Below are 57,671 nucleotides of genomic sequence, written 5' to 3'. Positions count from 1 at the left end.
TATTGATAGCTTTCGATTCTACGCAACAGGCGCTGCGCGCCGAGATGCTGCTGGAATACGCGGATATCGAGATCGATATATGCCCGACGCCGAAGGAGATCACGGCCGGCTGCGCCTTGTCGATCGCGTTCCCTCCGCAAGCGCTGGCGCAAGTGAAGGATATTATCGTATCGGAGAACGTGGAGATCAGAGGACTGTTCGAGAAAACCGAGGACGGTTACGAGCAGCTTTCATAGGAAAAGGAGGAGCATGGGCATGACGGCTCTGTTCGCGGAATCAACCGTATCATCGACGACCAACCTATGGCAGCAATTCATCGACAGGGTAATGGACAAGCTCCAAGATACGCAGATGTGGACGAATGCGGCGCTGGTGCTGGGCCGAATCGTGCTGATTATACTCATTAGCAGGCTTGCGCTTATGCTCCTGAACCGATTCATCGACCATGTGACGAGCGAGCGCGAGACGAGCAGGCTCAAGCTTCGCACCAGGCGCGTGCAGACGCTTGGCCGATTGTTGAAGAACGCCGCAGGGTATATCATTAACTTTATCGTTATCCTGCTCGTGCTTGGCGAGTTCAATATTCAATTGGCGCCGTTGCTGGCGGGGGCGGGCGTTATCGGCCTGGCGATCGGCTTCGGGGCGCAAAGCCTCGTTAAAGACGTCATCACCGGCTTCTTCATTATATTAGAAGATCAATTCGCGGTCGGCGACGTGATCCAGACGGGCAACTTCAAAGGCACGGTCGAAATGATCGGGCTTCGGGCGACGCGGATTAAAAATTGGACCGGCGAGATCCATATTATTCCGAACGGTTCGATCGTCGAGGTAACGAATTTCTCGGTCAATAACGCGATAGCGGTCGTGGACGTGAACATTGCCTACGAGGAACAGGTCGGTCAAGCGATGGACAACGTTCGCGCCGTGCTCGGCAAGATGGAGGATCCGAATATCGTCGGTACGCCGGAGTTGCTCGGTATTCACGCCATGAATACGACGGGGATTACGCTGCGGGTTACGGTAGAATGCAGACCGAATACGCAGGCAATCGTCACGCGCAAGATCAACGCCGAGATTAAGCGGGTATTCGAGGACAACGGCATAGCCGCGCCGTATCCCCGCATGATGGCGATTCAGCGCGGAGAAGCGGTCGATCGGACGGGGGGCGCTTAAAGATGGAACGCAAAGTGTTCGAGCTCGGGGACGTCGTGCAGATGAAGAAGCAGCATCCTTGCGGAGCTAACGAGATGGAGATTATCCGCATGGGGATGGACATCCGCATCAAGTGCGTCAAGTGCAAGCACAGCATCCTGCTGCCGCGGGCGAAGTTCGAGAAGGGCTTTAGGAAGGTTCTCCGGTCGGCTTCGCCGGACAGCGAAGGAGGAGCGGGCAGAGAGACGGAGGAAGATCACGCTTAATAGAGCTATGTTCTTCCATTGTGTTCGGACCGCTTGCAAGCTCGGCTGATATGTGATAATATAATTCTTGCTGCGGAGAGGTACCCAAGTGGCCCAAGGGGGTTGACTCGAAATCATCTAGGCGTCGCAAGGCGTGCGTGGGTTCGAATCCCACCCTCTCCGCCATCCAAACAAAAAATGGAACGACCCCAACGGGGTCGTTTTTTTGTTGGATGGCGAAAGGTGGGATTCGAACGGGCCGTTAAGCAATCATGCCGGGGCATGATTGTAGGCCCAGGAATGCGAAACCCACCCTCTCCGCCGAGGAATCGATGCTTTTCGGTGTATAAGGCTCGCGAAGCGCCAAAACCGCAATAACCGCAACGAATTATTCTCCGGGAAATAACGAAGAGCCCTCTCGCGAGGGCCCTCCGGGCGACGGGTAACATTGAGTTTCAAGATCTACGCGTTATCGATCGTTGCTGGTTTCAACCCAGCGCTTCGGTGATCGGTCCGGTTGATGAACCGGATTGTAGCGGACTCCGTGTCTTTAGCACAACGCCTCGCTTCCGTTGCCTACTCCGATTGGAACGTTACCTCTTGCTGTTGTTGCGCCTCGACGTTCAAGGGAACCACACCTCTCTAATACCGTCGCCGAAATATAGAATGGCACAAAACCGGGTCGGATATACGTTGCCGGATCATCTTTTTTTACGGAGCTTTATGTTTCCTCCACTTGCGGTTGTGGTTTGTCGTGTTCGGGAACTTCTGCCCCTTCTTCAGCGTAACGTGCTGCGGATTCGTAATGCCCATGTGGAAGGAATCCTCGCCCACCTCGATATATACGCCGTCGTTCGGAGCGTGCTGTCCCGGCTCGAATTGCGTCTGCTCGCCCATGCGTCTTCACCTCCTGTTCTAACCGTTAGTGTGACAACATGAGATGCGATTTATGTTGCGATTATCGCCTAGGTGTGATAAAGTATTCAGGCATGCGATTTGCAGAAGTGTTATTTGCATGCTCCTTGCTCCCCGGCCGATCGAAGATCGGTATACAAAGCGGGGGGCCATAGACCTTAAGGAGGTGAACGGAAGATGCGCAATTACGAGTTGATGTACATCATCCGTCCGGACGTGGATCAAGATACCGTTCAAGCTGTCGTGGAAAAATTCCAGGGCATCATCGTGAACGGCGGAGAGATCGTTAAGCACGACATCATGGGTAAACGTCGTCTTGCTTACGAGATCAACAAACACCGCGAAGGGACGTATGTGCTGGTTCATTTCACAGCTGCGGCGTCGGTAGTAACGGAGCTGGATCGCGTACTGAAGATCTCGGACGAAGTCATCAGACACATCGTCGTGAGAGAACAGACCGCGTAAACCCGCACAACGAACTTGGCGGAAAGACCGCCGAAAGCTTTAATGTCAGGGGAGGGACGACGAGATGTTGAATCGAGTCATTCTTATTGGACGCTTGACCAAAGATCCCGAACTGCGCTATACGCCGCAAGGCGTAGCTGTCGCGCAATTCACGTTGGCTGTAGACCGCGGCTTCTCTAGCAATAAGGAGGAGCGTGAAGCGGACTTCATTCCGATCGTGGTATGGCGGCAACTCGCCGAGACTTGCGCTAACTATCTTCGTAAAGGCCGTCTGGCTGCCGTCGAGGGACGCATTCAAGTGCGTAACTACGACAATAACGAAGGTCGCCGCGTCTACGTGACGGAAGTCATCGCAGACAACGTGCGTTTCCTGGAGTCCGCTAACCGCGAAGGCGGCGGTGGACAAGCAAGAGACGAGTTCCCAAGCAGCGGAGGCGGCAACGCAGGCGGATACGGCGGAGGCGGTGGCGGAGGATATGGCGGCGGCAACAACGCAGGCCGAAGCTCCGGTGCTCGCAATAGCGGAAGCAACAATAACGATCCCTTCGCCGATGACGGGCGACCGATAGATATATCGGACGATGATTTGCCATTCTAACTGGAAAGGACGGATATCAATGAGCGAACAACAAGCACAACCACAAGCACGTGAAGAGCGCGGACCACGCGGACCACGCCCTGAAGGCGGAGATCGCGGTGGAGATCGCGAGCCTCGTAAATTCCGTCGCGGCGGACGCAACAAGCGTCGCAAAGTATGCTTCTTCACGGTTAATAAAATTAGCCACGTCGACTACAAAGACCTGGACCTGCTTCGCAAATTCATCAGCGAGCGCGGCAAAATCTTGCCACGTCGCGTGACGGGTACGAAAGCGAAGTATCAGCGCATGCTGACGGTAGCGATCAAACGCTCCCGCCAAATGGCTTTGCTGCCTTACACGACGGAGTAAGCTAAGTCATAGCCTTACAAGAGAACAGACGCTGCCGGATACCCGGCGGCGTTTTCTTTTTTTGGTCATTGATTCAGCGCGAATGGTTCGAGGTAATTATGACCACCGCGTAACTATTGCGCGAGCTGAATCGTATATTAGGGGTCTACAGAGAGAGACGAAGACGGGAGAGAAAATAACGAGGAGAGAGGAACCATGCGGAAACCAAACAAACGTCGGCTGAAAATCGCGCTACTATCTACATTCGGGCTGCTCATCGTAGCGGCGGGACTTATCTATTCGAATCGAGGCGCGCTGGCCGCGCTGGGATATGATATATTTCTGGCGGACAAAGTCGAAGATAGCTTCAAGGATTCATACAAGCCGCTTACCGATCGTCCGGTGCCGACCGAGCCTCCGAAGGTGGAGGAGCCGTTCAGCATGCTGCTGCTCGGCGTCGACGCGCGCGCGAACGAACGCGGGCGTTCGGACACGATCATCTACACGGTCGTTCGGCCCGAAGACGGCAAAGTGCTCATGATGTCGATCCCGCGGGATACGTACGCGGATATCGTGGGCAAGGATAAGAAGGATAAGATTACGCACGCGTACGCTTATGGCGGCGCGGAGATGGCCGTGAACAGCGTGGAGGAGCTGCTCGACGCGAAGGTCGATCATTACGCGACGATCAACTTCCAGGGCTTCAAGCAGGTCGTAGACACGCTTGGCGGCATTTCGTTGCCGATTACCGAAGACATCGTCAACAAAGGCGCGGACCACGAGAAATTCACGGTCAAGGCGAACCAGCCGAGCTATAGCGGCGTAGAGGCGCTCAATTACGTCCGGTACCGCGAAGACGCGGGCGGCGATATGTCGCGTACGGAGCGAAACCGCGAGTTCCTCGAGGCGCTTATGCATAAGGCCTCTTCGATGAATCAATGGACGAAGATTCCCGAGGTGCTGGACATCGTGGGCGACAACTTCACGACGGACCTGCTCTCTTCGACGATGAGCGACTTGGCGAAGCAATTCCTGCAGTCCGGCCATACGATCCGCAGCTATACGCTGAAGGGAGAAGGCAAGCGAATGGGTTCGCAGAATCTATGGTACCTCGTCGCGAACGACGACGACTTAGTCGCCGTTCGCGCGACGATCGCCGCTTGGATGGATCCGAATACCCCGGAAGAACAATTGACGACGCCAGCAGATGCCATTAAGCAGAATCATGATCCCGTGTTATAATAGGATCATCATTCGCGGAATCATCGTGTTCATGGGGGTATTATGAATATCGCATTCTTTCTCCTGCCGAAGCAGGAAGTCGTTTGTTTGAACGAGGATACGACGTTGCGGCAGACGTTGGAGCGGATGGAGCACCATCGCTATACCGCGGTCCCGATTCTCGGCGAGAATGGCGAGTATAAGGCAACCGTCACCGAAGGCGACCTGCTGTGGCACCTGAAGAACAATCCCGAGCTTTCGTTCGATCGTCTTCACCGGGCTTCGCTGAAGGACGTTGCGCTGCGGATGAACATCCGGGCGGTACGGATCGACGCGAACATGGAGGATTTGATCTCCTTGGCCAAGACGCAGAACTTCGTGCCGGTCGTCGACGACATGAACCGGTTCATCGGCATCGTGCGACGGAGCGACATTATCGACTATTGCGAGAAGCTGCTGCTACCCGCCTCTTCGATCAGAGAGCTAACGAAAGAGGCATAATGGATAGGCAATGAAACGTAGGGCCAAGAATCGCCGCTAACGGCATTCCTGGCTCTTTTTGCGCTTAAGCGGGTCATGATCCGAAAAATGAGGTACCTAAAGCGAAATTTGATGCCTTATCCCGACGAACGCAACCGTTTACAATTTGATCTATGACAGCGTGATCGATCGGCGATAGCAGCCGGTCGCCAAGATCGCAAGCAAGGAGGACCAGACGATCATGAGCTCTCCAATAGGCGCAGAGGCAACAACTCAAGCGACGCCCATACGCAACAATAAACGCAATCTTCTGGTCCGATTGAAGAATCAAACGACGCTTCAGATCATGGCGCTGCTCGGCCTCGCATGGATGATCATCTTCAACTACATTCCGATGTATGGCATCAGCATCGCATTCAAGCAGTATATCGGCATCGGCGACATCAGCAAAGCTCCATGGGTCGGCTGGGAGCACTTCAAGGCGTTATTCGAAGACGAAGAGATAGGCTACGTCATTAAGAACACGCTGGGGATGAGCTTGCTGAAGCTGATCGTAGGCTTCCCGCTCCCGATCATCTTCGCGTTATTCCTGAACGAGCTTCGCTCGCTGCGTTACAAGCGCATCGTACAGACGATCTCGTACTTGCCGCACTTCCTGTCTTGGGTTATTCTCGGCGGCATCTTGATCACGTGGCTGGCGGACGTCGGCATCGTGAACGACGTGCTGATGGGGTTAGGGATCATCAACGAGCCGATCTTCTATCTCAGCGAACCGAAGTACTTCTGGAGCATCGTCATTACGTCCGACATCTGGAAGGAGCTTGGGTGGTCCGCCATCATCTACATCGCGGCGATCGCCGGCGTCTCTCCGGAGCTGTACGAAGCGGCAACGATCGACGGAGCCGGGCGATTCCAGAGAATGCGTTACGTGACGCTGCCGGGCATTAGCGGTACAATCTCCATCCTGTTCATCCTGGCGGTCAGCAGCATCTTGAATTCGAACTTCGATCAGATATTCATTCTGAAGAATCAGGTGAACGAGACTGCTGCCCAAGTCGTCGATACGTACGTGTATCAAGTCGGCATCTCGCAAGGCAGATTCTCCTACTCGACGGCAGTCGGCCTCGTGAAGTCCATTATCGCGGTAATCTTGTTGTTGATCGCGAACTCCGTATCCAAGCGCTTGAACCAATCTTCCTTATTCTAACGACAAGGCGGTGACCTGCCCATGCTATCGAGAAAACGCCAGACGGGCGGAGACATGGTCTTCGATTGGTTCAACGTCATCGGGATGCTGCTCATCTGCTTCGCGACGCTGTATCCGATCTGGTACGTCCTCGTCAACTCCTTCAACGAAGGGCAAGACGCGATGTCCGGCGGCAATATCTATTGGTTCCCTCGCGTATTCAGTCTGGAGAACTATGAGACGGTATTCAAGAACGATGGCATTATGACCGCGATGTGGATCACGGTATCGAAGACATTGCTCGGTGTTGTCGTCCACGTGCTCTTCACGGCAATGGTCGCTTATGCCTACTCGCGCAAAGAGCTGATCGGTCGCAAGTTCTACATGATCGCCGGCACGATCACGATGTTCTTCAGCGGCGGCATGATCCCGACCTATTTGTGGTTCAGGGACTTGCATCTGCTTGACTCGTTCGCGGTATACATCTACCCGGCGATGTTCAGCTTCTTCGATCTCATCATCTTCCTCGCCTTCTTCCGGGAAATTCCCGACGGACTCGAGGAAGCGGCCAAGATCGACGGCGCAGGCTATCTGAGTACGTTCGTGAAAATCGTGCTGCCGGTATCGATGCCGGTACTCGCGACGATCGCCTTATTCCACGGCGTATGGCAATGGAACGACTACTTCACCGGGGTGTTATACATTAACAGCACCGATCTGCAGCCGATACAGACGTTCTTGTATCGCGTCATCGCGCAGTCCAGTTCGAATCAGATGGCCGCCACGGCGGGTGGAGCGATCAACCGAACCGTCACCTCGCAGTCGCTTAAGCTGGCGACGATGGTCATCACGACGGTTCCGATTATCGTCGCCTATCCATTCCTGCAGCGCTACTTCGTCAAGGGCATGATGATCGGTTCGATCAAGGGTTAAATCTCAATAGCGGGTTTACTTCTCCGTAATCGGAGAATGGATATACACATCATACATTGAAGAAGGGGTATGAACATGCGCAAAAAAGCGTTATTGCTCGCACTAACCGCAGTTCTCACGACGTCTCTCGTTGCATGCTCCGGCGGCAACAACAATGACCAGGCAAGCGAATCCGCACCGGCCTCGCAGAAGCCTTCCGAGTCGGCGGCAGCGCCGGCATCGTCCGCAGCGGCAAGCACGGATGAACCAGGCTGGAAATCCGACACGTCGCCAATCACGTTCGACTGGTACTTGAACTTCGCTTGGTTCCCGAACAAGTGGGGCGTCGACCCGACCTCCCAATACGTAACGAAGAAGACAGGCGTTAACCTGAACCTCATCGTCCCGGCAGGCAATGAGAACGAGAAACTTAATGCGATGATCGCATCGAATCAACTGCCGGACTTCATCACGCTCGGCTGGTATGAAGAAGGCGTGAAGAAGATGATCGAAGGCGGCCTCGTAGAATCTCTCGATGATCTCGCGAACCAATACGATCCGTACTTCTTCAAGGTTGCCGACGGCGCGAAGCTGAGCTGGTACCAACAGCCGGACGGCAAAACGTACGGTTATCCGAACGCATCTGCTTCGCCGATCGACTTCAAGACGTACGGTACGGAGTTCATCTCCAACCATACATTCGTCGTACGCAAAGATATGTACGAAGCAATCGGCAGCCCCGACATGCGCACGCCGGAAGGCTTCCTGAACGCGCTGAAGCTCGCGAAGGAGAAGTTCCCTGAAGTGAACGGCCAGCCGCTTATCCCAATCGGCTTCCATGAGTTCGGCGACATCGGCAACTCTTCGCTAATCGATAGCAATAATGGCTCGATGCTCGCTAGCTTCCTTGCCATTCCGCGCGAGAAGGACGGTAAGCTGCATGACTTTATAACGGACCCTGAGATGGTCAAATGGCTGAAGGTATTCCGTCAAGCGAACCAAAACGGTCTGATCTCCAAGGACGTATTCGTCGACAAGCGCGCGCAGATGGAAGAGAAGATCGCGCAAGGCCGTTACTTCGCGATGCTGTACCAACGTACCGACTTCGCGGCGCAACAGAACGTCCTGTTCGCGAACGATCCGAACTCCGTCTACATCGCAGTCGATGGACCGGCGAACGCGAACATGGATGCACCGACTCTTCCTGGACCGGCAATCTCCGGTTGGACAGTAACGCTCATCTCCAAGAACGTGAAGGACAAAGAGCGCGCGATCAAGTTCCTGAGCTACCTGATCTCCGAAGAAGGTCAGAAAGACCTGTACCTCGGCGAGAAGGGCGTATCGTACGATACGATCGACGGCAAGGATCAATTCCTGCCTGAAGCTCTGAAGATGATGCAGACGGATCGCTCCGCATTCGACAAGCAATACGGCTCTTCCTACACATTCTGGCAGCTCATGGATACGAACATGAACCTGCAGTGGGCACCAGCTTCCGTAGAGCCTGCGAAGCAGCTTGAGGATTGGACGAAGGGCAAGACGCAGAGTTACTCGCAATTCGACCTGATTCAACCGCCGGCAACTTCGGAAGAAGGCATCAACGCCACGAAGATCGGCAACGAGTGGGGCAAGATTCTTCCGAAGCTGATGCTCTCCGATTCCGAGGCCGACTTCGACAAGGTGTTCAACGATTTCGTCGCTTATCGCGACAAGAACGGTTACGCGGAGCTGCAAGCGTACCGTCAAGGCAAGTATGAAGAGAACGTGAAGAAGCTCGCCGCGTTCTTGGAGTAAGAGATCGCGCAAGCCGTAAAAAGCCCAGAAACCCTGGGTTTTTTACGGCGTTTTCCAGTTCAATCGCATGCGGCCCATGATACAATACTCGCAAGATAAGGCCAAGCCAGACTAACGAAACGGACGTGATGACGATGCGGCGACTGTGGTCCGCGCGATGGGATAGAGCTCGCTTCTGGATCGAGCGGTTAACGCTGCAGAAGCGGCTTGTCATTGCCTATATTCTCGTGCTCCTCGTACCGAGCATCGTCATCTCCATTTATATTTTCCGCGGCCTGACCGGCGATACGATCGACGAGTTGAAGAAGAACACGGAATTGTCGCTTCAGATCGAGCAGATTCATATCCGGAACAATATCGAGACGATGACGCGCGCGGCCCAGATCTCATCCGCCGATCCGCAAGTTAACGAGTATCTGTCGAAACCTTACGAGCAGTCCGTGGAAGAGCTGCTTAAGATTCGGGACAACGAGCTGGAAGCCATCCTGCAGCAGCAATATAACAACCCGGATATCGAGGATATCATCATCTATATGAATAGCCCTCATACGTTCGAGATCGGACCGATCTTCGTCAGGGAGAATCGTATCAAGAGCTCGCCGCTCTACGACACGATCATGAACGCGGGCAAGGGACGGAACGTCTGGGCGTTCAGCACGATGACGAAGGAGCTGTTCCAACGCGGCTCGAGCGAGCTGGAGGATACGAACCCGCGAATCTCGCTGTATCAGGAGATGCAGTATCCGGACGGCGTGCACGTCGGCATCGTGCAGATCGACATGCGGCTCACTTCGTTCTTCCCCAATACGTATAACGCCTTGCAGGAAGACCAGTCGCAGATGCTCGTCATTGACCAGGAGGGCAATCTGTACCGGAATCCGTCTAACCGGTTCTGGATGCAGGCCGGGTTCGAGGAGGCCGCGATCGCCGAACAGTTCAAGCTTAGCGTAGCGGACGCTTCCGTCCCGGGCAGCTACACGTTCAACAAGAACGGCCATGCCTATCTCGGCGTCTACTCGCCGATCCGCGAGCTGAACGCCCATATGCTCAAGATCGTGTCGCTGGACTACGTCTATGAAGACATTAACCGCACGCGCAACTTCATCTTGATCGCCAACGTCATCCTGCTCGCGATTCTGACGTTGCTGACGAACTTCTTGAACTCCTTCATCCTGAAGAAGCTGCACCAGCTGACCGCCACGATGAAGAAGGTTCGCCAAGGCGACTTCCGCTTCGATCTGAACATTCGGGGCGGAGGCGGAGAGGTCGGCGAGCTGGCGTACCACTTCAGCAAGATGCTCCGGAAGATCAACGAGCTGATCGCCGATGCGGTCAATAAGAAGGCGTCAGCCAAGGAAGCGGAGCTTGCGGCGCTAAGGAGTCAGATCGACTCCCACTTCATGTTCAACACGCTGGAGAACATTAAGATGATGGCGGAGATCGACGGCCAAGTCGCGGTATCCGATGCGCTGACGGCGCTCGGGGGCATGATGCGCTACAATATGCGCTGGACGAACGAGCACGTGCAACTGAAGGATGAGCTTACGCATATCGGCAACTACGTCAGCATCGCGAATATCCGCTTCGAGGATCGCATCCGGCTCGAGATCGAAGTGGATGACCATATGCAGAATCACGAGATATTGAAAATGACGCTGCAGCCGATCGTGGAGAACGCGATCAAGCACGGCTTGCGGAAGCGGGAGATGCGCATTCGCATTCGCGCCGAGCTGGACGGAGACACGACGTTGATCACGGTTACGGACGACGGCGTCGGCATGACCGAAGCGCAGCAACGGGAGCTGAACGCGAGAATCGAGCGCGGAGACACGCGTAGTTCGGCCTCGGACGGCGGCAACGCCGAGCAGAGCGGCGGCATCGGCTTGGCGAACGTGCATGGCCGGATCGGATTGCATTACGGCAAGTCGTACGGGCTCACTGTCACCTCCGTCCTTGGCGAATACACTTGCGTGACGATCCGTATCCCCCATAATATACTGAGCGGGAGGTTGATCTCATAATGCGGACGCTGCTCATCGTAGACGACGAACGGAACATTCGAATGGGCTTGCAGGCGATGATCGAGCGCCAGTATCCCGGTCAATATCGGATGCTGCAAGCGGCCGACGGCGTGCAGGCGCTGGAGACGTTCGAGCGCGAGCCGGCCGATATCGTCATTACGGATATTCGCATGCCGGAGCTGGACGGGATCGGGCTGATCAAGGAGCTGGCGGGCAAGCCGAACGCGCCTGCGCTGCTCATACTTAGCGGACATGACGACTTTCAATTCGCGAAGGAAGCGATGAAACATAAGGTCAGGGAATATTTGCTGAAGCCGATCGTGCGCGAAGACTTGTTCGCGGCGCTGACGCGTCTGGAGCAGGAGTTGACGTCGCGCCAAGAGATAGTCGAGAAGCTGGCCGGCGCGGACCGGTATCGCGAAGGGATGCGCGTACGAACGTTGGAGGCGATCTGGGCGGAGGCGGATCGGGAGGAAGAGGCGGTCCGGGCCCGTTGCGAGGAAGCGGGCTTGCATGCGTTCGAGCCGCTCTATCAGGTCGCGATCGTCGATACCGCGAGCAATCAACGTCTCGCCATGAAGCTGAGAGAAGTGCTCGCTTGCCGTCCGCTCGCCGACGAGGCGCTCTGGCTCGAGAACAAGGACAATCAGCTGCTTCTGTTGGTTAAAGGGACGGAGCTAGCCGAGGAGCTGGCCAGAGACTTGCACGCGGAAGCCGGCAAGAACGGCGGGCTTACGATCGGGATGAGCGAAACCGGGCGATCGATCGGCGAAGTGAAGAAGCGTTACGAGGAAGCCCGCCATGCGCTCAAGTATCGGTTGCTCTTCGGACGACCGGAAGCGGGAATTATCCGGTATGGCAAGGTAAGCGCCCGAAACCGCGATTATCCCGTGCCGGTGGATACGATCCGCAAGCTCGCGAACATGATGGGCACCGACCGCGATGCGGAGATGAAGGCGCTGCTATTGGAGCTGTTCGACGCGAGAGCGTTGGACGAAGCGGACATCGGGTACTTCGAATCGATAAGCCGCTCGCTTAACGAGCACGTGTTCGATAGAGTCTTCCATGCTTACGGTGAAGCCTCGGTGGACATCATTCGCGTCTATCGTAAAGCCGGCAGCCTCTATCACTTCGCGACGATGCAGGATTACATCCGGTGCGTCGAGAGTCTGCTGCACGACTTGAACGACTACGTGCGGAGCTTGAAGTCCGTTCATATCGATTCCAAGGAAATGGTCCGCGCGCTCGAATATATTCACGCTAACTTCGATAAGGACATCACGATGGCCATGGTGTCCAATCATGTATCGCTTAACTATTCGTACTTCAGCGAGAGGTTCAAGGAGCATACCGAAGACAGCTTCATCGGGTATCTGAAGAAGATCCGCATCGCCCGCGCGAAGGAATTGCTCGAGACGACGGACGATCGAATCTACGAGATCGGCAGCCGCGTCGGCTATGATAATCCGAAGCAGTTCAACCGCGTGTTCCGCGAGCTTGAAGGCATAACGGCACAAGAATATCGGAATCATGCGCTGACGATGAAGCGGTAGTCCGCGATGCGGTTCGAAGCGACGCAGGGGAATCCCTCATGCGTCGCTTATTTCGGCTTGTCGATCATTCGATCGCGCCACGGACGGCATTCGCAAGGAAGTGGTTCGTTAATGCCAGCGATCGATACAATATGTTATACTGAAGGTTGCAGGTTTATCAGCGGTACGAGTCAGTCGTGCCGAATGGATTGTTCAGAATGAGTCGTAGAGGTGAAAGCGTTGACTGTAAACGCGAAGTCGCTCGCATGGAGCGCGGCGGCTTTACTATTGTTGCTCTCGATCCTGTCGCCGTTCAACGTGGTGTCGTCGTTCCTGATCATGACCCCGTTCGTCGTGTTGTACACGATGATGCGCCCAGGCGCATTCGCGGCCCATGTCGTACCGATCGCCGTGGCCGCTTACTTGCTTGCCGGTTCGTTTGGTCCGGTCGTCTTAACGTTAGGGTTGTTCTTCCTCATCCCGTCGATCGTGATGGGGCATCTGTATAAGAAAGGCACCGCCGCGAGAACGGTGCTGTTGATCGGAATCGCCGTCATTCTGGCGCAGCTGCTCGTCGAGCTCGCGCTGTTCTCTTGGCTGTTCGACATCGACTTCTCCGCGGAGCTGCAGAGCATTCTCGTAGACAATATGAAGCAGCTGGAGACGAACGGCATGTTCGAAGCGGGCTGGGCGACCAAGTCGGCGGCCGCGTTCGCCGACGCGATCGTGGACGCGATGCCGATGCTGCTGCTCATGTCGGCGTTCCTGTTCACGATCGTCACGCACGGCCTATCCCGTAGGGCGCTTCGCACGGTCGGGATACAAGCGCCGGCGATGCCGCAGGCGAAGACTTGGATGATGCCGCGCAGCTTGGTGCTGTATTACCTCGTCGCGACGATCGCGAGCTTCGCGCTGACGGAGGATAGCGGCGGTTACTGGACGATCGCGATCGCGAATCTGATTCCGATCCTGCAATTCCTGTTCGTCATTCAAGCGATCGGCTTCGTGTTCTTCATCGCCGACGCCAAGCGCTGGCCGAGATTCGCGCCGTTCTTGCTGTGCGTGCCGATCCTGCTGTTCCCCCAGCCGTTGTTCCTCGTGGGGATGCTCGACGTGGCGTTCTCGCTGCGCCGGTTTTTCGTTAAAGAGCAGTAAGCGACGATTCGCTTCGCAATTCATTGCATTATTAATTCGGGGGCGAGAGTGGTTATGCCCAAGTTTCTCGTACAGCGATGGCACGGCATGCATATCGTCTGGGCGCTCGTGCTTATTTTCATCCTGACCGTCGCTTTGACCTGGTACGAATGGGTACTCGGATTGCTGGGCCTGGTGCTCGGCGGCGCGGTAGGCGCCTACGGCGTCATGGCCGAGCGGGCGTTCCGCAAAGACCTGAACGATTACGTATTGACGCTCTCCCACCGGATCAAGAGCGTCGGCAACGAAGTGATCGGTCACCTGCCGTTCGGCATCGTCGTTTTCAACGAGGATAAGGAAATTCAATGGCATAACGCGTACACCGCGACGGTCGTCGGCAAGCCTTCTATTGTCGGAGAGCCGCTGACGGCTTATTTTCCCGTCTTGCAACAGACGATGAAGGACAAGGAAGCCTTGATCGAGACGACGATCGCGGGTCGCGTATACGAGCTGCTCGTCAAGCCGCACGAGCGCTTCATGTACATTAGCGACATTACAAGCCGTTGGACGCTTAAGAAGAAGTACGAGGAAGAGAAGCTGGCGCTCGGCATCGTCATGATGGATAATCTCGAGGAAGTCGCCCAAGGAATGGACGAACAACAGCGCGCGCTCATGCTGTCGAAGGTGACGGGCGAGATTAACGAGTGGGCGAACAAGTACGGCTTGTTCCTGCGCCGATTGTCGTCCGACCGCTATATGGTCGTCACGAGCGTGGGCTCGTTGAAGCAGTTGGAGCAATCTCGCTTCGATCTGCTCGACGAAGTGAGAGAGATTACGGTCGATCAGAAGCTGCCGATGACGCTAAGCGTCGGCTTCGCGGCCGGGGTAGACAACGTGATCGAGCTCGGGCAGATCGTGCAAGGAAGCTTGGACATCGCGCTCGGGCGCGGCGGCGACCAAGCGGTCGTGAAGGTCGGTCAGCGGCAGAGCTTCTACGGGGGCAAGAGCAACGCGGTCGAGAAGCGCACGCGCGTAAGGGCGCGCGTCATCTCCCATGCGCTGCGCGACCTGATCAAGGAGAGCGACAACATCGTCATCATGGGGCACAAGATGCCCGACATGGACGCGATCGGCGCCGCGATCGGGGTGCTTAAGGCGGCTAGCCTGTATGGCAAGGAAGCGTCCATCGTGCTCGAGGGCGTAAACCCGGCCATTCAGAAAATGATGGAGATGCTCAAGGAAGACGAGCGGCTCATGAAGCGGTTCATTACGCCGGAGCACGCCCTCGGCATAACCAATAAGCGCACGCTGGCGGTCGTCGTCGATACGCACCGGGCGACGATGGTCGCGGAGCCTCGGCTCCTGCAGGCGACCGAGCGGATCGTCATCGTCGACCATCACCGGCGCAGCGAGGAATTCATCGACGACGCGGTGCTCGTCTATATGGAGCCGTACGCGTCGTCTACATGCGAGCTTGTTACCGAGCTGCTGCAATATATCCATGATCGCGTGTCGCTCGACGTCAGGGAAGCGACGGCGCTGCTCGCGGGCATTACGGTGGACACGAAGAGCTTCGCGCTTCGCACGGGTTCGAGAACGTTCGAGGCGGCTTCGTTCCTCAGGCGCAACGGCGCGGATTCGGTGCTCATTCAGCGGATGCTGAAGGAGGACCTGGAAGAATACATTCGGAAGGCGGAGATCATTCGCCACGCCGAGACGTACAAGGATTGCATCGCCATCGCCGTCGCCGATACCGGCAAGGCGGTGCCGCAGCTGCTGATCGCGCAAGCGGCGGACACGCTGCTGAACATGACGGGCATGAAGGCTTCGTTCGTCGTCGGCATGCGGCCGGACGGCCAAGTTGGCATCAGCGCAAGGTCGCTCGGGCAGATCAACGTTCAGATCGTCATGGAGCGGCTCGGCGGCGGCGGACACTTCACGAACGCGGCCTCGCAGTTGCAAGGCTCGGTGTCGGAAGTCGCGGGCATGCTGAAGAAAGTATTGAAAGAACTCGAAGCGGAAGAGGGGTTATTCATATGAAGGTAATTTTCCTGAAAGACGTTAAGGGCCAAGGCAAGAAGGGCGAGATCAAAGAGGTATCCGAGGGCTACGCGCGCAACTTCCTCATCCCGCAAGGCGCCGTGCAGATCGCGACCGACGGCGCGAAGAAGACGCTCGACGCGATGGCGGCATCCGTGCAGAAGAAGAAGGACAAAGAGAAGGAAGACGCGAAGGCGCTCGCGGTTCGTCTGGAAGAGCTTACGGTCGTTATTAAAGCGAAAGCCGGAGATGGCGGACGCCTGTTCGGCGCGATCACGAGCAAGCAGATCGCGGAAGCCCTGGAAGCGGCGAACAAGATCACCATCGACAAGCGGAAGATCGAGCTCGGAGACACGATCCGCACTCTCGGCACGACGAAGGTGCCGGTGAAGCTGCATCCGGACGTCAAGGGCACGCTAACCGTGCAAGTCGTGGAGGAATAACGGATGAACGGCAGCGGAGATCAAATGTTCGAATCCCGCGTGCCCCCGCAAAATTTAGAGGCGGAGCAAGCTGTTCTCGGCGCGATTCTGCTCGAGGCCGAGGCGCTCATTACCTCGATGGAGCGGCTGCGCGCGGAGGACTTCTATAGCGTCTCTCACCAACGGATATTCGAAGTCATGGTCGCGCTCGGGGAAGACGGCGAGCCGATCGACCTCGTGACGTTGACCGCAAGGCTGCAGGATCTCGGCCAACTGGACGAGGTCGGCGGCGTTATCTACTTGGCCAAGCTCGCCGGCGCGGTTCCTACGGCGGCGAACGTGGAATACTACGCGCAGATCGTCGAAGAGAAGTCGATGCTCCGCCGGCTTATCCGGACGGCGACGCAGATCGTATCGAGCGGTTACGCGACCGAAGACGACGTCGGCGTGCTTCTCGGGGATGCCGAGCGGCGTATCATGGAGCTGTCCCAGAACCGTTCCTCGTCCGGCTTCATCAGCATCCGCGACGTGCTTATGGAAGTATTCGAACGCGTCGAGTTCCTCTACAACCACAAGGGCGGAACGACCGGAATTCCATCCGGCTTCGTCGATCTGGACAAGATGACGGCCGGGTTCCAGCGGAACGACCTGATCATCCTCGCGGCTCGGCCTTCCGTAGGGAAGACGGCGTTCGCGCTTAACGTCGCGCAGAACGTCGCCGTGCGCGCGGGCGAGTCCGTGGCGATCTTCAGCCTCGAGATGTCGGCTGCCCAGCTCGTGCAGCGTATGGTGTGCGCGGAATCGAACGTGGACGCGCAGAGAATGCGGACCGGAGAGTTGAAGGGCGACGACTGGGAGAAGCTATCGATGGCGATCGGTTCGTTGTCCGAAGCCCAGATCTACATCGACGATACGCCGGGCATCACGGTGGCGGATATCCGCGCCAAGTGCCGTCGCCTGAAGAAGGAGAAGGGACTCGGGATGATCCTCATCGACTACCTGCAGCTCATTCAAGGGCGCGGCAAAGCCGGTGAGAACCGTCAGCAGGAAGTATCGGAAATTTCCCGTACGCTGAAGATGATCGCCCGCGAGCTCGAAGTGCCGGTTATCGCGCTGTCGCAGCTGTCCCGGGGCGTCGAGCAACGTCAAGACAAACGTCCGATGATGTCCGACCTTCGGGAATCGGGATCGATCGAGCAGGATGCGGATATCGTCGCGTTCCTGTACCGCGACGATTACTACGATAAGGAATCCGAGAAGAAGAACATTATCGAGATCATTATCGCCAAGCAGCGTAACGGTCCGGTAGGAACGGTCGAGCTCGTCTTCCTGAAGCAATTCAATAAATTCGTCAACTTGAACCATTCCCATCCGGAAGCGTTCGTCGGTTAACGTTTTAGACGGATGAGAGTGAGCAAATTCCGAACATTAATATTAAGGACATGTTAATTGTTCGTTATTCCGTTGACTTCCGAACAGTCAGTTGCTACACTAATAAAGCTGGATACGAACGAAGGCGTCCGCTATTGCCGGATTGTTCGTCTTCGGCTACGGGCTGCCTGATCGCGACTTGCGACCTCGGGCGGTATCATCATGCCGGCGTGAACATGACACTCCGGGTGTGGAGGGATTGCATTGTCAACAGTCGTTGTCGTAGGTACGCAATGGGGAGACGAAGGCAAAGGGAAGATCACCGATTTTCTAGCGGAGAAGGCCGATGTCGTCGCACGGTATCAAGGCGGTAATAATGCCGGTCATACGATCCTTATTCAGAACAAAAAGTACAAATTGACGATGATTCCATCCGGAATATTCAATCAGAACAAGCTTTGCGTCATCGGCAACGGGATGGTTATCAATCCGGCCGCGCTGGTGGAGGAAATTCAATATATTCACGATAACGGCTTCTCTACGGACAACCTCAAGATCAGCGACCGCGCGCACGTCATCATGCCTTATCACCTCGTGCTGGACGCGCTTGAGGAAGACCGCAAAGCCGACAACAAGATCGGTACGACGCGCAAAGGCATCGGTCCTTGCTACATGGATAAAGCCGCGCGCAACGGCATTCGGATCGCCGACCTGATGGTTGCCGAAGCGTTCGCCGACAAAGCCCGCGCCATTATCGCCGATAAGAACCAAGTGATCACGCAAATGTACGGCGGAGAAGCGCTCGACGCGGAGAGCATCATCTCCGAGTACCTCGCGCTCGCGGAGAAGCTTCGCAAGTACGTAACGGATACGTCCGTCGTGCTGAACGACGCGATCGACGAAGGCAAGAAAGTATTGTTCGAAGGCGCGCAAGGCGTCATGCTCGACATCGACCAAGGCACGTATCCGTACGTAACGAGCTCGAATCCGTCGGCTGGCGGCGTATGTATCGGTTCCGGCGTCGGTCCTTCGAAGATCCGCGAAGTCATCGGCGTAGCCAAGGCCTATACGACGCGCGTCGGCGACGGCCCGTTCCCGACCGAGCTGAACAACGAGCTCGGCCAATGGATTCGCGACAAAGGCCACGAGTACGGCACGGTCACGGGGCGTCCGCGCCGCGTAGGCTGGTTCGACACGGTCGTCGTGCGCCACGCGCGCCGCGTCAGCGGCATCACCGGCTTGTCGCTCAACTCGCTGGACGTGCTGACCGGTCTCGAGACCGTTAAGATTTGCACGGCGTATACGCGCAATGGCGAGCTGGTTACGACGTACCCGGCCAACCTGAAGCTGCTGGACGAGTGCGAAGCGGTGTACGAGGAGCTGCCGGGCTGGAGCGAGGACATCTCGAACGCGAAGACGCTGGAAGACTTGCCGGCGAACACGCGCAACTTCGTGAACCGCGTATCCGAGCTGACCGGTATTCCGATCGCGATCTTCTCCGTCGGCCGCAACCGCGAGCAGACGAACCAAGTCGCCGACATTTACGGCGCGTAAGCATGTATGAGTGTGGCCCTTCGGCGGACAACCGCCGAGGGGCTTTTTGCTGTGCCCGACGAAAGTGCCCGGCGCCGCTATCCTCTAACCCTGCTATTTTCCCGATAGAAGAATGAACGCCGCGAGGTTTGCCCATACTGAAAACTATGAAAACAGCATTGCAGGAGGGCATATCATGTTCAAATGGGTAAGCTGGGCACTTCGGATCGGGGCGACGGCGGTACTGCTCAGCTTCTTGTGCATATGGACGACCGGTTACATCGTCAACAGCTATATGGAGACGATAATCAAGCAGCTAGATTTGCCGCTAGAGACGAAGCCGTTCGCCTTGTCGGGCGTATGGGGCACGCTGTGGGGCGCGGACAAAGCGCCGAGCAAGGAAGCGGGCGAGGAGACCCAGACTGCGACACGAAACGACAACGAGGACGACGCAGGCGAGAAGGGTGCCCACGGTGCGGGACAGCCTTCCGCATCGGCATCGACGCCGCCGGCGACCAACGCCGCGGACGACGAACCGGCCAGCCCTTCTCCGAGCACGAATCCGAAGGACGACGGTACCGTCGGAGCGAGTTCCTCGCCGTCCCAGCAAGCAGAACCGGGTAGCGGGGATACGCCAGGGGACGCCGTTCCGGTCACCGGCGAGATCGACGAGAAGGTGTTGACCGACGCGGAGCGTCAGGCGCTCTACGCTACGGTCGTCTCCAAGCTCGACCCGGACCAATTGCAACTGCTATCTGAAGCGCTGGAGGGCGGAGCGACCGCCGAGAAGCTCGGCGCGCTGAAGGAAATGCTGCAGACCACGCTGACGGAATCCGAATACGCACAAATGATGGAAGTGCTCGAAGGAGCGTCATAAAGTCGCAGTTTATATAGTGCAAAGGAATAAAGCGCTTGCAAAAAATGCCGCCAAAGGCCTAAAAACCGGCGGCTATTTCCATTTTTCATAATTCTAATCCAGTGATTTTATTGATAGTCTCGTCGCACATATGCTAAAGTAAGAGACATACTGCTACCAAAGTACTGGAAAAGAATACCGAATGTAAGCGAAAAGGAGAAGATCATGGCCGATTTCAGGGGAACAGATCGGATCCGGAACGCGAAGGCTGCCCTGCAGCGAACCTTCCGGCGTATTCGATCTCTGGACTTGAAAGACCTCGGTTGGCGCTTCGACGCGCGATCGTCCGCCTTATTCATTAAGCGGTACCGCGCACCGATGATCGTAACCGTATTAGGACTCATTACCGTCGCTTCCGTAGCTGTCGGAGCGAATAAATACGTAGAAGCCCACACCGAACCTTACTACAACGTGCTCCTCGACGGCGTACCCGTCGGAGAGATCAGCAATCCGAGCTTGGTCGACGAATTGATCTCGAACAAAGCAGCCGAGCTGAAGAAAGCCGATACCCCGGTACTGGCGGAGCTCGATGAGCAAACCGTCACCTACACGGATGAAAAGGCTTACAAAAAGCAAACCGACGATGCGGCAACGCTAGATCGTCTCTCGAGCATGCTTACGACCCACCCTGTAGGCGTCACGGTGATGATTAACGGCAAGTCCGTCGGCGTCGTTCGCGACCAACAGACGGCCGATGCGCTGCTGCAGAAGGTCAAAGACAAGTACGCGGTCGTCAAGGCCGCGAAGACGGGAGCGGAGGTACAGTCGCTCGCCGTTTCCGCGAAGAAGGCGGAGCCGAAGGTCGGCGAGAAGACGCGTACCGTTACCGCGGTATCGTTCGCCGAGAAGGTAACGACGAAGGCCGGCGAGATCGAGACGGCGAAGCTGGCCGACCCGGATAAGCTGTACGAGGAACTGACGAAGGGCGAACCGGTGCCGCGCAAGTATACGGTTCAAGAAGGCGACTGCATCGGATGCATCGCAGACAAGCTGGACGTCAGCGAAGAGATTATCTATAACAATAACCCGTGGATCGAGAAGGACATGATCCGCGTCGGCGACGAACTGGATCTGTCCACGGAGAAGCCGCCGATCCTGAACGTCAATTCGACCGAGGAAGTCGTCGAGATCGAAGTGATCGATCCGCCGATCGAATACCGGACGAACGACGACATGAAGGTCGGTCAGACGAAGGTGATCAGCCAAGGCAAGGAAGGCAAGCAAGAAGTCACCTATCGCATCCTGAAGCGCAACGGCTCCCAGATCGAAGAGGAGATCGTGAAGCAGAAGGTACTCAAGGCCGCGACGCCGACGATCATCATGAAGGGCACGAAGGTCATTCGCGGCGAAGGCTCCGGCAAGTTCATCTGGCCGGTCAGCGGACACCGGATCACGAGTTACCTCGGCAAGCGCTGGGGACGGATGCACAACGGCATCGACATGGTCGGCGGCAGCACGATCAAGGCGGCCGACGAGGGCGTCGTAACGTTCGCGGGCTATAAGGGAGAATTAGGTAACTGTATAATCATTAACCACCAGAACGGATTTCAAACCGTGTACGGCCATATGAAGTCGCTCAAGGTGAAGAAAGGCCAGATCGTCGAGAAGGGCGATCAGATCGGCGTCATGGGCAGCACGGGACGATCCACCGGCACTCATCTTCATTTCGAGATTCATCTGAACGGCAAGCTCAAGAATCCGACCAGCTATCTATAACGCAAGCAGAGACCTTCCGAACGCCGAAGACGGCGCCGGGAGGTCTTCTTCGTTGATCGGCCGCGTTCGTTTTCCAATAACCTGTTCTCAGAACTTCGTTGGGCTAGCGTCCTCGTTATGTTAGAATAGCTAATATAGATAGGGGCTTCCGAATAGAGGGAGGCGGTACCGATATGCCAGGTAAAATTCTCGTCGTGGACGACGAACGACCGATTGCGGATATTCTGAAATTCAATCTTGAAAAAGAAGGCTACGAGGTCATCTGCGCCTTCGACGGAGAGGCGGCCGTACGGCTAGCGTTCGAGGAGGATCCCGATCTGATCCTGCTCGATCTGATGCTGCCGATCAAGGACGGCATGGACGTCTGCCGGGAAGTGCGCACGCGTCTGACCGTGCCGATCATTATGTTGACCGCGAAAGACAATGAGATCGATAAGGTGCTCGGCCTCGAGCTGGGCGCGGACGATTACGTGACGAAGCCGTTCGGCACGCGCGAGCTGCTCGCGCGGGTGAAGGCGCATCTGCGACGGCAGCGCAAGCTCGACGCGCCGCGCGCGGACGAGGACGCCTCGCAGCAAGAAGCCGAGCGCCAAGGCTTGCGGCTGTTCAACCTGTTCATCGATACGGACATGTACGTCGTGTATAAGAACAATCTACCGCTCGACCTGACGCACCGGGAATTCGAGCTGATCCATTACCTCGCCCGCAACAGCGGGAAGGTCATGACGCGCGAGCATCTGCTGCAGGCGGTATGGGGGTTCGAATATTTCGGCGACGTGCGCACGGTCGACGTGACGATCCGCAGGCTCCGGGAGAAGCTCGAGGACGATCCGAGCCGTCCGGAGATCATTATGACGAGGCGCGGCCTCGGTTATTTGGTACGTAATCCGAAGATGACTGGCGGGCTGTACGGATGAGTCTGTTCCGCATGTTCCGCAGCATTCAATTCAAGCTGATCCTCATGGTGCTGCTCCTCATCTTGATCGCGGTCCAATTGATCGGCGTCTACTTCATCAGCACGATGAAGAACTCGCTGATCGATTCGTTCTCGACCAACTTGAACCAGCAGGCGACGCTGCTCACGACGTATCTGTCGGATACGCAGAGCTTGTCGTCCGGGGATAAGGAAGAGAGCGGACAGACAAGCACGAACGAGAAGCTGAGCGCGCTCGTCGGCAACTTCTTCACCGTCAGCGGCGCGGAGATCCAGGTGCTCGACGGCAGCGGGAAGGTGCTGGCCACTTCAACCCAGACGCAGTCGCTCGTCGGGCGCAAGAACACGTCGCTGCTCGTCAGCCGCGCGCTGCAGGGCGTACGGGATAACGAAGAAGAGATGATCGACGAAGAGAATACGCGGAACAAGGTCATCGCGAAGCCGGTCATTAGCAATACGAACAAGATCATCGGCGCCGTCTATATCGTCGCGTCTATGAAAGACGTCTATCAGACGATGGAAGGCATTAACCGAATATTCGTCTCGGCGACGCTCATCGCGCTAGGGCTGACGGCGGTGCTCGGCGTCTTGCTCGCGGGGACGATCACGTCTCCGATCAAGGCGCTCACGAGGCAAGCGACGGCGGTGGCGGAAGGGCGATTCGAAGAGCGGGTGCCGGTGTTCGGCAAGGACGAGATCGGCCAGCTCAGCAGCGCCTTCAACGACATGACCGATCGGCTCAGCGAAGCGCTGTCGATCAATGAAGAAGAGAAAGAGAAGCTCGCCTCGATTCTATCCAACATGAGCGACGGCGTGCTGGCGACGGACGAGCTCGGCAAAGTCATCGTGACGAACCGGCGCGCCAGAGGCATGCTGGAGATCGCGGAAGTGCAGGAAGGCACGACGCTGTCGTCCGCGCTGGGCATCGAGAAGATGCCGATCGCCGAGACGCTGCAGGGCAAAGAGCATTCGCTCTTGCTTCACCGGGATTCGGAGACGGAGGAAGAGCTCGTGTTCCGCGTCACGCTGACGCCGATCCGCCGGAGGGACAAGGGCGTCGCCGGCGCGATCGCCGTGCTCCAGGACGTGACGGAGATGGAGAAGCTCGAGCAATCGCGACGGGAATTCGTCGCGAACGTCTCCCACGAACTGCGCACGCCGCTCACGACGATCAAGAGCTACGCGGAAGCGCTCGACGACGGCGCGCTCGAAGAGCCGCCGCTCGCGGACCGGTTCGTCGGCGTCATCCGCAACGAGACGGAGCGGATGATCCGGCTCGTGACCGACCTGCTGCACCTCTCTCGGTTCGATTCCCGGCGCAATCAACTGCGCCGCCAGAAGACGGACTTGTCGGAGATGCTGGAGGAAGTCGTCGACCGGTTCTCGTTCCAGCTTCGCCAGAAGGCGATTACGGTTACGGTGAAAGTCGACAGCAAGACGAAGACGGCGTGGCTCGACCGGGACGGCATCGACCAGGTCCTCGACAATCTCGTGTCGAACGCGATCAAGTATACGCTGGACGGCGGCACGATCGAGATTACCGGGAAGACGAACGAGGCCGGACAATTGGCCATCGCGATCAAGGATACCGGGATCGGCATTCCGAAGAAGGATCTCGCGCGCATTTTCGAGCGATTCTATCGCGTGGACAAGGCGCGTTCCCGCAATATGGGCGGAACGGGCCTCGGTCTGTCGATTGCCCGGGAAATCGTCAAGGCGCACGGCGGCACGATCGCGATCGAATCCGAAGCGAACGTCGGAACCGTCGTGACGGTGCTGCTGCCGTTCGTGCCGGAAGGAAGTGAGCCGACATGATAGAGAAGGGCAAGTCGTTATTGCTGGCGCTGCTCGTCGTGCTCAGTCTCGTGCAGAGCTACTTGCTAGCCTACAGCACGCCTTATATGGACGCCAAGATCAATACGGACCTGAATTACGTAAAGGCCGAGCCGCTCGGGAAGGAAGAACTCGTCGACAACTTGATCTTCCCCGAACAGCTCGTCATTCATATGGGCGGGGACAAGCACACGGTATTCTTCCCGGGAACCAAGCCGTTCTACGACCAGATTCTCGCCAAGATTCGCAGCCGCATCTTCAAGGGCATTCAGCTGTACTCGGTCAATTCGGTCGATTGGGACGAAGTGCGCCGGGAAGACAAAGGCGTCGAGCTTAGGTTCCCTCGCGGCATTCCGTTCGACCTGCTGCAGCGCGTGTTCCGGATCGACGGCGACTTCCTGTTCTCCGGCGATTCGATCGATAAGATCTGGATCTTCGCCAGCAAAGGGCGCGACGAAGTGCGGACGTTCTTCTTCAGCGCGGACGGACCGAATATCTACGAATCGCTCGGCGCCGATCTGACTGTAGGCGACGTCGAAGGCTATGTCGGCTTCGGCCAATATTGGGACTCGTACTCGTCGACGGACGGCCAACTGTACGTTCCGGACGAACCGGTCGCCCGCATGCTGTCGATGCAGGTCGCCTTCAGCCGCTATTCGACGGACCAAATCCAAGAGAACCTATTCTTCGACCCGGGAACGACGAAGACGATCCAGGATAGCGACTCGGGTCCGGAGTTCTACACCGATAACAAGCGCAGCTTGAAAATCGAGCCGAGAAGCGGCTGGATGAGCTTCACCGATACCGTCGCGCCGACGACGAACAACGACAACGAATACATCGACGACGTCCTCTCCGCGATCGAATTCATCAACGATCATGGCGGCTGGAACGGCACCCATGCGCTCACGAAGGAGATCGAATCGGACGATGCCAGCACGGTAAGGTTCCAACAGTATTATAACGGCGTGCCGATCTTGCCCGGCCCTTCGCTCAGTCTCGGCTACATGCAGCTGGCGATGCAGCAAGGCGGCGTCTCGTCGTACGACCGCTCTCTTCTCGTGCTCGGGGACGAAGCGACAAGCAAGGCTCAGAGACAATTGCCGGGCGGCGACGCGCTCAGAACGGCGCTCGGACAAGTACGGGCGACGGGCAAGAAGATCGTGTCGCTGTTCCCGGCGTATCGACCGACGATGAAGGAAGACAAGCTGACGATCGTGCCCGTGTGGGGCATTCGGCTGGAGAGCGGAGAAGTCGCCATCCTGACGGATTCCGTGCCGAAGCCGATCGACTGATCGGATAGCGACGGACGTTTATACCGATAGCGCGCGAGGAGAGGAGGGGAAGGCGGCATGGATTGGAGAAGAGCGAAGAGCGTACTGATCTTCTCGTTCTTGATGCTTAACGTGTTGCTAGGCTACCAGCTGTGGACGGAATGGCGGGAGCGGCTGAATACGACGGTCGATTGGACGTCCTTGCCCTCCGAGACGCAGCAGATCATGCGCGAGAAGAACATCTCGTTCATGGTCGAAGCGAAGATCCCGACGGATACGCCGGTCATGCGCAGCGAGCTGACGTATTCGTTCCGACAGCGAATCGGAACCGACGTCAGCGATCGGATCGCGATCGCGAATCCGCCGGTATCCCTTATCGTGTTCAACGAGCAGGAGCTGAACGAAGCGCTCGGCGACGTCATTCCGGAGCTCGGCTCTTACCGGTTCGACGATCCGGGCAGCCGGCAAGGCGTATTCGTCTTCAACAGGCTCGTCAGCGGCTATCCGTTGTTCAAGATTCATCTCGAGTTGTTCTACAGCGAGCAGCGCATTCTCGCCTACGGGCAGGACTTGATCGAGATCAAGCCGAGCGAAGGCGCGAAGGAGCAGCAGGTGCTGCCCGCCTCGAAGGCGATCGCGAACCTGATCGAACGGAATCTGCCTGCCGGATCGACGATCAAGGAAATTAGGCTCGGCTACTACGGCGAGATCTTCCCGGGAGCGGAGAGACAAGTCACCGCGCCGTCCTGGCGCGTGTTGCTCGAGAACGGCGAAGTGTATTACGTGAACGCGATCAATGCGGAAGTCGCGACAGAGAAGGCGGATGTGCCAGCCGCCCAATAGCCCGGAACGTTAACGGGACGAGGGGAAGGCGAGGGCGCATGCGCGGGGAGAGGAATCAAGAAGATGGGACTTCGGTTTACCGTGCTTGCGAGCGGATCGACCGGCAACGCGACCGTCGTGTCTTCGGATGCGGCGACGGTGCTCGTCGACGTCGGCTTAAGCGGCAAGAAGATAGAGGAGCTCATGAAGGAGCGGGACGTGTCCGGACGCGATCTGGACGCGATCTTCGTTACGCATGAACACTCCGACCATATCAAGGGACTCGGGGCGTTCGCCCGCAAGTACGAGCTGCCGATCTATGCGAACGAGAAGACGTGGGCAGCGATGCAACGGCACGTCGGCGAGCTGCCGGACGCGCAGCGCAGAATCATTCCGGCGGACAGCGTCATGGAAATCGCCGATCTGCGCATCGAGTCGTACGCGATCTCGCACGATGCGGCGGAGCCCGTCGGGTACTGCTTCGCGGCAGGCGGTACGAAGCTGAGTCTGGCGACCGACCTGGGCTACGTCAGCGACAAGGTCATGCGCCGGCTGCAAGATTCCGACGTGATGGTGCTCGAATCGAATCATGACGTCAACATGCTGCGCTTGGGCAGATACCCGTGGAACATCAAGCGCCGCATTCTCGGCGACGAGGGGCACTTGTCGAACGAAGCGGCCGGGGACGCGCTGTGCAAGCTGCTGACCGGAAGGCTGAAGCGGGTCTACTTGGCGCACTTAAGCCAGGAGCATAATTTAATGGAGTTGGCGAAGCTGACCGTGAATACCGTATTAGAAGACAACGGCATTTTCTATCAGAAGCATGAACTCGTCCTGTGCGACACGCATTACGATCGTCCTACGTTGTGGGATACTGTGAAGCTAGCGAATTAAATCGCCTTCGGCGGTCCATACTTACAAGAGTAGCTGCCGATCGAGCTCGGCTTCCATGAGAGACGCTTTCGCCCGGATTTCCTCCGGGGTGAGGATGCCCTTCTCGACGAGCAATTCGATAAGCGTGCTGAGCGCGAGCAACTGCCGATAGTGGTCGTCCTTCATATCCGCCAGCTGCGAAGCAAGATCGAGATAATGCCAACCGTATGCCGCGTTGTTCATTGGCCAACCTTCCTTTCTTTACATGCGATTATGAGAGAGATTTCGCTTGCGCAACGAGGCAATAAGGGTTAAGTTTGCTATACTTATGCAGTACCCTCTATGAATCTATATTCCTATTCTAGTCATTAACTCTTGCAAACATTCCTATATTCCCTATAAAAACGTTCGCCCGGACGGCCTAGGAAGCCGCGCTTGCCTCAAGAGAAGGATGGTGCATGACCATGAGCTTATTCAAAGACGATTTCTATAGCACGCGTCCCAAGCGATCGAAGTTCGGCGACAAGCGCGGTTCGCGCTTCTCCGGCGGCATGCGGCCGAGCCCGATGCTGCGGGTCGCGATCATCTCTTCTCTGACGAGCTCCGTGCTCGCGGTCGTCTTGTTCGCGATGCTAAGCGGGGGCAAGGACGAACCGCCCGCAAGCAAGCCGGCGGCGGTTACCGGCACCCAGGCGCTCGTCGAGACGTCGGAGCGGATCATCTCCGCCTCCGAGAAAGTCAGGCCCGCCGTCGTCAGCATCATCAACATGACGAACCAAGCGATGGAGATGCAGGACGAAGAAGACGCCGATTGGGAAGACGAAGAATACATTCCGGAGTACGCGAGTCTGGGCTCCGGCGTTATCTTCAAGAAAGAAGACGGTCTGGCCTACATCATCACCAACGCTCACGTCATTCAGGACGCGGCCGAGGTGCAGGCGGTGCTCGTCGGCGGCGAGCGCAAGGCGGCGAAGATCATCGGCCAAGACGTCATCACCGATCTGGCCGTATTGTCGGTCGATGCCAAGGGCATCGATACGGTCGTCGAGATCGGAGCATCGGATAAGCTGCGCGTCGGGGAAATGGTCATCGCGATCGGCAACCCGCTCGGCTTCGGCGATTCGCTGACGCAAGGCATCGTCTCGTCGACTCACCGGGTCATTCCGGTATCGCTCAACCAAGACGGCAACTACGATTGGGAGCAAGAGGTCATCCAGACGGACGCGGCCATCAACCAAGGCAATAGCGGCGGCGCGCTCGTCGATCTGAACGGCAAGCTCGTCGGCATCAACAGCATGAAGGTCGCGGATTACGGCGTCGAAGGCATCGGCTTCGCGATTCCGATCGACGATGCGATGCCGATATTGGGCACGCTACTGGAAGATGGCAAGATCGCAAGGCCGTATATCGGCGTCTATTCCATGGATTTATCGATTTACTTGGATAATCCGCGGGAACAATCCGAGGACGAAGAGGATGGCGAGCTCGAGGAGTCGGATCCGTTCGGCGGAGCGGGCGTGAACGTGCCGAAGGACGTGAAGAACGGCATCGTCGTGCTCGAAGCGGTCGGACCGGCGAAGGAAGCGGGCTTGAAGCTAGGCGACGTCGTCGTGGCGCTCGACGATCAACCGATCAAGAGCACGATCGACCTTCGCAAATATTTGTATAAGTCGAAGAAGATCGGGGAATCGCTTACGGTAACGTACTATCGGGACGGCGAACGATCGACCTTAACCGTCACGCTGGCGGAGAAGGAAGACGACGAAGAATAAGACGAATAACAACGCTCGGACGGCAACGGACGCGACATAAGAGAGGAACGAACGCATGTACTGTGTATGCCGCGAGCACGTAGAGCTCGCGATCGACAAATTCGTGGACGAATACGAGGACGCGCCGGATCTGGTCAACCTGCAGACGACGGCGTTCACCGCATGGCATCCGCCGGAGAAGTGCCAATGGTGCGGCAATCCGGTGGAGATTCTGGTCGTGTGACGGTATAGATCGAGTAACGGTTTTTTTTCGGATAAAGTTCACAACCCCCGTTGACAGCTTCAGGGAGCGGGTGGTAAAGTGACTCATATACTTAATGATGAACGGAAGGGAGGGTTACGAGCATGCGCAACGGAATCGAAGTCACGGTATTGGCGCTCCATCGCGGAGCATACAATCGGCATGAACGTAACCTTCTCGCGGATCTGATCTAGACGCGGCGGAAGCGCGGCCCTGAAGCGGCCCGCGCCACGACGCGCAAGGTTGGCGCACGGTTACGTTGTCGTAATCGTGCGCTTTTCTTATGCCATCCGAAGGCCGAAGCCCGCGGCGATCGTCAAGATCGCCACCCGGGGCGGGTTGCCGGTCTTGGATAGCAAAGAGGCGTATCGCTTACGGCGGTAGGCCTTTTTTCTTTGTCTCATCACAAGAGAGGTGTTCCCTATATATGTTCATCGTACTTAAGAAGTTAAGCTGGTTCTTCCGGATGCACTGGAAGAGGTACACGATCGCGATCATCCTGCTGACGCTCGTCGGCATTCTGGAAGTGATCCCGCCGAAACTGATCGGTTACACGATCGACGGCATCTACGAAGGCACGTTGACGAGCGGCAAGCTCACCGAAGTGCTCTTGCTCTGGGGAGGACTGACCGCCTTCTGCTACGGCATTACGTTCGTCTGGCTGTATCAATTGTTCGGCGGCGCCTTCGTGCTCGAGCGGTTGCTGCGATCGCGATTGATGCGTCACCTGATGAAGATGACGCCGACGTTCTACGAGCGCAACCGGACGGGCGACCTGATGGCTCGCGCGACGAACGACCTCGGCGCGGTATCGACGACGGCGGGCTTCGGCATTCTGACGCTCGTCGATTCGACGCTGTTCATGCTAACGATTCTCGTCGTTATGGCGGGGCTCATCAGTTGGAAGCTGACGCTGGCCGCGCTGCTGCCGCTGCCGATCATGGCGCTGCTGATGACGTACTTCGGCAAGAAGATCCACGACCGGTTCATGAAGCAACAGGACGCGTTCGGCAAGCTGAACGACCAAGTGCTCGAGTCGGTATCGGGCGTGCGCGTCGTGCGGGCGTTCGTGCAAGAGGAAGCGGACCGCGAGCGGTTCAGCAAGACGACGGACGAGGTGTTCGCCCGCAACATCGGAGTCGCCAAGATCGACTCGGTGTTCGAACCGACGGTGAAGATTCTGGTCGGCCTCAGTTACTTGATCGGCTTGTGCTACGGCGCGGTGCTCGTGTTCCGAAGCGAAATTACGCTGGGCGAGATGATCTCGTTCAATATGTTCCTCGGGATGCTCATCTGGCCCATGTTCGCGATCGGCGAATTGATCAACATCATGCAGCGCGGCAATGCCTCGCTCGACCGGATCAGCGAGACGCTCGGCGTGAAGCCGGACGTGACCGACGGCGAAACAGCGTCCGACGCCTTGGTACCGGAGTCGATTGCCTTCGAGGCGGTGACGTTCCGGTATCCGTCCTCGCCGATCGACAACTTGGTCGATATCTCGCTCACGCTGCGGCGGGGGCAGACGCTCGGCATCGTCGGGCGGACGGGAAGCGGCAAGACAACGCTGCTGAAGCAGCTGCTGCGCGAATATCCGATGGGGCAAGGCAGCCTGAAGGTCGGCGATACGCCGATTCCCGAGCTCCCGCTCGCGCAAGTGCGCGGCTGGATCGGCTACGTGCCTCAGCAACCGATTCTGTTCAGCAAGACGATCCGCGAGAACATCTACTTCGGCACGGAGGACGGCGCGCAAGACGTAGAGCGCCTGAACCGCGCGCTGGAGCTGGCGTCGTTCCGCAAGGACATCACCTTCCTGCCGGAAGGTCTCGAGACGCTCGTCGGCGAGAAGGGCGTCGCCCTCTCCGGCGGACAGAAGCAGCGGGTGAGCATCGCGCGGGCGGTCATCGCCGACCCGGAAATTCTGATGCTGGACGACGCGCTGTCGGCGGTAGATGCGAAGACCGAAGCCGAGATTCTGGAAGGCATCCGCAGCGAGCGCGCCGGCAAGACGACGCTCATCACGACGCACCGGCTATCGGCCGTGCAGCACGCCGACTGGATCATCGTGCTGGACGAAGGCCGTATCGCGGAGCAAGGCACGCACGAGCAGCTGCTGGAGATCGGCGGCTGGTACAAGGAGCAATACGATCGCCAGCAACTGGCGGCGGTCGTAGAAGGCTAATGAAGAAACGAAGGTGACAACCCCTATGGGCAACAACGGCAAACGATTATTCACATATGCATGGCATTATAAACGTCCGATTCTACTGGCGCTGCTTCTCTTGGCATGCGCCATCGTCGTGGAGCTGATCGGCCCGTTCCTCGCGAAGCGCATGATCGACACGAACATTATGGGCATCGAGAAGAGCTGGCACGAGGTGACGCAAGAGCAGAAGTACGCCGTCTCTTACGACGGCGGTTGGTATAAGCGGGAAGATCACTTCGCCGAGGGTGAAGCGAAGGGCCGGGAGGTACGCGTGCTGCAGGTCGGCCGCTCTTACTACTTTTCAGCTACCGACGTTCCGGCGGGCCCGCGCAAGGTCGAGGGCGATCAGCTGAAGATCACCGACGGCGAGACGGGTGCCGTTACGGCTTATCCTGTCGAGAAGTTGACGCGCGGCGAAGTATACGGCTTCTATAAGCCGGAATTCCGCAGCATCATGGTGCTCGCGCTAAGCTACGTCGCCTTGCTCTTCGTCGGATCCGCGTTCGCTTACGGGCAGCGCTACCTGTTGCAGGTGTCCGCAAACCGGATCGTTCGCCGCATGCGCAACGACGTGTTCCGCCATATTCAAGAGCTTCCGGTTCAATACTTCGATAACCTGCCAGCGGGTAAAGTCGTCGCGCGGGTAACGAACGATACCGAGGCGATCCGCGAGCTGTACGTGTCGGTACTCGCGAACTTCTTCTCCGGCATTATCTACATGACGGCGATCATGGGCGCGTTGTTCGTGCTCGACTACCGCCTGGCGCTCATCGCGCTTCCGCTCGTGCCGATGCTGTACGTGTGGATCGTCATCTACCGCAAGTTCGCGGCGAAGTACAATCATGTCATCCGCACGCGGCTGAGCGACATTAACGGCATGATCAACGAGTCGATTCAAGGGATGCCGATCATCCAAGCGTTCCGCAAGGAAAAGCAGACGATGAACGAATTCCACGAAATGAACGACGAATATTTCAAATACCAGAACAAGCTGCTGACGCTGAACTCCATTACGTCGCACAACTTGGTGAACGTCGTTCGTAACGTCATCTTCATCGTCGTACTCTGGAGCTTTGCTGGCGACTGGTTCGGAACGGCGGTCACGGTCGGCGTGCTGTACGCGTTCATCGACTACATGAACCGGATGATGCAGCCGATCGTCGGCATCGTGAACCAGCTGTCCAATCTCGAAGTGGCGCGGGTGTCGGCGGAGCGGGTGTTCACGCTGCTCGACGAGCCTGGCGTCGAGGTGGCGGACAGCCGGATGGCTCGCTACCAAGGCAACGTGAGCTTCGAGAACGTCACGTTCGGCTACAAGCCGGGCGAGGACGTGCTCAAGGACATTACGTTCAATGCCAAGCAAGGCCAGACGGTGGCGCTCGTCGGTCATACCGGATCGGGGAAAAGCTCGATTTTGAACCTGTTGTTCCGGTTCTACGACGTAGAACGGGGTACCATTACGATCGACGGAACCGACGTTCGCGACTTGACGAAGCAGCAGCTGCGCCAGCATATGGGCATCGTGCTGCAGGACCCGTTCCTGTTCACCGGCACGATCGCTTCGAACGTCAGCTTGGACGATCCGTCGATTACGCGGGAGAAGATCGAGCAAGCGCTGCGAGACGTCGGCGCTTACGATATGTTCATGCAGCTGCCCGGCGGCTTGGACGAACCGGTCATCGAGAAGGGCGCGACGCTGTCCGCCGGCCAACGGCAGCTGATCTCGTTCGCGCGGGCGCTCGCCTTCGACCCGGCCATTCTCATCCTCGACGAAGCGACGGCGAGCATCGATACCGAGACGGAAGCGATCATCCAGCAGGCGCTCGACGTGCTGAAGCGGGGCCGCACGACGTTCGTCATCGCGCACCGGCTGTCGACGATTCGCGCGGCGGATCAGATTCTCGTGCTCGACCGCGGCCGGATCGTGGAACGCGGCGATCACGACGCGCTCATGCAGCACGGCGGCAAGTATTACGCGATGTACCAGCTGCAGCAAGGTGCGAACGCCGGAGCGATCGGCGTAGGGGCATAATTCAATAGGGTTATAACGGCACAGCCGTCCGGCAGTCTTCGAGACTGAGGGGCGGCTGTTTTCGCGCGCGGATAAGGTTGTCGCCCGGCTTGCGGACCGCGCATGAAAATCGGAGATATGGCCATAGTAAGAGGTGCGATGCTATTCATTGCCAACCGAGGTGGAACGATGGAGAAGATCAGCCAGTCGCAGTTAGCTGCGCTCATCATCATGTTCCAGATCGGAAGCTCCCCGCTGTTCCTGCTCGGCAGCGAAGCGGGACAGGACGCGTGGATCGCGGTATTCTTCGGCATGACGGCGGGCTTGGCGCTGCTCGTGCTGCTGACGCTGCAAATTCACCGCATGGAGCCGGACAAGGATCTGATCGAGATCGCGAAGATCTATTGCGGCAAGTATGTCGGCTATGCGCTGGCCGTCGCGTACTTCATCTATTTCTCTTACAAGTCGATTCGTAATATCCGGGAATTCGGCGACCTGATGATCCTCTATCTGCTCCCTTCGACGCCGCTGGCGATCCTGTTAGGATGCGTGTTGCTCGTCGCGGGTTACGCCGTGTGGCAGGGCATCGAGGTGTTCGGAAGAATGACGCAAGTAATCGTGCCGGTCATCATCGTGATCTATGCAGCGTGCTTCCTCATGATCTACGGCACGGGATTGTTCGACGCGCATCGGCTCGAGCCCGTCTTCGCATGCGGGATCAAGAAGGCGGCCGCGATCGCGCTGCCGGAGATCGTGTCCTTCCCGTTCGGGGAAATGGTACTGTTCCTGATGCTATGGAAATACGCGGCCGAGCGCGGGCGAACGTTCCGGACGACGGTCGTATGCTATGTCGGCACGGGCCTGTTCATTACGCTCACGAACTTGTTCATTATCGCCAGCTTAGGTCCGCTCGCGCAAATGAGCGTCGTGCCGTTCATTCAGGTCATGAGCCAGGTACAATTCGCGGCGGTCGTCGAACGGCTCGATCCGATCGTGGCGGTGCTGCTGTTCGCGGGCGTGTTCATCAAGATGACCGCGTACTTCTTCGGGGCGGCGATCATCGGTCGGCATTTGGTCAAGGTGGACAGGCGTCACGTCGTTGCCGGCGCCGGCGCGCTGCTGTTCGTCGGTTCCTTGTTGTTCCGCAGCTACATGCAGCATATTTGGTTCGGATTCGAGAAGAACTTGAAGCTGCATTTTCCGATATTCCAGATCTGCATTCCGTTGCTGCTGCTCTTCGTCATGCTGATCCGGTCCCGCTTACGCGCCAGCGGCGCCGGACATTCTTGATCAGATTCCGCGCGGGCGAGGAGGAGAAGCTACACATGTTCTCGAGACGCAAGAAGAAGCAAGCGGGAGGCGGCGAAGGCAAGGGCAAGAAGCCGCCTAAGAATCGGCAAACCGGCAACGGCACAGGCAGGAGCTCGGGGTCCGGCGCCGGTTCGGGCGACGATTCATCCAAGCAGAAACGCCCGGTATCGGCGGATTTGCCGAGCAACGTGAAGTGGCTGCTGAACGAGCTGGGCGCCAGCTCCGACATCGTCGTCCGCACGATATCCGATTCGTCGAGCGGCATGGACGGCGTGCTGTTCTATATCGACAGCTTAGTCGACCAGCAGACGATCAATCTGATGGTCATCAAGCCGATTCTCGCGGAGATCGGCGCGCATCCGGGAGTGAAGTCGCCATCCGATTGGATAGGCTTGCTCAAGAACCGCGCGCTGTCCGTCGGCCGGATCAAGGATCTGCATACGCTCGACGAGACGCTCGCGCAGCTGATGGAGGGCAGCACGATCATCATGATTCACGGCTGCACGACCGCGATATCGGCCAGCACCGCCGGCGGCGAGAAGCGCTCGGTGGAGGAGCCGAGCACGCAGACCGTCGTGCGCGGACCGAAGGAGAGCTTCACGGAGAATATCAATACGAACATGTCGCTGCTCCGTCGCAGGATCAAGTCTCCGCAGCTGAGAGCCGAGTATCGCCAGATCGGCGAGCAGACGAAGACGCATATCGCCGTCGTCTACCTGAAAGGAATCGCGAAGGACGGCGTCGTGCAGGAAGTGATGTCGCGGCTGGACCGGATCGACACGGACAGCATCCTGGAGAGCGGTTATATCGAAGAATTCATTCAGGACGCCGCGTATACGCCGTTCCCGACGATTCAGAACACGGAACGGCCGGACGCGGCGGCGGGAGGCATACTCGAAGGGCAGGTCGCGATTATCGTGGACGGAACGCCGTTCGTGCTGCTCGCGCCGGTAACGTTCATCCGGTTCTTCCAATCGAGCGAGGATTACTACCAGCGTTACGACATCGCGACGTTCCTGCGCATGATCCGCTATACGGCTTTCTTCGTCTCGATGCTGCTGCCGTCCTTGTATATCGCGATCACGACGTTCCACCAAGAGATGCTGCCGACGCCGTTGCTCATCAGCTTGGCCGCGCAGCGGGAGGGCGTGCCGTTCCCGGCGATCGTCGAGGCGCTCGTCATGGAAGTGACGTTCGAGGTGCTCCGCGAAGCGGGAGTCCGGATGCCGCGGGTCATCGGCCCCGCGATCTCGATCGTCGGCGCGCTCGTGCTCGGACAGGCGGCGGTGCAGGCGGGCCTCGTGTCGGCGGCGATGGTCATCGTCGTCTCCTTCACGGCGATCGCGAACTTCGTCATCCCCGCGATCAACGTGGCGATCGCCGCGCGGCTCATCCGCTTCGCCATGATGCTGCTCGGCGCCACGCTCGGCCTGTTCGGCATCATGTCGGGGCTTATGGTGCTGCTCATCCATATGGCGAGCTTGCGTTCGTTCGGCGTGTCGTACTTGGTGCCGTTCTCGCCGTTCGTCTGGTCGAACTGGAAGGACGTGTTCATCCGCTTGCCGCATTGGGCGATGAAGAAGCGTCCGATAGCGATGGCTTCCCGGAACAACCAGACGAGGCAAGGAGACGGGCAGCAGCCGATGACGCCCCGTACGCCGGGGCACGATCACGATCCGACGTCGGAGACGGACGGTTAGGAGGGAGTACGATACTGAAGGAACGAATTACGCCGTTTCAGGCGGCCATTCTCATCGTCCACGCCATTACGCCGACGTCCATTCTCGTCGTCCCCACGATCGCGATCGGCTCGGCGGGCCAGGACGCGTGGATGACGATCGTAATCGCTTGGGTATGCAGTCTCGCCTGCGTCGGGTTGTATGTATTGATTAACAAGCACAACCCGGGCATGCCGTTCATCGCTTTCTTGGAGCAGCGGTTCGGAAGAGTGCTCGGTATCGTCGTCGGCCTCTTGTTGGCGCAATATTACTTCTCTTCCCTCACGACCATTATTCGGGAGCTGATCGACTTCCTCTCGGATAAGGTGCTGATGAGTACGCCGATGTTAATGACAGGAGCGGTGGCGGCGTTCGTGGCGATGTACGCGGCCGCTCAAGGGGTGGAAGTGATCGCGCGCGCCGGGGTCATCATGTTCATCGTCGGGGCGCTTATCCTCGTCGGAAGCGATCTGCTGGAGATCGGCCAGATGAATCTCAAGTTCTTGACCCCGATCGCCGAGGCATCGGCCAACCAAATCGCGCTCGGGAGCATGCCGGCCATCGGCTGGTTGTCGGAGGCTTCGGTACTGCTGCTGCTCGGGCCTTTCCTGAGCAAGCCAGGCACCGCTTGGAAGGTTGGCTTCTGGGGCGTCACGTTGTCCGCGATCTATCTGATGAACGCCGTCGTCGTCGTCGTGATCGTCTTCGGCGCCGATCTGCCGACGATGATGACGTATCCATCGTCGTCGGTCGCGGAGGTGATCGATTACGACTTCGTGGAACGGGTGGACATGCTGTTCGTCTTCGCTTGGGTAGGAACCGTCTACTTGAAAATATGCGTGTTCGCCTTCGGCACGATGCACTGCTTCCAAGCGGTCTTCAAGGTGCGTAACAAGAGGCCGTTCCACGTCGCGTTGGGCGTGTTGGCGCTGCTGACGGCGCTGTATTCCTGGACCAGCAACGTCTACTTGATCCAGCACCAACGGTTCGCCTCGACGCCGTTCCTCCTCGCGTTGAACATCGTGTTGCCGCTGCTGCTCTGGCTCGGGGTGCTTGCGACGAAGAAGCGAAAGGCGATTACGGAGGGATAATCATGAATATGCTGCGATTACGATGCATGCGCGCGATCGTCTGCCTGACGTCGGCCGGCATGCTCTTGACCGGCTGCTGGGATCGGACGGAGTTGAACCAGCTCGCGATTACGTCCGCAACGGCGATCGATTACAAGGACGGCCAATGGATCGTCTCCTACCAAGTCGTAATCCCGTCGGCGATCTCGGCCGCGATGACCGCGGTCGGAGGCGGAGCGGCGAAGCTGCCGGTCATCGTCTACTCGACGCAGGGGAAGACGATCCGCGAAGCGGTATGGCGTAGCGCGCTCGAGAGTCCGAGAAGGCTGTTCTTCTCGCACACGCGCGCGCTCATCGTCAGCAGCGCCGCGACGGAGCAAGGGCTGACGCCGCTCATCGACGTCTATCTGCGCAATCCCGATTCCCGGGAAACGGTCAGCGTGCTGATCGCGGATGGGGAGGCTCGTACAATATTGGAGCAACTGATGCAGATCCAGATCATTCCGGGCGACGGCATCGAGGAGACGATGATGGGGGAAGCGAGGGATATGTCGATTCTTCCGAACATCAAGATGTACAACCTCGCCATGGAGCTGATCGGCCCCTCCAAGAGCGCCGTGCTCCCGGAAATTCTCGTCTCCGGTTCGCCGGGCGTGACGACGGCGGACGAGCTGAATCGAACCGCGCTAAGCTCGAAGCTGAGGCTCGGCAGATTGGCCGTTCTCGGCGAAGACAAGCTGGTCGGTTGGCTATCGAGGCAAGAAGCGCTCGGCGTGAGCTTCATGCGAGACGACGTGAAGACGACTTCGTTCTCGTTCAGGTGCAGCGAGAGCTCGAGGGAGGAAGATTCGGCTTTCCGGTTGACGCGGTCATCGACCCGCCTAACGCCGCGGAAGACGGGGGATCAATTCGTCATGGAAGTGGAAGTGAACGGGGAGGGCTCGCTGCTCGAGACGAACTGCCCGATGGACTTGAACAAGCCGGAATCGGTGCACGGGATGGAGACGCAGCTGAATAAGCATATCGCGGACAATATCCGTGAGTCCTGGCTTGCGGTCAAGAAGCTGAAGACCGACGTCGTCGGCTTCGCCGACCGCATCTATCGGAAGTATCCGAAGCAGTGGAAACAGCTAGCGCCGAATTGGCCGGAGACGTTCGCGCGGATCGAAGTTCGCCCGAAGGTCGATATTACGATTAAGCGGATGGGACTTAGCACGAAGTCGTTCAAGATGCAGACCGAGAAGAGCAAGGAGTAGAGGCTCGGATGGACAAGCTGTTGTTGATCATGGCAGGCTACGCGATGCTGCTGGCGGTCGGGTGGCGCGCGATCAAGAAGGGAGGAAGCAGCAAGGGAGAACTGCTCCTCTTCGTCGCGCTGACGAGCTATGGCATGTATATGAGCTGCGCCCGTATGTTCGAGTGGCCGTCCGGGTCGATCAATACGCTGCATTATTGGGTATTCGGGGCGATCGGCAAGTGGATCGAGAGCATGCTCGGCGGCGCTTCATAAGCGTGCTGGCACATGGTTGCTTATGAACGCGTTATTCGCCAGCCCCGTCGTCGGTCTCGGTCTGGTTCTCTGTCAACTTGCGCTCGACCTGCGTCTCGTACTCGGCGAACGCGCCGACGTTGCTCCAGCCGCGCTCGTCCATGAGCATGCGGTAGCGGAGCTTCTTGGCGTTCAATTGAGCGGCCAACTCCAGCTTCTCCTCGTCTTGCCGGCAGGCGACCAAGAGATCGTGAAGCGTGAGCATGTCCTTGCGCAGCTGCATCTCCTCCGGCAGAACGCCGGCGTTCTTCAGCATCTTGAAGCCGATCCTCAGCTCTTCGGGAACGCCGGCGAGCTCGTTCTCCTCGGGTAACGGCTTGCCGGCGCCCGGCAGCCGGTCGAAGTCGCCGCGCCGCTGCGCTTCGCGTATTCTCTCGTCGGCCAGGGAAGTAGCCCAGTCCATCGCGTATTCCCCCTCTTCGTCGGAATATGGTAATGTGGTGTGGTGCGACGATGATCTACTCATTATTATATGAAACCGAAGGTGAAAAAGGTATGGGAGCCGCGAAGGCGATCATTGGCATCGATATCGGAACGACAAGCACGAAGAGCGTCGCGTTCGGGACGGACGGGACGATGCTGGGCAGCTGCAGTATCGGTTATCCGCTGAGGCACGCGCAGCCGGGGTGGGCGGAGCAGGACCCGGAGGAAATCTTCCGCGCGGTGCTGGCGACCGTAAGAGGAGCCATTGCCGATTGCGGGCTGACCGGACGCGACGTGGCGGGAATCGGGATCAGCACGGCGATGCACTCGCTCATCGCGGCGAACGCGAGCGGGCAGGCGCTGACGCCGAGCATCACTTGGGCGGACGGACGAAGCGAATTGCAGGCGCGGAGACTGCGCGCGGACAACGCATCGATCTATCTTCGGACGGGTACGCCGATCCATCCGATGTCTCCGCTTCCGAAGCTCGTATGGCTGCGGGAGAATCAGCCGAACGTATTCGCCGCGGCGGCGAAGTTCGTCTCCATCAAGGAATACGTCGTCTTCCATCTGTTCGGCGAGTGGATCGTCGACGCGTCGATCGCCTCGGCGACGGGCATGCTGGCGCTCGACACGCTGAGCTGGGAAGCAGAAGCGCTGCAGGTCGCCGGCATTACGGCGGACAGGCTGTCTACGGTTAGGGAAGGAACGTACCGATTAAGCGGAATGAAGGCCGCTCACGCGGAAGCGATGGGGCTGGCCGCGGATACGCCGTTCTTCCTCGGCGGCAGCGACGGCGCGCTCGCGAACGTCGGCGTCGGCGCGATCGACGACGGCGAGCTGGCGGTGACGATCGGCACGAGCGCGGCGGTGCGGATGATCACGAACCGTCCGGCGACCGATTCGGGGGCGCGGACATTCTGCTATAACGTGCTCGGCGACGCATACATAATCGGAGGCGCGACGAACAACGGCGCCATCGTCCTGCAATGGCTCGGCGAGTCGATGTTCGGCGACGCTTCCGCCGAGGAACTGCTCGCTTCGGCTTCGCGCGTGCCCGCGGGGGCGAACGGGCTGCTGTTCCTGCCGTTCCTCTCCGGCGAACGCGCGCCGATCTATAACGCGGAGGCGCGCGGCACGTTCTTCGGCGCGACGCTCAGCCATCGCGGCGAACACTTCGTGCGCGCGGGGCTGGAAGGCGTCATGCTCGCCGTGTTGTCCGTGGCGGAGGTGCTGAAGGGGCTGGCAGGACCTGCGGGCGAGGTGCGTGCTTCGGGCGGGTTCGCGAAGTCGCCGCTTTGGCGGCAGATGCTGGCCGACATGCTCGGGCAGCCGGTCGTCGTGCCGCAGGTGACGGAAGCGTCGGCGCTCGGCGCCGCGGTGTTGGCGATGCAAGGGCTCGGGCTGCTCGGCAGTTGGCGCGAGGCGAAGGCATGGTTGCCGGTGCGCGAGACGCTGGTGCCGGATGCGCGCGCGAACGAGGTATACCGCGAGGTGCTCGCCGTCTATTCGCGGCTCAGCGAGAAGCTGACGGAGTCGTTCGCGGACGTGGCGCGGCTGCAGCGGAGACTGGGGTAAGCGATGCGGGGCTTTCGGAGTGAATGAATGCATAAAGTGGTTGAGTAGTGATAATAATTCTCATTGTGGGCAACACTAGTTGTCGGATACGATTGGATAGCACAAAGGCACCCCGAAGGATGCCTTTGCGGCTTGCGCGAGCGAAAACCCTACATTTTCGGCTCGAACGTCTTGCAGTCCGTCTCCTCCGATTGGGAGGCTTGCTTGTTGCGATTGTTCACCACGTAGATGGATGTTGCGCGGCATTCGTTGCCCGGAGCCCAGTAACGGCAAGAGTTCACTTCGCACAGTACGTCTTTGGCCATCTTCTTCACCTCCTCCCTATTGCTAGGATGGTCGAAGCCGGAGGGTTTATACGTGCGCGTCGCCCGCCGAGGGTCCCCGAACGGGGATTCGGCGGGTTATTCGCCATTCGTTCGGGAGGCTTCGGGGCGGCGTTGGCGGAAAAATACATTTGTACGCGCCGAATGTGGTACGATAGAGGGTAATCGCAAAAAGAATCGGAGCAGTTCGATCAGGTGCGGATTTAGAGGATGGAGTGGATCAAGTGACGGATTTCGCGCAACTAGGCGTATCGGAACGGCTAGTGGAGAAATTGAAGGCGAACGGGATATCGAAGCCGACGCCGGTGCAGGCGGAGACGATTCCGATCGTGTACCAGAGCAAGGACGTAATCAGCCAAGCGCAGACGGGGACGGGAAAGACGCTGGCGTTCGTGCTGCCGATGCTGGACAAGGTTCGGCCGGAGGAGCCGCAAGTGCAGGGGCTTATTCTGACGCCGACGCGGGAGCTGGCGATTCAGATTACGGCGGAAGTGAAGAAGCTGCTCGACCCTCGCGGGGAGATCAAGGTGCTCGCGGTATACGGCGGCCAGGACGTCGAAGCGCAGCTGCATAAGCTGAAGGGGCATAATCATCTCGTCGTGGCGACGCCGGGACGGTTGCTTGATCACCTGCGCAGGGAGACGATCAAGCTGGACGGCGTGCGGATGCTCGTCTTGGACGAGGCCGACCAGATGCTGCACATGGGCTTCCTGACGGAAGTCGACGAGATCTTGCGGCAGACGCCGTACAAGAAGCAAGTGATGCTGTTCTCGGCGACGATGCCGCCGAAGATCCGCGAGATGGCCGGGCGCATTCTCCGCAATCCGGAGCACGTGACGGTGAAGGCGGAACGCGTGACCGTGAAGGATATTCGCCAATGGGCGGTCGAGACGACGGACCGCGGGAAGCAGGACGCGCTCGTCAGCTTGCTGGAGGCGACGCAGCCGTACTTGAGCATTATCTTCTGCCGGACGAAGCGCCGGGCGAGCGCGCTCAATCAAGCGCTGCAGGAGATGGGCTACGTCTCGGACGAGCTGCACGGCGACTTGTCTCAGATGAAGCGGGAGCAGGTCATGAAGCGGTTCCGCGACGCGAAGCTGCAATTGCTGATCGCGACGGACGTGGCGGCGCGCGGGCTGGATGTCGAGGGCGTGACGCACGTGTTCAACTACGACGTGCCGCAGGACGTGGAGAGCTACATTCACCGGATCGGCCGGACGGGCCGTGCAGGGGAGAAGGGGCTCGCGATCACGCTGCACGTGGGCAAGGATAAGCACGAGATGGCGGACATCGAGAACGGTATCGAGATGTCGCTCGAGCGCCGGACGGAAGAGGGCGTATCGCTGAGCGGCGGCGCGCTCGAGACGTCGCGCGTCGGAGGCGGATATGGCCGCGGACCGGGCGGCGGTGCCGGAGGCCGCAACGGCGGCGCGGGTCGCGGTGGCAAGGGCGCCGGCGGTCGTAGCGGCGGGCAGTCGGGCGAGCGCGGCGGCGGTTATGGCGCCTCGGCTGGCGGGCGCGGACGCGCTGCCGGCGGCGGTCGTAGCGGCGGCAGAAGCGAAGGTGCGGGTCGCGGCGGCAGAGGAGAGAGCGCTGGCCGCAGCGGCGGACGCGGAGAGAGCGCAGGCGCGGGGCCGGCGAGAGGTCGCGGAGGTTCGGCGGCAGCAGCGGGCAAAGGGCGGAACGCCGGCGGCAGCGGCGGATTCGGTCGAGGCGAGGGCTTCGGGGAAGCCGGAGGCGGACGCGGCAGAAGCGGCGGCAGCGCGGGCGGGAAGTCCGGCGGCCGGCCGGCTCGCGGCGGCGATCCGAACTGGAGCGTCGCGTCTCCGCCGAGAGCGCGCACGGGCGAATCGTTCGGCGGCGGCGCGGATGCGCGGGATAGCCGTCCGGGTCGCGGCGCGCCGGAGGCAGGACGCGGCGGCAGCGGGCGCGGAGCCAGCGGCGCGAGCATCAAGCAGCGCGCGGCCGAGGGGCGCAAGCACTCCGACGAGCGCGTAGGCTTCGGACGCGAGTCGGGCCGGGGAGCGCCGAAGAGCGGCGGCTTCCGCGGCGGTCCGGGCGCATCCGGCGGTGGCGGCGGCAGTCGCGGCGCGGGAGGACGTCCGGCGAACAAGCGGGCGCCTCGGGGCAGATAAGGTCAAGGCTCCGGCCTTCCGTTACGACGGAGCCGGAGCCTTATTTTATAATTGTCTGACGCCCGAAGACATCATCGGACCGTGGTAAATAATGCGAGCGATGAAGCGGGCGACCTCCGACGGCGCCTCTCGCATGCCGGTCTCCATCCAATGCGTCAGCACGCCGAGATTGGCCGATACCGTGTACGCGAGCAAGTACTCGGCGGGCACGAGGAACTGCTCGAGGTTCGGCTGACGAAGCGAGATTTTGCTCCAGATATGCTTCATGATCAGTCCTTTCATCCGGAGACCGAACGACAGATCGCCCTTCGGGCCGAACATGACTTTCATGAAGTCGCCGTTGCGCTGCAGTTCCTCGATGAGTCGCACCATTTTTGGATAGGGGACGTCCTTCTCGGCGTATTCCTTCACTTCGTATACGTCGATATCGCTAAACAACGCCGACAGGGTATCGAGCATCTCCGTCTTGAGCTGTTCCAGCATATCCTGCGCGTCGCGGTAATGCAGGTAGAACGTGCCCCGGTTCACGTCGGCGCGCGTCGTAATGTCCGTGACCGTGATGCCTTCCGCGCCTTTCTCCTCGATCAACGCCATGAGCGCGCTCCGCAGCAGTTGCTTCGTCCTAGCTTGTCTACGATCGACTTTGCCGTCCGCCATTCCACGTTACCCCCTTGTCCTTCGAAAAATAATCTTGGCGTCTAATGAACACATTGGCCGTTGGGTGCCGATTAATGTACAATGCGGGCCAATATTGACGATTGTATTGTTCCCTAGTCTCATTATAATTAACGTTGTGGTCATTAATCAACACATTGTTCAATATAATAGATAGGGAGTGGGGAACGCATGGCATTCTTCAAACAAAAGCTGGTATGGATCGGATTCGTCGCCGTCTTCGTCGTGCTGATGGTGTTCGGCGTGGCGATGATGGGATCGGTGGTCGGGGCGAAGCCGAAGGAGTTGCCGGTGGCGCTCGTCGTGGAGGATCAAGCCGTGACGCTGCCGGACGGCAGCGAATTAAACGTCGGCGCGATGGTGAAGGAGCAACTGCTCGCGATCGAGGGGCTGCCGGTGGCCTGGAAGGAAGTCGCGACGGAAGCCGAGGCTCGGGAAGGGTTGGACGAACAACAATATTACGGCGCGCTCGTGCTGCCGGCCGATCTGAGCGCGGGGCTTGCATCGCTGACGACGGCGGAGCCGAAGCCCGCGACGGTGAAGATCTTGGCGAACGAAGGAATGAGCGTGCAGGCGTCCACGGCCGTCAAGCAGGTGCTCGGGCAAGTGTCGCGCAACGTAAGCGCGCAGCTATCGCAACAATTGATCGGCAAGCTGGCGGAGCATTCAGAAGCGATCCCGGTAAGCGCGGCGAAGGCATTGCTGACGCCTATTACGGTGCAGGAGGAGATCGTGCATCCGATCGGCGCGAACAACGCGAGCGGCAACGCGCCGGGCATGCTCGCGCAGATTATGTGGATCGGCAGCTTGGTCGTCGCGATCTTCATGTTCCTGTCCGGCGGCAAGGCGAAGGCAGCGGGCGACAGAGGCGTAACGGCGGCGCTATCGCAGGCGGTCACCGGGCTTGCGCTCGTCGCGGCGGTATCGGGCTTCCTCGTCTGGATGGCGTCCTCGTGGTACGGCATGGCATTCGCGGACGCAACCGGCACGTGGCTCGTGCTCCTGCTGGCGGGAGCGGCGTTCTTCGCGCTGCAGTCCGCGCTGCTGAACTGGATCGGGTTCGCGGCGATGCCGATTCTGATCCTGCTCATGTTCTTCTCGATGCCGGTCATGAATATGGCGCCGGAGTTCCTGCCGCAAGCAACGCAAGACTGGCTGTACGCATGGACGCCGTTCAAGTTCGTCGCCGGCGGACTGCGCAACGCGATGTACTTCTCCGACGTGTCGGTGTCCGCTACGAATATCGCGGTGCTGTGGTGGATCGTCGGCGGCGGTCTGGCGCTGCTGCTCGCGTCCGGTCTGAGGAAGAATAAAGTCGCTGCCGAGACCGTCGCTGCGGCATAAACGATGGAATAGCGAGACCCGGTTTTGCTCCTGGGAGGGAGCGACCGGGTTTTTTGGTTATTTTGGCTTGGTGCGGGGTTATGGTACGATAGGGACAACCGATTATTTGGAAGAGGCGGACAGAGAAGATGGCTGGTAATGGTAGATTGCGCGCCGACGTGAAGCCGGGGCTTGAAGTCGATATCGTATTGAAGCAAGACCAACGGACGGGGAAGACGACGCGCGGCGTCGTGAAGGATCTGCTGACGAACTCCCCGCAGCACCCGCACGGGATCAAGGTGCGGTTGACGGACGGGCAAGTCGGCCGCGTGAAGACGATTCATGGTGAGGTGCCGTCGCAATGACGCAGCGGGAGGAGCTGCCGGATAAGGAGGCGATGCTCGTCGTGGATACGGAGACGCCGGAGAAGAAGAAGAGGAAGCGGCGTCGGAGACGGTCTAAGAAGGCCGAGGATGCGGTTGCGATCGAAGCCGTCGGGCTCGTGGAAGCCGAGGACGCGGATACGGACTCGGATGCGAACGTGAATGCGGATGCCGAGGCCGATACTTCGGATAAGAAGAAGAGGAAGCGGCGCCGCAAGCGGTCGAAGAAGAAGGCCGCGGTCGTGATCGCGTCGCTTGAGACTGCAGACGAGGATGCGCCAGACGTGAACCAACCGGATGCCGTGGCGGTCGAGGCCGAGGCTACGGTCATGGACGCGGACGCAGATACGGACGTGCCGACGAAGAAGAAGCGGAAGAAGCGCCGGAAGCGGTCGAAGAAGAAGGCAACGGTCGTGATCGGTGCGCTTGAGTCTGCGGACGAGGATTCACCGGACGAAGAGCAACCGGATGCCGGGATGGTCGAAGCCGTGGATGCGGTTGCGGAAACCGACGAGCCGGCGAAGAAGAAGCGGAAGAAGCGGCGGAAGCGGTCGACGAAGAAGGCCGTGGTCGCGGTCGAGGCAACGGACTCGGTCGACGAAGATTCGCCTGAGAACGATGGGGATGGAGAGCCGTCCATTGCTGACGAAGAGGGAGATTCCACCGACGCGGAGAGCGATTCCCCGCCGAAGAAGAAGCGCAAGCGCCGTCGCAAGAAGAAGGCTGCCGGTTCGGAAGCCGCTCCCGTTGTCCAGAGAGTCCCGTTCGTACCGCCGGAGATTCCGCCGGAGAAGCTGCGCGCCATCGGCTTGAAGCCGACATGGGGCGGGTTTATTCGTATGCGCGGCAAGACGGATAACGGTCGCAAGTGGTACCAGGAGATCGATACGTACTTGGCGTACGTGCTCGTCACCGAGCATGCGGCGGAAGTCGTCAACCGTCACACGATTCGCCGCATCTATAGCAACAAGGAGTTCCGCCGGATGATTCTGGAGCGGGACAATTACACGTGCTATTTCTGCAAGCAATTCGGAGACACGATCGACCATATGCTCCCCCGCGCCAAGGGCGGCCATACGACGCCCGACAATTGCGTGTGCGCTTGCAACCTGTGCAACCAATCGAAGGCCGACAAGGATCTCGAGGATTTCATGAACATCATGGAACTCGGCTGACCATGAACGTTCGGTCGTGAAGATAGCGCTACTCATCGGGTACATTGTATGCTAGAATTTTCCTGAATTCGCTTACAAACTCGTATACGAGGAGTGGTCTTCTTGCCAGGAAATCGCGCGGTCGTCTATGTGAAACCGGGAGAAGTGCAAATCAGCGATATCAGCTATCCGGATTTGGTGCTTAGGGACGGACCTGGGGTCAACCCCTTGAACGTCGGCAGAAAATGCGATCACGGCGTCATCCTTAAAGTGGTTACGACGAATATTTGCGGCAGCGACCAGCATATGGTGCGGGGACGAACGACGGCGCCAAGCGGGTTGGTGCTTGGTCACGAGATTACGGGCGAAGTCGTCGAAGTCGGCCGCGACGTGGAATTCATCAATAAGGGAGACCTTGTCTCCGTTCCGTTCAACATCGCTTGCGGACGTTGCCGAAGCTGCAAGGAGCGGCATACGCACGTGTGCGAGAACGTCAATCCGGACAGGCCGGGCTCGGCCTACGGTTACGTTGATATGGGCGGATGGGTAGGCGGGCAATCCGAATACGTCATGGTGCCGTACGCGGACTTTCAATTGCTGAAATTCCCCGACAAAGATCAGGCAATGGAGAAGATTCTCGACCTCACGATGCTGTCCGATATTTTCCCGACGGGTTATCACGGGGCAGTCAGCGCGGGCGTTAAGCCGGGCTCGACGGTGTATATCGCGGGAGCCGGCCCGGTAGGCCTGGCGGCTGCGCACTCCGCTCAGCTGCTCGGCGCCGCGGTGGTTATCGTCGGAGACTTGAACGCCGAGCGGCTGGCGCAAGCGAGAAGCTTCGGTTGCGAGACGGTCAACTTACGGGAGCATCCGAACTTGGGCGAACAGATCGACCAAATTCTCGGCGTGCCGGAAGTTGATTGCGCCGTCGATTGCGTCGGCTTCGAAGCTTCCGGCCACGGCGCGGATGCGGGCGAAGCACCGGCGACGGTGCTTAACTCCATCATGCAAGTAACGCGCGCGGGCGGACGATTGGGCATCCCGGGCCTGTACGTGACCGGCGATCCGGGCGCGGTGGACGCGGACGCGAAGATCGGTACGCTGAAGATCCGGCTTGGCCTCGGCTGGGCGAAGGCGCATACGTTCGTGACTGGGCAGACGCCGGTCATGCAATACCATCGCCAGCTGATGATGTCCATCCTCAGCGGCAGGGCGCAAATCGCCAAGGCGGTCAACGCCACGAAGATATCCCTCGACCAAGCACCCGCCGCCTATGGCGAGTTCGATCGGGGCGCGTCGAAGAAGTTCGTCATCGACCCGCACGGCTTGGTTAAATAGCTAACGTAAGCAAGGGCTCTCGGCTGATTCGGCTGAGAGCTCTTGTTCGCGTTCATCTTCTCTTTTGCAAGTCGCGATCGATTGCGGTATTCTGTGGGAGTTCGCACCCGTACCGAAGTCGGGTGCCAGGAGGTAGCAACGTGCAGATCCAGATCGTATGCGTCGGCAAGCTGAAGGAGAAGTATTGGGCGGACGGGGTGGCGGAGTATGCCAAGCGCATCGGTGCCTATGCGCGGCTCGATATTCGCGAGCTGGCGGACGAGAAGACGCCGGACTCGATGAGCGCGGCGGAGGAAGACCAAGTGCGCGCCCGGGAAGGGGATCGCATCTTAGCCGCGTTGCGCGACGGGACGCACGTCGTCGCTCTTGCCGTGGAGGGCGAAACGTGGACAAGCGAGCAGCTTGCCGGATTCATGGAGCGTACCGCCGTGTATGGCGGAGGCTCCGTCAGCTTCGTTATCGGCGGATCGCTCGGCTTGTCGCCGGCGGTGCTGACCCGCGCCGACAAGAAGCTGAGCTTCGGCCGCATGACCTATCCGCATCAGATGATGCGGGTGATGTTGCTGGAACAGGTTTACCGCGGGTTTAAGATTTGGCGGGGGGAACCGTATCATAAGTAACGGCGAATAATTTGATGTTGGCGAGAGATAAAGAGACTGTTCGCGTATTAGAGAAGAGTTTATAGAAATAGTTTGTCCCTCTAGAGATAGGCTCTAGGGGGTTTTTGCATTGTCCAGATACGACAACATATACCATAAATTCGTTATATGTTTATGGTAAGATAGGAGGGGGTTGCCAACCTATATATTATGTATTATTTAGCGGGCTTCTTAATAGTAAAGGAGCAGAATAAAGAAATGAGTCTATCATCAGTTAATTACCTTCCAGATAGTGTATCATTCCCAAAAGTAGCGAATTTAATAGAGTTATTGGGATATGTAAAGTATAAGAATGAATTCAAGATTGAAAACTTAATGGCAAGCTATTTTTGGTATGATCATCAAAACTATAAATCGTATGTCGGAGTCGAACTATATATTTATAAAGAAAATGGAGTTATTTCAGTTCACACAAGATCCAGAGCGGGTAGAAGTTATTGGGATCTTGAACAACAAAATAAGACCATTAAATATCTGAAAGATTATTTTAAGGGTAGTTTTTCAACGGATGATGGAAACAATCGGTATTTTATAATGGACGAAAAACCTCCTACTAAATTGCAAGCAGGGCTATTTATTTCTCGATGGATTTATAATAATGCTCTTATTAAACCCAAGATATATCTCGATTCAAGAAATCTGAAAGGCCAAATTGCAAATTCTGAACCGACAGGTCTTGATTACTTAGATCAAATGAACCCGAGGTTTTTTTCGAACAATTTATTAATTCCTTATTTGGTCGCAATATGGGAGGAATATCTAAAGACATCATATATCGTATTATTAAAATGTACGGAAAATCGAGATAGAATTCTTAAAAATGCTCGGTTTTCGGTAAATAGTTTAAAAGATATCTCAGCAGGGAAAGTTTCAGTTGAAGAAGCTTTAGTTGAGGGGTTTTCATTCCAAAGACCAAGAATAATCGCTGAAAATTATAAAGCACTTGACGATAAACTTGACATTTTTACTGTATTAAACAAACCAATTAGAAATCGACAATTATCTCTTTTTGACTCCATTGAAAGGATAATTGATTTGAGGAATACTTTTGTTCACGAAGGAGGAATGGACATAAGTATTACTGACAAAAAACTTAAAACTATCATTAATGACTTTGAAGTTGCGGTTGACAGAATTTACAATAGGTTTGGTTATTATTATAAATTCAAACCTAGTAGGGATTTTTGATGCAAAGTGCGTAGGTAACTTCACCTAACACCACTTGCTCACGATGTTGCTGTGAATTAATAGTGTATTTAATCAAAACCCACTCTGACTGCCAATATCAGAGTGGGTTCATCCTACTAGTTGATTGATATATTCATTTCTTTTTGACCATAAAATTGGCTGAACTTCATATTCGTTAAAAGCGTTAATTATGCTAGGCCGTATTGGTTTTTCAGAATCATTTAGAACAGCGAAAAGTTTGGAGTCAGGTCTTCGGTTTTCCTTTGTTTCGGTCCATGCGAAAAGAAGGTTTTCTGAATTTTGTTTTGTCGGGATATTAAGTGCATGCAGAATTCTTTCGGGAAATTGCTTAGATCGCGGAATAGCGAAGTGAAAAGTTTGAGGGAATCCGCTTTTTCCAGTAAAGTTAATGTTATCCACAAAACGTATGTCATTATCGAAAAGATACTGATCAACTTCTTCAAGAAATATGCTTTGAACATTTTCTCTAGATGTCATAAACATATCGTTTACAGTCATCATCGATTGAACTAACATATGTTTTTTTTGTGGGAATCCTTCAATTGTTGTATCTACGAAAAGTTCCTCTTTTGAAGAGACTTTTACACCATATCCATTTAGAATCGTTTGTAATAGCTTTTTACGTTTGGGTGAGGAGAACACATCACAACCTGAAAGCTTAAGATCAGTTAAAATATAGCCAGCATCGCTTAATGTCAGTTTAGTGCCTTTCTGCTGAACATATATTTGAAGGTAGTCATTGTGCCTGTCCATGAAAGGGGTAGTTATCTCCACTGCATTATCTAATTCTTTAAACGTAATCTTTTGCTTAAGCCAGTTAACATATGAATCAGATAATTGCTCAACCAAACTCATTTTAATCCACCTCGATCTGGCTAATGACGTTTGGAGCGTTATTTATATTATTATACTCGAGGAAGTCAATTAATACCTGTACCAGATCGGTGGGGTTTGTATTAATTTTATTTGATAATGGAAATGCCCACTTATCATCGTAACCCTCCCTATAAATGTGGATATGTGGACAGGGGATTTCAGTGCCGTCGGGATTGGGATGGGGAGGGCCCTCAATATCAATTCGAAGAAGGTTAATAGATTTTTTATAGCGGGTTTGATAGGTGCACTTCTTTACATTTAAAGTTTTACGATGTACATCTATTTGAAACTTATCATTGGTCTGAGCAGAAGAAGCTTCTAGAGTTACATATGATTGAAGTGAGGGAAAAACAATTGGTTTAGTGCTAACTAATTCTTTAACTGCATCCAGTAATCGACGAGCTTCGAGATCAGTCAACAAGTTGATCCCCTCACTTCACCTAATTTATTCTATAATATTACAATCGTGAGGTGCCTTTTGGGAATACTCTTATTCAATTTTCTGTAAACCTGGTCATATCTTTGTGTTAAGTACATAGAAAAGACTTTTCTCTAAATTCGCCGTTATAAGCGTTAAGGTGAGCCGTATCACAAGTAACGGAAAAATTTTCGAGAAATTCCCAGCAGGTTTGACGGACAATATCTCATATGATGACATACATGAAAACAATCCCGCCCGAGGGTAATCACTCCATCGGACGGGATTGTTTTCATGATGAATCAGTCTATCCTACCAACCAATTGCAGCGTTCTAATGAACACAACCGCCGCTTGCGCGCGTGTCGATTCGTCCTTCGGATTAAACGAATCGACGCTTGTACCTGTCATGATTTGAAGTTTCACCATCAGGCGAATGTCCTCCAGAACATCCGCGTTCACGCTTTCGATATCTTTGTATCCATTCAGACTCGTATATTCCTTGGTCATCGGCGGCTTTTCTAATTTGATGATGGCCGCAAGCATACTCGCCATTTCTTCGCGGGTCAGCGGTTTATTAGGGTTGAATCTATTGCCCTTCACAAAATCGAGCACTCCCAACTCCTTCGCTTTAGCTACCGTGTCCCCGTACCACGCGCTTTGCTTGACATCGTCATAAGGCGCCGCGCTGCCGGCGGACGTGCCAAGTCCCAGCGCTCGAACGAGCATGGTCGTAAATTCCGCTCTGGTGACAGCTTTGCTCGGATCGAAACGATCACCGCCGGTTCCCTCGACAAGCCCTTTCGCAGCGGTCAGCTCGACATACGACCGGCTCCAATGCTTCTGCACATCGGCAAAGCTTACCGCATTCTCCGCTATGACGTATACGCTATTGGTATAGGAGCTAATCATCGCGTACCATACGCCATCGATCTGTTTCGCCGTGGCCGCGACAAACTCAAACTTCTTCGTTTCGTTATAACGGAAAGCGCCCCATTGCGCAGGCATGGCAGTCACACTTGTCGGCAATGGAATCACTCTTGTCAGCGCTTTGCTAAACTTGTCCGCAGCTCCGACGATTTGCCCCGTCTTGGTGTTGATCACATCGATATGAAAATCGACGATCGCCCCCATCACTTTTCCGTTCGGCAACCCGTTCGCCAATGCCGTCTGAATGGCGTTATCGCCGGACTTGTCGGTCAGGGTGATCTTGAAGCTGATCTCCTTGGCATTGAGCTTGTTAGCCGAAAGCAAATCTTGCAACCCTGGAATAAGCGTTGCTAGATTTACGGGAACTCGATAGCTGCCGTAAGGAGTTTTAATCTCCAAGAGGAAGGCGGCGTTCTTGTTCTCAAAGCCTGTCAAAATGCTCGCGGGGATGCTGACGTACGCTGAGCCGCCTTTGGGCGTAACCTCCAGCGTGTAGATCGGCTTAGTTATGTCGATGGTACTCGGGTCTAGCGTCACGCCGTTCAAGTCGATGACCGGCCCCGTTTCGGTCGTCGGGCTGTTGGCGGCTATCGTTATGATTTCAATTTCCTTTATCGCTTCGTTGCCTACCGTATCTTGGGCATATACGGTGTATGTCCCGTTCATGGTGACAGTGAATTGCTGTGCGGTCATCATATCCGTACCTGCATCACCGGTAAAATCGGTCGCTGGATGGCTTCCCGCCATCCAGCGCAGCTTCGCGAGAGCGTTGCCCACCGCTGCACCGTTGACGTCGGCCGTCACGCTGACCGTTTTCTGCCAACTCGGTCCGACCGGCGCGGCTTGAAGGTCAAGATCGGGTGCTATCGCGACGATGCGGATGCCGCTCGTATCAGGCACTTCGTATAGCCGAGAAGCGTTTGCACCGGAGGAGACGCGCGTGATGCTGGCGCCGCCCGGGAGTGTCAACTGCCCCGCGACTGCAATCCCGTCCTCGTCCGCCATCCCTACCGGCCCCTCGTACGTGAAGGCGAGGGTGGTTAAAGGAACGCTACGTTCGCCCGAATACGTTGCATAAACCGACGCGGTCGCGCTTCCGGTACCGATTGTCAGCGGAATGGCAGGCGTGCCGCTCACGGTAACTTCGCTGTCATAGGTCAGCGTAAAAACCAGCGTCTCGTCCATGCCGTACAAATCGTCCGCGGGCACGGTCAGATCAGGCCCAACGAGGATGGTGTAGGTCTGATTAGCGCTGCTGCCGCTATCTGTATCGGTGGCCGTCACCTCGAACGTATAGGAACCGGGCGTCTCCGCGATACCGCTAAGGGTTCGGCCGCTCAACATCAGCCCGTCCGGCAACTGCCCGTCGGTGACCGCATAGGTATAGCTTCCCGTTCCGTTATCCGCCTCAGGAAGGTTCGCGTTGTACGTTACGCCGGCTTCCCCATCCGGCAAGTCGGCCTCGGATAGCGTCAGTTCGTTGGCCGTCCAATCGGCATAAAACGCGGTATCCGCCTGTACTTCTGCGGGAAACGAAGCTTCGTTCGAGTAACCCGGATCGGTATACCAGCCCGCGAATGTATAGCCGGTTCGCTGAGGCTCGGATGAAGGCGCACCAACGCTATCGCCGTACACCACATTCGTTACGGAAGGCGACCCCATTGCTCCGCCATTCAGACTCCAGCTGACTTGATAAAGATTCGAGAGCATGATGTCCGCAACCGCCCCCGTATTCGTAACCTCAAGCAAAGCGGGATCCAAGTTCACCGGCCTATAGCCGTTCGGAGCCGTCAGCGCAAGATCGTCCAGCTCATAGTTGTCGGCAGGCACATACAAGCGCAGCTTACCAACATGATCTGTCAAGATCTCTTTGCCTTTATACGAGAGTCTCATATTCGGCATAATCGTAGTATCGTGTGCGGCAACCGTCAATACCAAGAGGTAAACCGAGTCGCCGGCGCTATTTCGAAAGGTGCTTGTATCGCCGTTTGCTTGAACCGCACCGCCATCGACGATAGTTGTTGCACCGCCGGGTCCCCCGTTTCCAGCACCGATGCCGGCCCCGCCATCCGTACCCGTTGCCGTAACGGTGCCGCCTGAAATCGTCGTTGTGCCGCCTGCTCTGCTCATTCCTCCGCCGATACCGGCTCCATAGGAGCCGCCTGTGGCCGTAACGGTGCCGCCTGAAATCTCCGTAATACCGCCGTCTCCGTCGAGTCCCCCGCCGATTCCGGCTCCCCCGTAGACGGCAATTGCCGTAACGGTGCCGCCCGTTATCGTCGTTGTACCGCCTGCTCCTGTGTATCCCCCGCCGATGCCGGCTGCATTGCCGCCGCCTTTGGCGGTTACGGTGCCGCCCGTTATCGTCGTTTCGCCGCCGTTACCTCCGTTTCCTCCGCCTATGCCGGCCCCGTAATACATGGCTCCGCTCGTTGCCGTGACGGTGCCGCCCGTTATCGTCGTTACGCCGCCGTTACCTCCGGCACCTCCGCCTATCCCGGCCGCATCAACAGGACCATAGGCCGTGACAAATCCACCCGTGATCACCGTTACTCCGCCGTCCCCTCCGGATCCTCCTCCTATACCGGCTCCTCTGGAATAACCGCCATTGGCCGTGATGTGACCGCCCATTATCGTCACTGTGCCGCCGTCTTCTGACAACCCTCCTCCAATGCCGGATGAATTGCCATTGGCCGTTAGGAAGTCTGCAGCCGTACCGGTAATGGAAAGCGATTTTCCTTGAGGCACCCGGATGCCTGGAGCGTTGGAGCCGCCTCCGATGGAATTGCTGCCTTCCAATTTGAGCACGACTTCCGCTCCGGCTACATCCAACCCCGCCACACTGGAAGAAGGCCTAATATGGATTCTACTGAGAGTCAGTTCCAAAACATTCGAATTGTAGGCCGACACACTCGCCGTCACTGTATCCGCCGGGTTGCTTTGGGTCAGAGTGACTTCGGTTACATTTGCGGCAATGGTAATGGTTCCATTTCCTATCAACTTGTACGCGCCATTTTCAACGATCGTATAGACGCCGCTAATTTCCGTAACGGTTTCATCGGCAGCTGAGGCCAATGGCAAGCCGAACACCGTTCCGGCCAACAACAGAAAAGCCAACAACAGCTTGCCCGCAGATCGAGCTGAAAAATTGCGCATCTTTCCTTACCTCCGGTCGTTTTGCATCCTATCTTATATAAATACATACATGTATGTATATATTTAAATCCGGAATCTTCCATTCGTCAAGCGAATCATTCGCGGATGCTAGAATAGGGTGGCTAACAATCAGGATAAAAGCCTGACCAAGCCTTGAATATAGGCCCTCGGATCAGGACCTTCAAACAAGACCGAATTTACGGAAAAGCCGTCGTTATAGGCAAGTATTTGCTTGGCGATACGATGACTGTCTTTGTCCGGCGACACCCACCCTTGTTCCTTCAATGTATCAACGAAGCGTTCGATTCCGGCAACCCACTCCCGGTACTTGTTTTGCAGAACGTTACGCATTTCCGGATCGTGTTTCGTCTGTAAATAAAAATCGACCAGAACGAGAATCCAGTTTTTGAAGTTTTCGCTTCCCTTCAACATCTCTTGCAGCTTCAGGACGCTCATTGTGACGACTTCTTCAAGCGTCGTTGTTTCGGGAAGGTAATGTTTCGGCGTTTCGGTCCAACCGCCGCTTAGCTGCTGACGGTAGTCCAGAATGTGGAGGAACATCTCTTCCTTGCTCTTAAAGTGAGTGTAAAAAGCGCCTCTCGTATGCCCGGAAAGCGACACAATATCCTGCAGCGTCGTCGCTGCGAATCCCTTTTCTAAAAAACAGGTATCCGCTGCTTCAATGAGCTTTTGAAAAGTCGCTTCCCTTTTTTGCTGGAATTTATTTTTTTTCAAAGCTTTTACCCCCGTAAACGGACGAGAACAGCAGACAGGTCCTCAAGTCAGAATCATTAGCTTCAATTGTAGCATCATTCAATTTGCTTTACGATGATGGTTCGATTCATATTCGCCGAAAGCTCCGTTAAGCTGAACCGTACCATAAGTAACGACGAATTCGTGATGCGACGAGTCGTTAAAGCGTCAATTATTTACTGATCGTTCTCAAAATGCTATACTGATGACTGGAGGGGGATGATAATGGCGAGAAGCAAGGAGTTTGAAGAGAACGCGGTATTGGATAAAGCGATGAGACTCTTCTGGGAACAGGGTTACGAGAAGACGTCCATGACCGATCTGGTCGAGCGCATGGGAATCCATCGAAGAAGCTTGTATGACACATTTGGAGACAAACATATGTTGTTTCTAAAAGCGATGGATCGTTTTGGCGAGAAAATCAATGCCGGGCTTGCATCTGGAATTAAACGTTCCAAGACTGCAACGGAGGCTCTTCAGTTTATATTTGGCTTCATGATTGATGGTCAAGCAGACTCGCCTTCAGGCTGTTTAATGGTGAATTCCGCAGTAGAATTGGCAATACGCGATGCAGATGTCGATGCCAAGCTCACTAAGGCGTTTGCAATAGCAGAGCAGCAACTCAAGGAAATTATTCTCTGGGGGCAGCGGGACGGCGAATTCACGACGGATTACGATGCCGGAGAATTGGCGGAATACCTGCATAATGTATGGGTTGGTTTAAGGGCAATGGCAAGAATGTCGATT

Annotated in this window: 52 protein-coding genes and 1 tRNA gene (1 of these 53 only partly in view); 44 read left to right on the top strand and 9 right to left on the bottom strand. The window is 57.0% G+C overall.

The genetic code is table 11. From position 1 onward, the window contains the following. Positions 1-2: 2 nt before the first annotated feature. The 4 genes from ACFQZG_RS23480 (at position 3) to ACFQZG_RS23465 (ending at position 1,583) form a co-directional block, all read left to right on the top strand. Positions 3-236, top strand: a complete 234-nt coding sequence (locus ACFQZG_RS23480) for a putative Se/S carrier protein (protein WP_378156999.1) — start codon at positions 3-5, stop codon at positions 234-236. 19 nt (positions 237-255) lie between these two features. Further along, the gene (locus ACFQZG_RS23475) at positions 256-1,173 is read left to right on the top strand and encodes a mechanosensitive ion channel family protein (protein ID WP_378156997.1); all 918 of its coding nucleotides are present in this window, start codon (positions 256-258) and stop codon (positions 1,171-1,173) included. Between the two features lie 2 nt (positions 1,174-1,175). Further along, entirely contained in the window at positions 1,176-1,418 is a 243-nt protein-coding gene (locus ACFQZG_RS23470) for a DUF951 domain-containing protein (RefSeq protein ID WP_378156995.1), read from the top strand. 74 nt (positions 1,419-1,492) lie between these two features. Next, positions 1,493-1,583: transfer RNA gene (locus ACFQZG_RS23465), tRNA-Ser, on the top strand. A 525-nt stretch (positions 1,584-2,108) separates the two neighbouring features. Here ACFQZG_RS23465 and ACFQZG_RS23460 read toward each other — a convergent pair. Continuing rightward, complete coding sequence (locus tag ACFQZG_RS23460; RefSeq protein WP_378156993.1) at positions 2,109-2,294, bottom strand: YjzC family protein; 186 nt, start codon at positions 2,292-2,294, stop codon at positions 2,109-2,111. Between the two features lie 195 nt (positions 2,295-2,489). Here ACFQZG_RS23460 and rpsF point away from each other — a divergent pair, with 195 nt between their 5' ends. From rpsF to ACFQZG_RS23350, 22 genes are all read left to right on the top strand, one after another. Next, a complete protein-coding gene (gene rpsF / locus ACFQZG_RS23455; protein ID WP_378156991.1) occupies positions 2,490-2,777 on the top strand; it encodes a 30S ribosomal protein S6 in 288 nt (95 codons plus the stop codon). A gap of 64 nt (positions 2,778-2,841) precedes the next feature. Beyond that, positions 2,842-3,375, top strand: coding sequence for a single-stranded DNA-binding protein (gene ssb / locus ACFQZG_RS23450; RefSeq protein WP_378156989.1), 534 nt, complete (start codon positions 2,842-2,844; stop codon positions 3,373-3,375). A 19-nt stretch (positions 3,376-3,394) separates the two neighbouring features. Continuing rightward, positions 3,395-3,724, top strand: coding sequence for a 30S ribosomal protein S18 (rpsR, locus tag ACFQZG_RS23445; protein ID WP_378156987.1), 330 nt, complete (start codon positions 3,395-3,397; stop codon positions 3,722-3,724). Between the two features lie 195 nt (positions 3,725-3,919). Further along, on the top strand, positions 3,920-4,945 hold the full coding sequence (locus ACFQZG_RS23440) for an LCP family protein (protein WP_378156985.1): 1,026 nt from the start codon (positions 3,920-3,922) through the stop codon (positions 4,943-4,945). A 42-nt stretch (positions 4,946-4,987) separates the two neighbouring features. Next, positions 4,988-5,425 carry a CBS domain-containing protein gene (locus ACFQZG_RS23435; RefSeq protein WP_378156983.1) on the top strand — a complete coding sequence of 146 codons (438 nt, stop codon included), beginning with the start codon at positions 4,988-4,990 and terminating at the stop codon, positions 5,423-5,425. A 220-nt stretch (positions 5,426-5,645) separates the two neighbouring features. After that, positions 5,646-6,611: an ABC transporter permease gene (locus ACFQZG_RS23430; protein WP_378156982.1), complete on the top strand. Its 966-nt coding sequence runs from the start codon at positions 5,646-5,648 to the stop codon at positions 6,609-6,611. A 21-nt stretch (positions 6,612-6,632) separates the two neighbouring features. After that, positions 6,633-7,523 carry a carbohydrate ABC transporter permease gene (locus tag ACFQZG_RS23425; protein WP_378156980.1) on the top strand — a complete coding sequence of 297 codons (891 nt, stop codon included), beginning with the start codon at positions 6,633-6,635 and terminating at the stop codon, positions 7,521-7,523. A 75-nt stretch (positions 7,524-7,598) separates the two neighbouring features. Then, the gene (locus ACFQZG_RS23420) at positions 7,599-9,296 is read left to right on the top strand and encodes a type 2 periplasmic-binding domain-containing protein (protein WP_378156978.1); all 1,698 of its coding nucleotides are present in this window, start codon (positions 7,599-7,601) and stop codon (positions 9,294-9,296) included. 134 nt (positions 9,297-9,430) lie between these two features. Next, entirely contained in the window at positions 9,431-11,317 is a 1,887-nt protein-coding gene (locus ACFQZG_RS23415) for a sensor histidine kinase (RefSeq protein ID WP_378156976.1), read from the top strand. Then, positions 11,317-12,870, top strand: a complete 1,554-nt coding sequence (locus tag ACFQZG_RS23410) for a response regulator (protein ID WP_378156974.1) — start codon at positions 11,317-11,319, stop codon at positions 12,868-12,870. Before ACFQZG_RS23415 ends, ACFQZG_RS23410 begins: the two co-directional genes overlap by 1 nt. A 219-nt stretch (positions 12,871-13,089) precedes the next feature. Next, the gene (locus ACFQZG_RS23405) at positions 13,090-14,004 is read left to right on the top strand and encodes a DUF2232 domain-containing protein (protein ID WP_378156972.1); all 915 of its coding nucleotides are present in this window, start codon (positions 13,090-13,092) and stop codon (positions 14,002-14,004) included. Positions 14,005-14,058: 54 nt separating this feature from the next. Next, complete coding sequence (locus ACFQZG_RS23400; RefSeq protein WP_378156971.1) at positions 14,059-16,023, top strand: DHH family phosphoesterase; 1,965 nt, start codon at positions 14,059-14,061, stop codon at positions 16,021-16,023. Beyond that, a complete protein-coding gene (rplI, locus tag ACFQZG_RS23395) occupies positions 16,020-16,466 on the top strand; it encodes a 50S ribosomal protein L9 (RefSeq protein ID WP_378156969.1) in 447 nt (148 codons plus the stop codon). Before ACFQZG_RS23400 ends, rplI begins: the two co-directional genes overlap by 4 nt. Positions 16,467-16,469: 3 nt before the next feature. Further along, complete coding sequence (gene dnaB, locus ACFQZG_RS23390; protein WP_378156967.1) at positions 16,470-17,837, top strand: replicative DNA helicase; 1,368 nt, start codon at positions 16,470-16,472, stop codon at positions 17,835-17,837. A gap of 243 nt (positions 17,838-18,080) precedes the next feature. Then, complete coding sequence (locus tag ACFQZG_RS23385; RefSeq protein WP_378156965.1) at positions 18,081-19,370, top strand: adenylosuccinate synthase; 1,290 nt, start codon at positions 18,081-18,083, stop codon at positions 19,368-19,370. Between the two features lie 175 nt (positions 19,371-19,545). Further along, positions 19,546-20,226 (top strand): hypothetical protein, encoded by a 681-nt coding sequence (locus ACFQZG_RS23380; RefSeq protein WP_378156964.1) that lies wholly within the window; start codon positions 19,546-19,548, stop codon positions 20,224-20,226. 204 nt (positions 20,227-20,430) lie between these two features. Then, positions 20,431-21,981, top strand: coding sequence for a peptidoglycan DD-metalloendopeptidase family protein (locus ACFQZG_RS23375; RefSeq protein ID WP_378156962.1), 1,551 nt, complete (start codon positions 20,431-20,433; stop codon positions 21,979-21,981). Between the two features lie 173 nt (positions 21,982-22,154). Next, complete coding sequence (yycF, locus tag ACFQZG_RS23370) at positions 22,155-22,898, top strand: response regulator YycF (protein ID WP_378156960.1); 744 nt, start codon at positions 22,155-22,157, stop codon at positions 22,896-22,898. Next, entirely contained in the window at positions 22,895-24,730 is a 1,836-nt protein-coding gene (walK, locus tag ACFQZG_RS23365) for a cell wall metabolism sensor histidine kinase WalK (protein ID WP_378156958.1), read from the top strand. Before yycF ends, walK begins: the two co-directional genes overlap by 4 nt. Continuing rightward, complete coding sequence (locus ACFQZG_RS23360) at positions 24,727-26,043, top strand: YycH family regulatory protein (RefSeq protein WP_378156956.1); 1,317 nt, start codon at positions 24,727-24,729, stop codon at positions 26,041-26,043. The genes walK and ACFQZG_RS23360 overlap by 4 nt, the downstream gene beginning before the upstream one ends. A gap of 57 nt (positions 26,044-26,100) precedes the next feature. Next, a complete protein-coding gene (yycI, locus tag ACFQZG_RS23355; RefSeq protein WP_378156954.1) occupies positions 26,101-26,865 on the top strand; it encodes a two-component system regulatory protein YycI in 765 nt (254 codons plus the stop codon). A gap of 63 nt (positions 26,866-26,928) precedes the next feature. Continuing rightward, complete coding sequence (locus tag ACFQZG_RS23350) at positions 26,929-27,738, top strand: MBL fold metallo-hydrolase (protein WP_378156952.1); 810 nt, start codon at positions 26,929-26,931, stop codon at positions 27,736-27,738. Positions 27,739-27,759: 21 nt separating this feature from the next. On the opposite strand, the gene ACFQZG_RS23345 is transcribed toward ACFQZG_RS23350, so the two are convergent. Further along, positions 27,760-27,960, bottom strand: a complete 201-nt coding sequence (locus ACFQZG_RS23345; RefSeq protein WP_378156950.1) for a hypothetical protein — start codon at positions 27,958-27,960, stop codon at positions 27,760-27,762. Between the two features lie 221 nt (positions 27,961-28,181). Here ACFQZG_RS23345 and ACFQZG_RS23340 point away from each other — a divergent pair, with 221 nt between their 5' ends. The 9 genes from ACFQZG_RS23340 (at position 28,182) to ACFQZG_RS23300 (ending at position 39,553) form a co-directional block, all read left to right on the top strand. Further along, on the top strand, positions 28,182-29,489 hold the full coding sequence (locus ACFQZG_RS23340; RefSeq protein ID WP_378156948.1) for a S1C family serine protease: 1,308 nt from the start codon (positions 28,182-28,184) through the stop codon (positions 29,487-29,489). 55 nt (positions 29,490-29,544) lie between these two features. After that, positions 29,545-29,712 carry a CxxH/CxxC protein gene (locus tag ACFQZG_RS23335; RefSeq protein ID WP_378111441.1) on the top strand — a complete coding sequence of 56 codons (168 nt, stop codon included), beginning with the start codon at positions 29,545-29,547 and terminating at the stop codon, positions 29,710-29,712. Between the two features lie 445 nt (positions 29,713-30,157). Next, entirely contained in the window at positions 30,158-31,909 is a 1,752-nt protein-coding gene (locus ACFQZG_RS23330) for an ABC transporter ATP-binding protein (RefSeq protein ID WP_378156946.1), read from the top strand. 25 nt (positions 31,910-31,934) lie between these two features. Then, positions 31,935-33,965 (top strand): ABC transporter ATP-binding protein, encoded by a 2,031-nt coding sequence (locus ACFQZG_RS23325; protein WP_378156944.1) that lies wholly within the window; start codon positions 31,935-31,937, stop codon positions 33,963-33,965. A 168-nt stretch (positions 33,966-34,133) separates the two neighbouring features. After that, positions 34,134-35,234 (top strand): GerAB/ArcD/ProY family transporter, encoded by a 1,101-nt coding sequence (locus ACFQZG_RS23320; RefSeq protein WP_378156943.1) that lies wholly within the window; start codon positions 34,134-34,136, stop codon positions 35,232-35,234. A 35-nt stretch (positions 35,235-35,269) separates the two neighbouring features. After that, positions 35,270-36,955 (top strand): spore germination protein, encoded by a 1,686-nt coding sequence (locus tag ACFQZG_RS23315; protein ID WP_378156941.1) that lies wholly within the window; start codon positions 35,270-35,272, stop codon positions 36,953-36,955. An 11-nt stretch (positions 36,956-36,966) separates the two neighbouring features. After that, positions 36,967-38,064, top strand: a complete 1,098-nt coding sequence (locus ACFQZG_RS23310) for a GerAB/ArcD/ProY family transporter (protein ID WP_378157045.1) — start codon at positions 36,967-36,969, stop codon at positions 38,062-38,064. A 2-nt stretch (positions 38,065-38,066) separates the two neighbouring features. After that, on the top strand, positions 38,067-39,299 hold the full coding sequence (locus ACFQZG_RS23305) for a Ger(x)C family spore germination protein (RefSeq protein ID WP_378156939.1): 1,233 nt from the start codon (positions 38,067-38,069) through the stop codon (positions 39,297-39,299). A gap of 8 nt (positions 39,300-39,307) precedes the next feature. Further along, on the top strand, positions 39,308-39,553 hold the full coding sequence (locus tag ACFQZG_RS23300) for a hypothetical protein (protein ID WP_378156937.1): 246 nt from the start codon (positions 39,308-39,310) through the stop codon (positions 39,551-39,553). 31 nt (positions 39,554-39,584) lie between these two features. Here ACFQZG_RS23300 and ACFQZG_RS23295 read toward each other — a convergent pair whose 3' ends face one another. Then, positions 39,585-39,995: a DnaJ family domain-containing protein gene (locus tag ACFQZG_RS23295; protein ID WP_378156935.1), complete on the bottom strand. Its 411-nt coding sequence runs from the start codon at positions 39,993-39,995 to the stop codon at positions 39,585-39,587. A 92-nt stretch (positions 39,996-40,087) separates the two neighbouring features. On the opposite strand from ACFQZG_RS23295, the gene ACFQZG_RS23290 reads away from it, so the two are divergent. After that, entirely contained in the window at positions 40,088-41,593 is a 1,506-nt protein-coding gene (locus tag ACFQZG_RS23290) for a gluconokinase (protein ID WP_378156933.1), read from the top strand. Between the two features lie 149 nt (positions 41,594-41,742). Here ACFQZG_RS23290 and ACFQZG_RS23285 read toward each other — a convergent pair whose 3' ends face one another. Continuing rightward, positions 41,743-41,898 carry a DUF1540 domain-containing protein gene (locus tag ACFQZG_RS23285; protein WP_378156931.1) on the bottom strand — a complete coding sequence of 52 codons (156 nt, stop codon included), beginning with the start codon at positions 41,896-41,898 and terminating at the stop codon, positions 41,743-41,745. 233 nt (positions 41,899-42,131) lie between these two features. Between ACFQZG_RS23285 and ACFQZG_RS23280 the strand changes: the two genes are divergently transcribed. Next, the gene (locus tag ACFQZG_RS23280; protein WP_445297466.1) at positions 42,132-44,051 is read left to right on the top strand and encodes a DEAD/DEAH box helicase; all 1,920 of its coding nucleotides are present in this window, start codon (positions 42,132-42,134) and stop codon (positions 44,049-44,051) included. A gap of 45 nt (positions 44,052-44,096) precedes the next feature. Here the strand turns inward: ACFQZG_RS23280 and ACFQZG_RS23275 are convergent, their stop codons facing one another. Further along, entirely contained in the window at positions 44,097-44,708 is a 612-nt protein-coding gene (locus ACFQZG_RS23275) for a TetR/AcrR family transcriptional regulator (protein ID WP_378156927.1), read from the bottom strand. Positions 44,709-44,897: 189 nt separating this feature from the next. Here ACFQZG_RS23275 and ACFQZG_RS23270 point away from each other — a divergent pair, with 189 nt between their 5' ends. From ACFQZG_RS23270 to ACFQZG_RS23245, 6 genes are all read left to right on the top strand, one after another. Beyond that, positions 44,898-46,070 carry a YhgE/Pip domain-containing protein gene (locus ACFQZG_RS23270; protein ID WP_378156925.1) on the top strand — a complete coding sequence of 391 codons (1,173 nt, stop codon included), beginning with the start codon at positions 44,898-44,900 and terminating at the stop codon, positions 46,068-46,070. A gap of 128 nt (positions 46,071-46,198) precedes the next feature. Beyond that, positions 46,199-46,414 carry a YwbE family protein gene (locus tag ACFQZG_RS23265; RefSeq protein WP_378156923.1) on the top strand — a complete coding sequence of 72 codons (216 nt, stop codon included), beginning with the start codon at positions 46,199-46,201 and terminating at the stop codon, positions 46,412-46,414. Next, positions 46,411-47,607, top strand: coding sequence for an HNH endonuclease (locus ACFQZG_RS23260; RefSeq protein WP_378156921.1), 1,197 nt, complete (start codon positions 46,411-46,413; stop codon positions 47,605-47,607). Before ACFQZG_RS23265 ends, ACFQZG_RS23260 begins: the two co-directional genes overlap by 4 nt. Positions 47,608-47,709: 102 nt before the next feature. Next, positions 47,710-48,924 carry a formaldehyde dehydrogenase, glutathione-independent gene (gene fdhA / locus ACFQZG_RS23255; RefSeq protein WP_378156919.1) on the top strand — a complete coding sequence of 405 codons (1,215 nt, stop codon included), beginning with the start codon at positions 47,710-47,712 and terminating at the stop codon, positions 48,922-48,924. 140 nt (positions 48,925-49,064) lie between these two features. After that, entirely contained in the window at positions 49,065-49,544 is a 480-nt protein-coding gene (gene rlmH, locus ACFQZG_RS23250) for a 23S rRNA (pseudouridine(1915)-N(3))-methyltransferase RlmH (RefSeq protein ID WP_378156917.1), read from the top strand. Between the two features lie 237 nt (positions 49,545-49,781). After that, complete coding sequence (locus ACFQZG_RS23245; protein WP_378156915.1) at positions 49,782-50,771, top strand: HEPN domain-containing protein; 990 nt, start codon at positions 49,782-49,784, stop codon at positions 50,769-50,771. 108 nt (positions 50,772-50,879) lie between these two features. Here the strand turns inward: ACFQZG_RS23245 and ACFQZG_RS23240 are convergent, their stop codons facing one another. From ACFQZG_RS23240 to ACFQZG_RS23225, 4 genes are all read right to left on the bottom strand, one after another. Beyond that, positions 50,880-51,647, bottom strand: a complete 768-nt coding sequence (locus tag ACFQZG_RS23240) for a DUF1829 domain-containing protein (protein ID WP_378156913.1) — start codon at positions 51,645-51,647, stop codon at positions 50,880-50,882. Between the two features lies 1 nt (position 51,648). After that, complete coding sequence (locus ACFQZG_RS23235) at positions 51,649-52,086, bottom strand: DUF6978 family protein (RefSeq protein ID WP_378156911.1); 438 nt, start codon at positions 52,084-52,086, stop codon at positions 51,649-51,651. A 302-nt stretch (positions 52,087-52,388) separates the two neighbouring features. Then, positions 52,389-56,171, bottom strand: coding sequence for an S-layer homology domain-containing protein (locus ACFQZG_RS23230; RefSeq protein WP_378156909.1), 3,783 nt, complete (start codon positions 56,169-56,171; stop codon positions 52,389-52,391). 129 nt (positions 56,172-56,300) lie between these two features. Beyond that, entirely contained in the window at positions 56,301-56,906 is a 606-nt protein-coding gene (locus ACFQZG_RS23225) for a TetR/AcrR family transcriptional regulator (RefSeq protein ID WP_378156907.1), read from the bottom strand. Positions 56,907-57,149: 243 nt separating this feature from the next. Between ACFQZG_RS23225 and ACFQZG_RS23220 the strand changes: the two genes are divergently transcribed. Continuing rightward, positions 57,150-57,671 carry the 5' portion of a TetR/AcrR family transcriptional regulator gene (locus tag ACFQZG_RS23220; protein ID WP_378156905.1) on the top strand. It continues 57 nt past the right edge of the window, so the window shows 522 of its 579 coding nt (coding positions 1-522); it begins with the start codon at positions 57,150-57,152; its stop codon lies beyond the right edge, outside the window.

The organism is Cohnella sp. GCM10027633, from assembly GCF_042675445.1.
Taxonomy (GTDB): Bacteria; Bacillota; Bacilli; order Paenibacillales; family Paenibacillaceae; genus Cohnella.
The sequence above is the reverse complement of the archived record's forward strand: the minus strand, read 5'-3'. Positions and strand labels throughout refer to the sequence as shown.

Bases quoted from the DNA above. Each gene is read 5' to 3' on its own strand.
- ACFQZG_RS23305 (WP_378156939.1), top strand. From the start codon at position 38,067: ATGAATATGCTGCGATTACGATGCATGCGCGCGATCGTCTGCCTGACG.
- ssb (WP_378156989.1), top strand. From the start codon at position 2,842: ATGTTGAATCGAGTCATTCTTATTGGACGCTTGACCAAAGATCCCGAA.
- ACFQZG_RS23315 (WP_378156941.1), top strand. From the start codon at position 35,270: ATGTTCTCGAGACGCAAGAAGAAGCAAGCGGGAGGCGGCGAAGGCAAG.
- ACFQZG_RS23470 (WP_378156995.1), top strand. From the start codon at position 1,176: ATGGAACGCAAAGTGTTCGAGCTCGGGGACGTCGTGCAGATGAAGAAG.
- ACFQZG_RS23325 (WP_378156944.1), top strand. From the start codon at position 31,935: ATGGGCAACAACGGCAAACGATTATTCACATATGCATGGCATTATAAA.
- ACFQZG_RS23330 (WP_378156946.1), top strand. From the start codon at position 30,158: ATGTTCATCGTACTTAAGAAGTTAAGCTGGTTCTTCCGGATGCACTGG.
- ACFQZG_RS23265 (WP_378156923.1), top strand. From the start codon at position 46,199: ATGGCTGGTAATGGTAGATTGCGCGCCGACGTGAAGCCGGGGCTTGAA.
- ACFQZG_RS23240 (WP_378156913.1), bottom strand. From the start codon at position 51,647: ATGAGTTTGGTTGAGCAATTATCTGATTCATATGTTAACTGGCTTAAG.
- ACFQZG_RS23340 (WP_378156948.1), top strand. From the start codon at position 28,182: ATGAGCTTATTCAAAGACGATTTCTATAGCACGCGTCCCAAGCGATCG.
- ACFQZG_RS23320 (WP_378156943.1), top strand. From the start codon at position 34,134: ATGGAGAAGATCAGCCAGTCGCAGTTAGCTGCGCTCATCATCATGTTC.
- ACFQZG_RS23270 (WP_378156925.1), top strand. From the start codon at position 44,898: ATGGCATTCTTCAAACAAAAGCTGGTATGGATCGGATTCGTCGCCGTC.
- yycI (WP_378156954.1), top strand. From the start codon at position 26,101: ATGGATTGGAGAAGAGCGAAGAGCGTACTGATCTTCTCGTTCTTGATG.
- ACFQZG_RS23345 (WP_378156950.1), bottom strand. From the start codon at position 27,960: ATGAACAACGCGGCATACGGTTGGCATTATCTCGATCTTGCTTCGCAG.
- ACFQZG_RS23335 (WP_378111441.1), top strand. From the start codon at position 29,545: ATGTACTGTGTATGCCGCGAGCACGTAGAGCTCGCGATCGACAAATTC.
- ACFQZG_RS23285 (WP_378156931.1), bottom strand. From the start codon at position 41,898: ATGGCCAAAGACGTACTGTGCGAAGTGAACTCTTGCCGTTACTGGGCT.
- ACFQZG_RS23260 (WP_378156921.1), top strand. From the start codon at position 46,411: ATGACGCAGCGGGAGGAGCTGCCGGATAAGGAGGCGATGCTCGTCGTG.
- ACFQZG_RS23380 (WP_378156964.1), top strand. From the start codon at position 19,546: ATGTTCAAATGGGTAAGCTGGGCACTTCGGATCGGGGCGACGGCGGTA.
- ACFQZG_RS23400 (WP_378156971.1), top strand. From the start codon at position 14,059: ATGCCCAAGTTTCTCGTACAGCGATGGCACGGCATGCATATCGTCTGG.
- ACFQZG_RS23245 (WP_378156915.1), top strand. From the start codon at position 49,782: ATGAGTCTATCATCAGTTAATTACCTTCCAGATAGTGTATCATTCCCA.
- ACFQZG_RS23290 (WP_378156933.1), top strand. From the start codon at position 40,088: ATGGGAGCCGCGAAGGCGATCATTGGCATCGATATCGGAACGACAAGC.
- ACFQZG_RS23410 (WP_378156974.1), top strand. From the start codon at position 11,317: ATGCGGACGCTGCTCATCGTAGACGACGAACGGAACATTCGAATGGGC.
- ACFQZG_RS23440 (WP_378156985.1), top strand. From the start codon at position 3,920: ATGCGGAAACCAAACAAACGTCGGCTGAAAATCGCGCTACTATCTACA.
- rpsF (WP_378156991.1), top strand. From the start codon at position 2,490: ATGCGCAATTACGAGTTGATGTACATCATCCGTCCGGACGTGGATCAA.
- ACFQZG_RS23300 (WP_378156937.1), top strand. From the start codon at position 39,308: ATGGACAAGCTGTTGTTGATCATGGCAGGCTACGCGATGCTGCTGGCG.
- ACFQZG_RS23430 (WP_378156982.1), top strand. From the start codon at position 5,646: ATGAGCTCTCCAATAGGCGCAGAGGCAACAACTCAAGCGACGCCCATA.
- walK (WP_378156958.1), top strand. From the start codon at position 22,895: ATGAGTCTGTTCCGCATGTTCCGCAGCATTCAATTCAAGCTGATCCTC.
- ACFQZG_RS23295 (WP_378156935.1), bottom strand. From the start codon at position 39,995: ATGGACTGGGCTACTTCCCTGGCCGACGAGAGAATACGCGAAGCGCAG.
- ACFQZG_RS23360 (WP_378156956.1), top strand. From the start codon at position 24,727: ATGATAGAGAAGGGCAAGTCGTTATTGCTGGCGCTGCTCGTCGTGCTC.
- ACFQZG_RS23415 (WP_378156976.1), top strand. From the start codon at position 9,431: ATGCGGCGACTGTGGTCCGCGCGATGGGATAGAGCTCGCTTCTGGATC.
- ACFQZG_RS23420 (WP_378156978.1), top strand. From the start codon at position 7,599: ATGCGCAAAAAAGCGTTATTGCTCGCACTAACCGCAGTTCTCACGACG.
- ACFQZG_RS23435 (WP_378156983.1), top strand. From the start codon at position 4,988: ATGAATATCGCATTCTTTCTCCTGCCGAAGCAGGAAGTCGTTTGTTTG.
- rpsR (WP_378156987.1), top strand. From the start codon at position 3,395: ATGAGCGAACAACAAGCACAACCACAAGCACGTGAAGAGCGCGGACCA.
- ACFQZG_RS23230 (WP_378156909.1), bottom strand. From the start codon at position 56,171: ATGCGCAATTTTTCAGCTCGATCTGCGGGCAAGCTGTTGTTGGCTTTT.
- rplI (WP_378156969.1), top strand. From the start codon at position 16,020: ATGAAGGTAATTTTCCTGAAAGACGTTAAGGGCCAAGGCAAGAAGGGC.
- ACFQZG_RS23425 (WP_378156980.1), top strand. From the start codon at position 6,633: ATGCTATCGAGAAAACGCCAGACGGGCGGAGACATGGTCTTCGATTGG.
- yycF (WP_378156960.1), top strand. From the start codon at position 22,155: ATGCCAGGTAAAATTCTCGTCGTGGACGACGAACGACCGATTGCGGAT.
- ACFQZG_RS23475 (WP_378156997.1), top strand. From the start codon at position 256: ATGACGGCTCTGTTCGCGGAATCAACCGTATCATCGACGACCAACCTA.
- ACFQZG_RS23275 (WP_378156927.1), bottom strand. From the start codon at position 44,708: ATGGCGGACGGCAAAGTCGATCGTAGACAAGCTAGGACGAAGCAACTG.
- ACFQZG_RS23460 (WP_378156993.1), bottom strand. From the start codon at position 2,294: ATGGGCGAGCAGACGCAATTCGAGCCGGGACAGCACGCTCCGAACGAC.
- dnaB (WP_378156967.1), top strand. From the start codon at position 16,470: ATGAACGGCAGCGGAGATCAAATGTTCGAATCCCGCGTGCCCCCGCAA.
- ACFQZG_RS23375 (WP_378156962.1), top strand. From the start codon at position 20,431: ATGGCCGATTTCAGGGGAACAGATCGGATCCGGAACGCGAAGGCTGCC.
- ACFQZG_RS23350 (WP_378156952.1), top strand. From the start codon at position 26,929: ATGGGACTTCGGTTTACCGTGCTTGCGAGCGGATCGACCGGCAACGCG.